Source organism: Intrasporangium sp. Soil_C_50 (genome assembly GCF_057656595.1).
Genome location: NZ_JBDGKB010000001.1, coordinates 394332 through 451522, shown reverse-complemented (window position 1 = coordinate 451522; position 57191 = coordinate 394332). Strand labels below are relative to the sequence as shown.

53 protein-coding genes (2 of these 53 cut by a window edge) are annotated in these 57191 nt (G+C 72.9%); 42 read left to right on the top strand and 11 right to left on the bottom strand.

Annotation, left to right across the window (positions count from 1 at the left end; genetic code table 11):
- From AC3A5R_RS02145 to AC3A5R_RS02135, 3 genes are all read right to left on the bottom strand, one after another.
- Positions 1-360 carry the 5' portion of a hypothetical protein gene (locus tag AC3A5R_RS02145; RefSeq protein WP_487619135.1) on the bottom strand. 15 nt of this gene lie to the left of the window's left edge, so the window shows 360 of its 375 coding nt (coding positions 1-360); its start codon is at positions 358-360; its stop codon lies off the left edge, out of view.
- A gap of 13 nt (positions 361-373) precedes the next feature.
- Complete coding sequence (locus AC3A5R_RS02140) at positions 374-2131, bottom strand: sodium:solute symporter family protein (protein WP_487619134.1); 1758 nt, start codon at positions 2129-2131, stop codon at positions 374-376.
- A gap of 63 nt (positions 2132-2194) precedes the next feature.
- Positions 2195-3481, bottom strand: coding sequence for an NAD(P)/FAD-dependent oxidoreductase (locus AC3A5R_RS02135; protein WP_487619133.1), 1287 nt, complete (start codon positions 3479-3481; stop codon positions 2195-2197).
- Between the two features lie 23 nt (positions 3482-3504).
- On the opposite strand from AC3A5R_RS02135, the gene AC3A5R_RS02130 reads away from it, so the two are divergent.
- The 3 genes from AC3A5R_RS02130 to AC3A5R_RS02120 all read left to right on the top strand — a co-directional run bounded on the left by AC3A5R_RS02130 (position 3505) and on the right by AC3A5R_RS02120 (position 7709).
- A complete protein-coding gene (locus tag AC3A5R_RS02130) occupies positions 3505-4803 on the top strand; it encodes a hydroxyacid-oxoacid transhydrogenase (RefSeq protein WP_487619132.1) in 1299 nt (432 codons plus the stop codon).
- Between the two features lie 87 nt (positions 4804-4890).
- Entirely contained in the window at positions 4891-6849 is a 1959-nt protein-coding gene (locus tag AC3A5R_RS02125; RefSeq protein WP_487619131.1) for a M3 family metallopeptidase, read from the top strand.
- Positions 6846-7709, top strand: coding sequence for an MOSC domain-containing protein (locus tag AC3A5R_RS02120; protein ID WP_487619130.1), 864 nt, complete (start codon positions 6846-6848; stop codon positions 7707-7709). The genes AC3A5R_RS02125 and AC3A5R_RS02120 overlap by 4 nt, the downstream gene beginning before the upstream one ends.
- A gap of 21 nt (positions 7710-7730) precedes the next feature.
- On the opposite strand, the gene AC3A5R_RS02115 is transcribed toward AC3A5R_RS02120, so the two are convergent.
- Complete coding sequence (locus AC3A5R_RS02115) at positions 7731-9782, bottom strand: acyltransferase family protein (RefSeq protein WP_487619129.1); 2052 nt, start codon at positions 9780-9782, stop codon at positions 7731-7733.
- A gap of 217 nt (positions 9783-9999) precedes the next feature.
- On the opposite strand from AC3A5R_RS02115, the gene AC3A5R_RS02110 reads away from it, so the two are divergent.
- Positions 10000-10290 (top strand): acylphosphatase, encoded by a 291-nt coding sequence (locus tag AC3A5R_RS02110; protein WP_487619128.1) that lies wholly within the window; start codon positions 10000-10002, stop codon positions 10288-10290.
- Positions 10291-10308: 18 nt separating this feature from the next.
- Positions 10309-10629 carry a chorismate mutase gene (locus AC3A5R_RS02105; RefSeq protein ID WP_487619127.1) on the top strand — a complete coding sequence of 107 codons (321 nt, stop codon included), beginning with the start codon at positions 10309-10311 and terminating at the stop codon, positions 10627-10629.
- A gap of 43 nt (positions 10630-10672) precedes the next feature.
- Here AC3A5R_RS02105 and AC3A5R_RS02100 read toward each other — a convergent pair whose 3' ends face one another.
- Positions 10673-11329, bottom strand: a complete 657-nt coding sequence (locus tag AC3A5R_RS02100; protein WP_487619126.1) for an MSMEG_1061 family FMN-dependent PPOX-type flavoprotein — start codon at positions 11327-11329, stop codon at positions 10673-10675.
- 131 nt (positions 11330-11460) lie between these two features.
- Here AC3A5R_RS02100 and smc point away from each other — a divergent pair, with 131 nt between their 5' ends.
- The 15 genes from smc (at position 11461) to trmD (ending at position 30298) form a co-directional block, all read left to right on the top strand.
- Entirely contained in the window at positions 11461-15042 is a 3582-nt protein-coding gene (gene smc, locus AC3A5R_RS02095) for a chromosome segregation protein SMC (RefSeq protein ID WP_487619125.1), read from the top strand.
- 184 nt (positions 15043-15226) lie between these two features.
- On the top strand, positions 15227-15427 hold the full coding sequence (locus tag AC3A5R_RS02090) for a hypothetical protein (RefSeq protein ID WP_487619124.1): 201 nt from the start codon (positions 15227-15229) through the stop codon (positions 15425-15427).
- A 76-nt stretch (positions 15428-15503) separates the two neighbouring features.
- Positions 15504-16721, top strand: a complete 1218-nt coding sequence (gene ftsY, locus AC3A5R_RS02085; protein ID WP_487619123.1) for a signal recognition particle-docking protein FtsY — start codon at positions 15504-15506, stop codon at positions 16719-16721.
- Positions 16722-16875: 154 nt separating this feature from the next.
- A complete protein-coding gene (locus tag AC3A5R_RS02080) occupies positions 16876-18294 on the top strand; it encodes an ammonium transporter (RefSeq protein WP_487619122.1) in 1419 nt (472 codons plus the stop codon).
- Positions 18291-18629 (top strand): P-II family nitrogen regulator, encoded by a 339-nt coding sequence (locus AC3A5R_RS02075; protein WP_323096928.1) that lies wholly within the window; start codon positions 18291-18293, stop codon positions 18627-18629. Before AC3A5R_RS02080 ends, AC3A5R_RS02075 begins: the two co-directional genes overlap by 4 nt.
- A 76-nt stretch (positions 18630-18705) precedes the next feature.
- Complete coding sequence (locus AC3A5R_RS02070; RefSeq protein WP_487619121.1) at positions 18706-21069, top strand: [protein-PII] uridylyltransferase; 2364 nt, start codon at positions 18706-18708, stop codon at positions 21067-21069.
- A 183-nt stretch (positions 21070-21252) separates the two neighbouring features.
- Positions 21253-22866, top strand: a complete 1614-nt coding sequence (ffh, locus tag AC3A5R_RS02065; protein ID WP_487619120.1) for a signal recognition particle protein — start codon at positions 21253-21255, stop codon at positions 22864-22866.
- 642 nt (positions 22867-23508) lie between these two features.
- A complete protein-coding gene (locus AC3A5R_RS02060; protein WP_487619119.1) occupies positions 23509-24483 on the top strand; it encodes a S1C family serine protease in 975 nt (324 codons plus the stop codon).
- A 64-nt stretch (positions 24484-24547) separates the two neighbouring features.
- The gene (locus AC3A5R_RS02055; RefSeq protein ID WP_487619118.1) at positions 24548-25372 is read left to right on the top strand and encodes an alpha/beta fold hydrolase; all 825 of its coding nucleotides are present in this window, start codon (positions 24548-24550) and stop codon (positions 25370-25372) included.
- Positions 25373-25408: 36 nt separating this feature from the next.
- The gene (locus AC3A5R_RS02050; protein WP_487619117.1) at positions 25409-26497 is read left to right on the top strand and encodes an amidohydrolase family protein; all 1089 of its coding nucleotides are present in this window, start codon (positions 25409-25411) and stop codon (positions 26495-26497) included.
- On the top strand, positions 26487-27461 hold the full coding sequence (locus AC3A5R_RS02045) for a GNAT family N-acetyltransferase (protein WP_487619116.1): 975 nt from the start codon (positions 26487-26489) through the stop codon (positions 27459-27461). Before AC3A5R_RS02050 ends, AC3A5R_RS02045 begins: the two co-directional genes overlap by 11 nt.
- Before the next feature lie 240 nt (positions 27462-27701).
- On the top strand, positions 27702-28142 hold the full coding sequence (rpsP, locus tag AC3A5R_RS02040) for a 30S ribosomal protein S16 (RefSeq protein WP_487619115.1): 441 nt from the start codon (positions 27702-27704) through the stop codon (positions 28140-28142).
- Positions 28143-28144: 2 nt separating this feature from the next.
- Complete coding sequence (locus AC3A5R_RS02035; RefSeq protein ID WP_076259953.1) at positions 28145-28387, top strand: RNA-binding protein; 243 nt, start codon at positions 28145-28147, stop codon at positions 28385-28387.
- A 127-nt stretch (positions 28388-28514) separates the two neighbouring features.
- Entirely contained in the window at positions 28515-29042 is a 528-nt protein-coding gene (rimM, locus tag AC3A5R_RS02030; RefSeq protein ID WP_487619114.1) for a ribosome maturation factor RimM, read from the top strand.
- Positions 29043-29116: 74 nt separating this feature from the next.
- On the top strand, positions 29117-30298 hold the full coding sequence (gene trmD / locus AC3A5R_RS02025; RefSeq protein WP_487620104.1) for a tRNA (guanosine(37)-N1)-methyltransferase TrmD: 1182 nt from the start codon (positions 29117-29119) through the stop codon (positions 30296-30298).
- Positions 30299-30405: 107 nt separating this feature from the next.
- On the opposite strand, the gene AC3A5R_RS02020 is transcribed toward trmD, so the two are convergent.
- Positions 30406-31164: an ABC transporter permease gene (locus tag AC3A5R_RS02020; RefSeq protein ID WP_487619113.1), complete on the bottom strand. Its 759-nt coding sequence runs from the start codon at positions 31162-31164 to the stop codon at positions 30406-30408.
- 210 nt (positions 31165-31374) lie between these two features.
- Between AC3A5R_RS02020 and rplS the strand changes: the two genes are divergently transcribed.
- The 9 genes from rplS (at position 31375) to AC3A5R_RS01975 (ending at position 39297) form a co-directional block, all read left to right on the top strand.
- Positions 31375-31749: a 50S ribosomal protein L19 gene (gene rplS / locus AC3A5R_RS02015; protein ID WP_487619112.1), complete on the top strand. Its 375-nt coding sequence runs from the start codon at positions 31375-31377 to the stop codon at positions 31747-31749.
- Between the two features lie 58 nt (positions 31750-31807).
- Positions 31808-32530 (top strand): signal peptidase I, encoded by a 723-nt coding sequence (gene lepB, locus AC3A5R_RS02010; protein ID WP_487619111.1) that lies wholly within the window; start codon positions 31808-31810, stop codon positions 32528-32530.
- Positions 32530-33405 (top strand): signal peptidase I, encoded by an 876-nt coding sequence (lepB, locus tag AC3A5R_RS02005; protein WP_487619110.1) that lies wholly within the window; start codon positions 32530-32532, stop codon positions 33403-33405. The genes lepB (AC3A5R_RS02010) and lepB (AC3A5R_RS02005) overlap by 1 nt, the downstream gene beginning before the upstream one ends.
- A gap of 73 nt (positions 33406-33478) precedes the next feature.
- Positions 33479-34276 (top strand): ribonuclease HII, encoded by a 798-nt coding sequence (gene rnhB, locus AC3A5R_RS02000; RefSeq protein WP_487619109.1) that lies wholly within the window; start codon positions 33479-33481, stop codon positions 34274-34276.
- A complete protein-coding gene (locus AC3A5R_RS01995) occupies positions 34273-34593 on the top strand; it encodes a DUF2469 domain-containing protein (RefSeq protein WP_076259797.1) in 321 nt (106 codons plus the stop codon). Before rnhB ends, AC3A5R_RS01995 begins: the two co-directional genes overlap by 4 nt.
- Before the next feature lie 132 nt (positions 34594-34725).
- Positions 34726-35091 carry a YraN family protein gene (locus tag AC3A5R_RS01990; protein ID WP_487619108.1) on the top strand — a complete coding sequence of 122 codons (366 nt, stop codon included), beginning with the start codon at positions 34726-34728 and terminating at the stop codon, positions 35089-35091.
- On the top strand, positions 35091-36650 hold the full coding sequence (locus AC3A5R_RS01985) for a YifB family Mg chelatase-like AAA ATPase (RefSeq protein ID WP_487619107.1): 1560 nt from the start codon (positions 35091-35093) through the stop codon (positions 36648-36650). Before AC3A5R_RS01990 ends, AC3A5R_RS01985 begins: the two co-directional genes overlap by 1 nt.
- Positions 36647-38035 carry a DNA-processing protein DprA gene (gene dprA / locus AC3A5R_RS01980; protein WP_487619106.1) on the top strand — a complete coding sequence of 463 codons (1389 nt, stop codon included), beginning with the start codon at positions 36647-36649 and terminating at the stop codon, positions 38033-38035. The genes AC3A5R_RS01985 and dprA overlap by 4 nt, the downstream gene beginning before the upstream one ends.
- A 362-nt stretch (positions 38036-38397) precedes the next feature.
- Positions 38398-39297 (top strand): tyrosine recombinase XerC, encoded by a 900-nt coding sequence (locus AC3A5R_RS01975; RefSeq protein ID WP_487620103.1) that lies wholly within the window; start codon positions 38398-38400, stop codon positions 39295-39297.
- Between the two features lie 16 nt (positions 39298-39313).
- Here AC3A5R_RS01975 and AC3A5R_RS01970 read toward each other — a convergent pair whose 3' ends face one another.
- The 3 genes from AC3A5R_RS01970 to AC3A5R_RS01960 all read right to left on the bottom strand — a co-directional run bounded on the left by AC3A5R_RS01970 (position 39314) and on the right by AC3A5R_RS01960 (position 43294).
- Positions 39314-39856 carry a peptidoglycan DD-metalloendopeptidase family protein gene (locus tag AC3A5R_RS01970; protein WP_487619105.1) on the bottom strand — a complete coding sequence of 181 codons (543 nt, stop codon included), beginning with the start codon at positions 39854-39856 and terminating at the stop codon, positions 39314-39316.
- A gap of 239 nt (positions 39857-40095) precedes the next feature.
- Positions 40096-41274, bottom strand: a complete 1179-nt coding sequence (locus tag AC3A5R_RS01965) for a pyridoxal phosphate-dependent aminotransferase (RefSeq protein ID WP_487619104.1) — start codon at positions 41272-41274, stop codon at positions 40096-40098.
- A gap of 73 nt (positions 41275-41347) precedes the next feature.
- On the bottom strand, positions 41348-43294 hold the full coding sequence (locus AC3A5R_RS01960; RefSeq protein ID WP_487619103.1) for a DUF6541 family protein: 1947 nt from the start codon (positions 43292-43294) through the stop codon (positions 41348-41350).
- Positions 43295-43561: 267 nt separating this feature from the next.
- Here AC3A5R_RS01960 and rpsB point away from each other — a divergent pair, with 267 nt between their 5' ends.
- The 13 genes from rpsB (at position 43562) to rlmN (ending at position 56863) form a co-directional block, all read left to right on the top strand.
- Positions 43562-44476 carry a 30S ribosomal protein S2 gene (gene rpsB / locus AC3A5R_RS01955; protein ID WP_487619102.1) on the top strand — a complete coding sequence of 305 codons (915 nt, stop codon included), beginning with the start codon at positions 43562-43564 and terminating at the stop codon, positions 44474-44476.
- Positions 44477-44530: 54 nt separating this feature from the next.
- Entirely contained in the window at positions 44531-45361 is an 831-nt protein-coding gene (tsf, locus tag AC3A5R_RS01950; protein ID WP_487619101.1) for a translation elongation factor Ts, read from the top strand.
- Positions 45362-45510: 149 nt separating this feature from the next.
- On the top strand, positions 45511-46104 hold the full coding sequence (locus tag AC3A5R_RS01945) for an antibiotic biosynthesis monooxygenase (protein WP_487619100.1): 594 nt from the start codon (positions 45511-45513) through the stop codon (positions 46102-46104).
- A gap of 96 nt (positions 46105-46200) precedes the next feature.
- Positions 46201-47445, top strand: coding sequence for a type III sulfide quinone reductase, selenoprotein subtype (gene sqr / locus AC3A5R_RS01940; protein WP_487619099.1), 1245 nt, complete (start codon positions 46201-46203; stop codon positions 47443-47445).
- Positions 47446-47485: 40 nt separating this feature from the next.
- Positions 47486-47800, top strand: coding sequence for a TusE/DsrC/DsvC family sulfur relay protein (locus AC3A5R_RS01935; protein ID WP_487619098.1), 315 nt, complete (start codon positions 47486-47488; stop codon positions 47798-47800).
- Positions 47800-48345 carry a DsrE/DsrF/DrsH-like family protein gene (locus tag AC3A5R_RS01930; protein ID WP_487619097.1) on the top strand — a complete coding sequence of 182 codons (546 nt, stop codon included), beginning with the start codon at positions 47800-47802 and terminating at the stop codon, positions 48343-48345. Before AC3A5R_RS01935 ends, AC3A5R_RS01930 begins: the two co-directional genes overlap by 1 nt.
- Before the next feature lie 81 nt (positions 48346-48426).
- Positions 48427-49143 (top strand): response regulator, encoded by a 717-nt coding sequence (locus AC3A5R_RS01925; protein WP_487619096.1) that lies wholly within the window; start codon positions 48427-48429, stop codon positions 49141-49143.
- Complete coding sequence (locus tag AC3A5R_RS01920; protein ID WP_487619095.1) at positions 49140-52013, top strand: DUF4153 domain-containing protein; 2874 nt, start codon at positions 49140-49142, stop codon at positions 52011-52013. The genes AC3A5R_RS01925 and AC3A5R_RS01920 overlap by 4 nt, the downstream gene beginning before the upstream one ends.
- 14 nt (positions 52014-52027) lie before the next feature.
- A complete protein-coding gene (locus AC3A5R_RS01915; protein ID WP_487619094.1) occupies positions 52028-53155 on the top strand; it encodes an aminotransferase class V-fold PLP-dependent enzyme in 1128 nt (375 codons plus the stop codon).
- Between the two features lie 96 nt (positions 53156-53251).
- A complete protein-coding gene (pyrH, locus tag AC3A5R_RS01910; RefSeq protein ID WP_076259775.1) occupies positions 53252-53980 on the top strand; it encodes a UMP kinase in 729 nt (242 codons plus the stop codon).
- A gap of 98 nt (positions 53981-54078) precedes the next feature.
- Positions 54079-54636, top strand: a complete 558-nt coding sequence (gene frr / locus AC3A5R_RS01905; RefSeq protein WP_076259774.1) for a ribosome recycling factor — start codon at positions 54079-54081, stop codon at positions 54634-54636.
- Between the two features lie 17 nt (positions 54637-54653).
- Entirely contained in the window at positions 54654-55619 is a 966-nt protein-coding gene (locus AC3A5R_RS01900; protein ID WP_487619093.1) for a phosphatidate cytidylyltransferase, read from the top strand.
- A 56-nt stretch (positions 55620-55675) separates the two neighbouring features.
- Entirely contained in the window at positions 55676-56863 is a 1188-nt protein-coding gene (gene rlmN, locus AC3A5R_RS01895) for a dual-specificity RNA methyltransferase RlmN (RefSeq protein ID WP_487619092.1), read from the top strand.
- 15 nt (positions 56864-56878) lie between these two features.
- Here the strand turns inward: rlmN and AC3A5R_RS01890 are convergent, their stop codons facing one another.
- Together AC3A5R_RS01890 and AC3A5R_RS01885 are read right to left on the bottom strand one after the other, a co-directional pair.
- Positions 56879-57151 carry a hypothetical protein gene (locus AC3A5R_RS01890; RefSeq protein WP_487619091.1) on the bottom strand — a complete coding sequence of 91 codons (273 nt, stop codon included), beginning with the start codon at positions 57149-57151 and terminating at the stop codon, positions 56879-56881.
- Positions 57148-57191: the final stretch of a sigma-70 RNA polymerase sigma factor region 4 domain-containing protein gene (locus AC3A5R_RS01885; protein WP_487619090.1), read on the bottom strand. The gene runs 685 nt beyond the window's last position; 44 of the gene's 729 nt are visible here — the last part of the coding sequence; the start codon falls outside the window, past its right edge; its stop codon occupies positions 57148-57150. Before AC3A5R_RS01885 ends, AC3A5R_RS01890 begins: the two co-directional genes overlap by 4 nt.

Here is a 57191-nt window from a genome sequence, read left to right as displayed (position 1 = left end):
GCGACGCTTCGGCGCGGGACGCGTCGGGTCGTCGTCGTAGGCGTCGACGTGATCGGGCACGACGATCGGGCGCAGCCGCGCCCAGACCATGAACGCCGACGCGCCGACGAGCATGATGAGGCCCGCCCAGAGGTTGGCGTTGACGCCGCCGGTCTTGTCGAGCGACTGTTCGCCGAACAGGCCCATGAGCACGAGGATGATCCCGTAGATGCCGATGAGGGCGCCGATGAAGTTGCGGATGTCGAAGGCGCCCGCGGTGTGACGATCGGGTCGGCCGCCCCGTCCGGTGCCGGCGCCGCTGCCGGTGTCGGGCCTGTCGGGCCTGTCGGTGCTGTCGGTCCTGCCAGTGTTGTCGGTCATGGGAGGACTCCTCTCAGAAGGCCACGTTGAGGATGGTGACGAGGACGAGCGCGGCGATCGCGAGCGGGATCGTGCGCCGGTACCACGGGTAGCGGTGCTCCTCGGGGTCGATCAGGTCCTCGCGCGGGGTCTCTGAGTAGACGAGGCCGCGCAGCTCGCTCGAGGGCTTCGGCTCGGTGCCGAGACTGACGACGACGCTGACGAGGATGTCGACGACGAAGGCGGCCGACGCGGCGACGAAGGCCGCGCCCTGGCCCTTCAGGGGAAGCACGCCGAGGCTCGCCGCCCCGAACGCGTCCTCGGACAGGAACGCGACGAGCACGGCCGACAGCGTGCCGCTGACGAGACCCGCCCAGCCGGCCGTCGCCGTCATGCGCTTCCAGAACATGCCGAGGATGAACGTCGCGAAGAGCGGCGCGTTGAAGAAGCCGAAGAGGGTCTGGAGGTAGTCCATGACGTTGCTGAACGAGCTGGCCACGACGGCGGTGCCGATCGCGATGACCGTCGCGCCGACCGTGGCGAGCCGGCCGATGCGCAGGTAGTAGTCGTCGGCGTGGTCCTTGCGGATGTAGCGCTGCCACAGGTCGTAGCTGAAGACGGTGTTGAAAGCCGAGATGTTGGCGGCCATGCCGGCCATGAACGCCGCGAGCAGACCGGCGATGGCGATGCCGAGCAGCCCGTTGGGCAGGACGTCGCGCATCAGCAGCAACAGGGAGTCGTTGTACTTGACGCCGTCGCCCGACGCACCGCCGGGCGGTGTCCCACCGTTCTTCAGCTGGCCGATCTCGGGCACGAGGACGGCCGCGATCATGCCGGGGATGATGACGATGAACGGCACGAACATCTTGGGGAAGGCGCCGATGATCGGTGCCTTGCGCGCGGAGGAGAGGGAGTCGGAGGCCATGGCGCGCTGGACCTCGACGAAGTTCGTCGTCCAGTAGCCGAAGGACAGCACGAAGCCGAGGCCGAAGACGATGCCGACGACGGACCAGAACGGCGAGCTGAAGCCGGACAGCGCCTCACCGGGCCACGAGTGCAGCTGCTGGTCGGCCGGAGGCACGCCGGCCTTGGCCGGAGCGGCGGCCGCGAACTGCGTGATCTTGTCCTGCAGGCCCTGCCAGCCGCCGACGCGGTGCAGGCCGATGAGGGTCAGGGGCAGCAGGGCCGCCAGGATGACGAAGAACTGCAGCACCTCGTTGTAGATCGCCGCCGACAGGCCACCGAGCGTGATGTACGACAGGACGATCGCGGCCGCCACGAGGAGCGTCACCCAGAGCGGCCAGCCGAGCAGGGCGTGGACGATCGACCCGAGCAGGTAGAGGTTGACGCCGGCGATGAGCAGCTGGGCCACCGCGAAGCTCAGGGCGTTGACGAGGTGGGCGCCGGTGCCGAAGCGCCGGAACATGAACTCGGGGACCGAGCGCACCTTCGAGCCGTAGTAGAAGGGCATCATGACGACGCCGAGGAACACCATCGCCGGGATGGCACCGACCCAGAAGTAGTGGACGGTCGAGATCCCGAGCTCGGCGCCGTTGGCCGACATGCCCATGATCTCGACGGCCCCGAGGTTGGCCGAGATGAAGGCCAGGCCCGTGACCCAGGCCGGCAGCGAGCGTCCGGACAGGAAGAAGTCGATGGAGTCGGACACCGCTCGTCTCGCCATGAGGCCGATGCCGAGGACGAAGACGAAGTACAGCGCGATGATGACGTAGTCGACGGGATTGGCGCTGATGAGGGTGTCGGCGGTCGACAGCCCCGCGAGTGAGTGCATGCGTTCGGTCCCTTCGTTGGGCGACGGTTCCCGACGCTAGGGCAGGTGGGCTCGCAGCGCGCGTCAGGACGCCTCGTGGTTGGCAGGGCCGGGAGCGGGGCTGAGGGCGCGCTTGAGGGGAGCGGTGGCATCGGCCGCCGCCTCGACCGGGATGGTCATACCCTTTTCGAGCGCTCGTTTCACGGCGAGGTAGTCGCCGCTCGCGTTGACGGCCTCGATCGCCACGAGCAGGCCGTCGCGGTAGCTGAGCAGCGAGAACGACTCTGCCGCAACGTTGCCGCGCACCACCGTGGTGTCGGCTCCCTGCGGCAGGCCCGCGATCTGCAGGCGCAGGTCGGCCTGGTCGCTCCAGAACCACGGCACGTCGTCGTAGGGGTCGGGGCGCCCAGCCAGCGTCGCCGCGGCGGCCCGCGCCTGGTCGGTGGCGTGCGGCACGCTCTCGAGGCGCGTCGGCCCGGCGAGTCCGCGGGCGAACGGGTTCGGGCCCACGGTGCAGTCGCCCGCGGCGACGGTCAGCCCGTCGGACGAGCGGGCGAACCGGTCGACGACGATGCCGCGCGTCTCGACGTCGAGCCCGAGCCGGCGGGCGAGGTCGGTACGGGGCTCGACGCCGGTGCCGACGACGACGAGGTCGGCCTCGAGCTCGGTGCCGTCGTCGAGGACCACCGCCTCGGCGCGGCCGGAGGTCCCGTGGATCCGGGTGGCGCGCGAACCGAGGTGGATCCGGGTGCCGCGCCGGGCATGGGCCTCGAGGTAGAAGGCGGACAGCTCGGGAGTGACGGCCCGGGCCATCAGCCGGTCCGCGACCTCGACGACGGTGACGTCGGCGCCCAGGGCGCGCGCGCTCGCGGCGACCTCGAGGCCGATGAAGCCGCCCCCGACGACGACGACCGAGCGGGCCGCCCGGACGGCCGGGGCCAGCGCGTCGGCGTCGGCGAGCGTGCGCAGCGACAGGACGCGGTCGAGGCCGGCGCCTTCCACGGGGAGCGTGCGGTTGACGGCTCCGGTGGTGAGCGCCAAGCGGTGCCAGGCGATCTCGCGGCCGTCGTCCGTCGTGGCCATGCCGCCGGGGTCGCCCTCGCGGTGGCGGGAGAGGTCGACGACGCGTCGGCCGGTCAGCAGCTCGACGCCCTGCTCGGCGAACCAGGACGGGGACCGGAAGACGAGGGTGTCGCGGTCGTGCTCGCCGCGCAGGTAGGTCTTCGACAGCGGCGGTCGCTCGTACGGCGGTTCGGGCTCGTCGCCGACGAGGACGACGGGCGAGGTGTCGCCGAGCTCGCGCAGCGCCGTGACGAGCGAGATGCCCGCCTGCCCGGCGCCGACGACGAGGATCGTGGGGTCGCCGGCCATGCCTCCCACCCTAGGGTGGCGGCATGACGTGGACGCCGAGCACCCCGGAGACCGTCTTCACCTACGGAGCGCCCGCGCTGAAGTTCGGCCCGGGCGCCGCCGACGAGATCGGGCACGACGTCGCGGCCCTCGGCGCCCGACGCGTGCTCGTCGTCACCGACCCCGGTGTCCTCGCCACCGGCGCCCCCGAGCGGGTGGCCGAGGGGATCCGCTCGGCCGGCCTCGAGGCGGTCGTCCAGGACTCGGCCCACGTCGAGCCCACCGACGCCGCCCTCGTCGCCGCCGCCGAGCGGGCCAGCGCCGAGGGCCCGTTCGACGCCTACGTCGCGGTGGGCGGCGGCTCGGCCATCGACACCGCCAAGGCGGTCGACCTGCTGCTCACCGACGGCGGCGACCTCATGGACTACGTCAACGCGCCGATCGGCTCCGGCCGGGCGCCGTCGCGCCCGCTCGCGCCCCTCGTGGCCGTCCCGACGACGACCGGCACCGGCGCCGAGAGCACGACCATCTGCGTGCTCGACGTGCTCTCGCTGCACGTCAAGACCGGCATCAGCCACGTACGGCTCCGGCCGGTGCTCGCCGTCGTCGACCCGCGACTCACCATGACCCAGCCGGCCGGGGTCACCGCGAGCGCCGGCATGGACATCCTCTGCCATGCCCTCGAGAGCTGGACGGCGCGCCCGTACACCGCGTTCGAGCACAAGGCGCCGGGGGAGCGGGTGCCCTACTGCGGGGCCAACCCGATCTCCGACCTCTGGGCCCAGCGCGCCATGTCGCTGCTGGCCGGCTCGTTCCGCGCAGCCGTTCACGACGGGGACGACGAGGCGGCGCGCGGCGAGATGGCCCTGGCCGCGACGTTCGCCGGCCTGGGCTTCGGCAACGCGGGGGTGCACGTGCCGCACGCCAACGCGTATCCCGTCGCGGGGCGCGTCCGCGACCACCACCCGGCGGGCTACCCGCCCGGCGAGCCCCTCGTGCCGCACGGTACCGCCGTGGCGCTGACCGCCCCCGAGGCCTTCCGCTGGACCTTCGAGGCCGACCCGGCGCGCCACCTCGAGGCGGCGCGCCTGCTGGAGCCGGGGGTCGACACCACGGCGGGCGACCCCGCGGACGTGCTCCCGGGCGTACTGCGACGGCTCATGCGCGACATCGGCCTGCCTGACGGCCTCGCCGGCGTCGGCTACGGCGAGGGCGACGTCGACGCGCTCGTCGACGGGGCGATGAAGCAGCAGCGGCTGCTCGCCACGAGCCCGCGGCCGGTGACCGAGGACGACCTCGCCGGCATCATCGGCCGGTCGCTGCACCTGTCCGACGCTCCCTGACGCTCCCTCACGCGTCCTGACGCCCCCGACGGAGGAGCGCGGAAAGCAGTCGACGCGGCGGCAGGGGACCGGCATAGGGTGCGGTACGTGACGACAGCGACCCCGGCGCCCGAGGCGCAGCAGCCCAGCACCCCCACGCCCCTGCCGATGCCCGGCGACGGCGACTGGCTCGAGTGGGCGGCCACCCGCGGCGAGCAGCAGCTGGCCCTGGTGCGCGAGCTCGTGGACGGCCTCAAGGCCGACCCGCCCGGCGACCCGCTCGCGGTGCTGCGCGTCTGTAACGAGGCCCAGGTGGCGCTGTCCAACGCCGCGTCGGTGGGCTCGCTGTTCGCCGAGGTGCACCCCGACGCATCGGTGCGCGAGCGCGCGGAGGGCGTGGCCCAGGAGGTCCAGAAGCTCGACACCGACCTCGGCCTCGACACCGACCTCTACGCCGTGCTCGCCGGCCTCGACGGCTCGGACCTCGACCCCGACGCCGCGCGCGTCCTGGAGCGCACCCTGCGCGACTTCCGCCGCTCGGGGGTCGACCGCGACGAGGCGACGCGCGACCGGCTGCGCGCGCTGAGCGAGAAGGCGATCCTGCTGAGCCAGGAGTTCAGCAAGAACATCCGCGAGGACGTCCGCAGCATCACCGTGGCACCCGAGCGGCTCGAGGGCATGCCGCAGGACTGGGTCGACGCCCACCCGGCCGGCGCCGACGGCCTCGTCACCGTCACCACCGACTACCCGGACGTCGTCCCGTTCCGCACGTTCGCCCGCGACGCCGGGGCGCGCCGGGCCATCACGTCGGAGTTCCTGACGATCGGCTGGCCGGCCAACGACCGGGTGCTGCAGGACCTCTTCGCCGTGCGCCGCGAGCACGCGTCGCTCCTCGGCTACGCCACGTGGGCCGACTACGACGCCGAGGTCAAGATGATCGGGAAGGGCTCTGCCATCGGCGAGTTCGTCGACCGCATCACCGAGCTGTCCACCGACAGCGCCGAGCGCGACAAGGGCGTGCTCCTCGAGCGGATGCGCCAGGACGTCCCCGACGCCACCGACATCGACGGTGCCGACACGTTCTACTACGCCGAGCTCGTCCGCAAGGAGCAGCTGGCCGTCGACGCCCAGAAGGTGCGCACGTACTTCCCCTTCGAGCAGGTGCGCCAGGGCCTGCTCGACGTGACGGGCCGGCTCTTCGGCCTCGAGTGGACGCCGGTGCCGGCGGCGGAGGCCGGCACGTGGCACGCCGACGTCGCCACCTACGACGTCTCCTCCGGCGGGCAGCGCATCGGGCGCATCCACCTCGACCTGCACCCGCGCGACGGCAAGTACAAGCACGCCGCCCAGTTCGACCTCGTCCGCGGCGTCACCGACACGCAGCTGGCCGAGGGCGTGCTCGTGTGCAACTTCAACCGCGGGCTCATGGAGCACGACGAGGTCGTCACGCTCTTCCACGAGTTCGGCCACCTCGTGCACCACGTCGTCGCCGGGCGCCAGCGCTGGGTGCGGTTCTCCGGCGTCGCCACCGAGTGGGACTTCGTCGAGGCGCCGAGCCAGATGCTGGAGGAATGGGCCTGGGACGCATCGGTGCTCGCCACCTTCGCCCGCAACGCCGAGGGCGAGACGATCCCCGCCGACCTCGTCGACGCGATGCGTCGCGCCGACGACTTCGGCAAGGGCTACCAGGCCCGCACGCAGATGTTCTACGCCGCGCTGTCCTACGACTTCCACACGCGCGAGACCGACGACCTCACCGCGAGGCTGCGCGAGCTCATGGGCCAGTACTCGGTGTTCCCCTACCTCGAGGGCACCCACATGCACTGCGCCTTCGGCCACCTCGACGGCTACAGCTCGGCGTACTACACGTACATGTGGTCGCTCGTCATCGCCAAGGACATGTTCTCGGCCTTCGACAAGGACGACCTCTTCGACCCCGAGGTGGCCGGCGCCTACCGCGACAAGGTCCTCGCCCAGGGCGGTCGGCGCGACGCCGCCGACCTCGTCGAGGACTTCCTCGGCCGGCCGTACACGTTCGACGCGTACGCCGCCTGGCTCGCCGAGTGAGCGTTCCCGGGCTGCCCCGCGACGGGCTGCGGGTCGTCTCGCTCCACGTCCACCCGGTCAAGTCGCTCGCCGGCGTCTCGCCGAGTGAGGCAGCCCTCGACGAGCGGGGGATCGGCGGTGACCGGCGCTGGGCCGTCGTCGACCCCGAGGGCGCGAAAGTCACCGCCCGGGAAGAGCATTCGCTGCTCGGTCTGCGCGCCGAGCCGCTGCCCGGCGGCGACGTCCGCCTTCTCGACGCGTCAGGTGCCGCCATCGACGTGCCCAGGCCGGTGGGCGCCGAGCCGGTGCCGGTCGGCTTCTCCGGGCAGTCGCTGGCCCTGCCCGCCGGTGAGGCGGCCGACGCGTGGCTCACCGAACGCACGGGGCGCGCGTTGTGCCTCGTGTGGCAGGACGAGCACACGGTGCGGCCCGTGCGCGCCGACCTCGGTGGCGAGGGCGGCGACCGCAACTCGCTGTCCGACGCCGCGCCCCTGCACGTCACGACCGACGCCTCGCTCGCCCGGCTCAACGACTGGCTCCTCGAGACGGCGCTCGAGCGGGGCGAGGAGCCCCGGGAACCGTTGGGGCACGACCGGTTCCGGCCCAACGTCGTCGTCGACGGCGACGAGCCGTTCGCGGAGGACACGTGGCGCGACGTGACCATCGGCGACGTGCCCCTCCGGGCCACGATGGTGTGCGACCGCTGTGTCATCACGACCATCGACCGCGCCGGGCTCACGACGTCCAAGGAGCCGATCCGCACGCTGGCGCGGCACCGCCGGTGGGAGGGCGCCACGTGGTTCGGCATCAGGCTGACGCCGGTGCTGCCCGTCGCCGCCGGAGCGGTCCTGCACGTCGGCGACGAGGTCGTGGTCCGCTGACGCTGCGCCCGGACCCCGGCGTCAGGGGATCGGGAGCTCCTTGAGCGCGACGTGCTTGCCCGTCCGGCGCTCGGAGAGGTCGGCGAGAGCCTGCCGGACCGTCTTGGAGAACAGGTGCGCGCCGGTCAGCGTCGGGTGCACCCGGTCGGACTGCACCTGGTCGGGGTGGGCCCGCACCGCGTCGGCCCAGTCGGCGACGACGACGTTGGGGTGGCGGCTCGCGACGAGCGCCAGCGCCGCGTTGTCGCCGTCGACGCGCGAGAAGGGGCCCATCACGTTGACGAGGACGACCATCCGGTCCGGCCCGAGCACGGACAGGACGTCCTCGACGCGGTCGGCGTCGACGCCCGCGTTGGTGCCGAACGCCAGGACGACCGCGCGACGGTTGGCGTCGCCTCGGGCCTTGACCTCGGCGAGGCCGTCGGACCAGCGCCGGTTGGACTTCGCGTCGATGCGGATGCCGGGGAAGTAGTAGCGCAGGGCCTGCAGGCTGCCGACCATGATCGAGTCGCCGTAGGCGTCGATCTCGGGCCCGCTCGGCATCGTGAAGGCTGCGGTGCGCGCGGGCGCCGTGGTGGCAGCGGACGCGCTGCTCGTGTCCGACGCCGTGGCGGCGGGGCGGGACGGTGCCGCGGTCGCCGAGGCGTGGGGGCGCGACGCCGCCGGTGTGCCGGTGGCGGACGCTCGCGGGGCCGGCACGGACGCGTCGGCCGCGGCTTCGTTGGCGGCGAGCATGCGCGCGGTCTCGGTCATGTCGGGTGCGGTGACGACGACGACGGTCGTGCCGACGACGAGGACGGCCGCGACGCCGGCGACGATGCGTCGACCTCGAGTGGTGAGGTCGGTGAGCAGGCCACCGATGCGTCGGGCCACGCCGCGGAAGCCGAGGGTGCGGAACGGGGTCTCGACGAAGCGGAAGGTGAGGTCGGCGAGCGCGAGGGTCACGAGGACGCACCAGAGTCGCGTCAGGCCGTGCCACGTCGTGCCCGGAGCCGACGGGTTGTCGAGGCCGACGAGGAGGATGACCGGCCAGTGCCAGAGGTAGATCGAGTAGGACCGGGCTCCGACCCACGTGGCCAGCGGATGGCGCACGACGCGCTGGAAGGCGTCGGGGCCGGTGGAGCGGCGGTCGAGGACGCCCATGACGAGGACCGCCGTGGCGAGGGAGGCGAGGACGATGCCGCCGCGGAAGGTCCACGGCGACTGCTCGTCGAGCAGGAACATCGCGGCGACGAGCACGGCCCCCGCGGCCGGCACGGCCCATGCCCCGTAGCGGCCCCAGCGTGAGGGTGCGACGCGCAGCGCCAGGGACGGGCTCGACCAGGCGAACGCCAGGGCGGCGCCGGCCATGAGGCCCATGACGTGGGTGTCGGTGCCGTAGTAGACCCGGGTCGGGTCGGCGTCGGGGGAGAAGAGCGCGGCCATGAGCAGGGCCGACGCGCCGCCGACCGCCACGGCCGCCCCGACGCGCACGCGCGCCGACCCGACAGCGAGCAGGCAGAGGGTCAGGGCCGGCCAGAGCAGGTAGAACTGCTCCTCGACGGCGAGTGACCAGAAGTTCATGAACAGCTGCGGCGCGGTCTGGTCGAAGTAGCTCGAGCCGGCGGTGATCTCGACCCAGTTCGTCGAGAACGTCAGGGCGCCGGTGATCTGACGGCCGACGTGCACGAGGAGGTCCTGGCTGACGAGCCGCGCGATGAGCACGCTCGTGACGACGCAGAGGACGAGGGCCGGCAGGAGGCGACGGGCCCGCCTGAGCCAGAACTGGCCGAACGCGATGCGGCCCGTGCGCCCGTGCTCGCGCACGAGGAGCGTCGTGATGAGGAAGCCTGAGACGACGAAGAAGACGTCGACGCCGAGAAAGCCGCCCGGCAGCCACGCGGGGTCGAGGTGGTAGACGAGGACACCGGCGATGGCGAGGGCGCGCAGGCCGTCGAGGCCCTCGATGCGTCCCGAGCGCGGCGAGCCGTGGGTGGAGCGTTCCGCGGCCCGCGGGCCGTGCCCCGACGCATCGTCGATCGCACGCCGGTCGACCGACCGGTCCCTCGCCCTGTCCAACGTCGACGTCGCCACGTCGCCTCCTCATGGGGCCGCGGTGAGTGGAGTCATCGCTCGTGCCTGGAGTGAGCATAGGGACGCATGGGGACGTCGTTGCGGCGCCACGCGGGCGAACCCGCCCTCATACCCCGCCGGGGACCGGCCCGGACACAGGTCGTCGCACGGATCCGCGCGCGCGACCGCGTACGGGTCCGCGGACGGGTCCGCGTACGGGTCGTCGTACCGTGGCGCCATGGCGGGAACGGTGCGCGCGAGGATGTTCGTCCGGGGCCGGGTCCAGGGCGTCGGCTTCCGGTGGTGGACCCGCGCCCGGGCCCTCGAGCTCGGTCTCGTCGGGCACGCCCGCAACACCGCGGACGGTCGCGTCGAGGTGGTCGCGCAGGGTCCGGAGGACGCCGTGGACCGGCTCGAGGAGCTGCTCCGCGAGGAGCCCACGACGACGCGCCGGCCCGGGCGCGTGGAGTCCGTCGTCCGCCAGGAGGCCGTCCCGAAGGACGGAACCGACGGGTTCCTCGAACGGTGACCGACCTAGGCTGACGGGGTGAGCGAGCAGCCGTCCCCGACCGTCGACGACGCGACCCCCACCGAGCTCGTCCGCCTGCGCAGCAGCATCGACAACATCGACGCGGCGCTCATCCACCTGCTCGCCGAGCGCTTCAAGTGCACCCAGCAGGTCGGCGTCCTCAAGGCCGAGCGCCACCTGCCGCCGGCCGACCCGGCCCGTGAGGAGCGCCAGATCGCCCGCCTGCGGGTGCTCGCCGACGAGGCCGGCCTCGACCCGGTCTTCGCCGAGAAGTTCCTCGGATTCATCATCGCCGAGGTCATCCACCACCACGAGCGCATCGCCAACGGCGAGGAGTGACGCCCCCGTCGCGCCCGCCGCGTCGAGCGCGACCCGCGTCGCATCAGTAGAGCGTCGCGTCCTGGCGCGCGTCGAGGGCCTCGTCGTAGGCGAGCGCCTCGGCGTCGGAGCCGAACCCGCCGGCCTCACGCGTCATCCGACCGGCCGTCGGCACGGCGCTGCGCTCGGCGTGCGCGGCCGGGTCCCAGAGGCGGCTGCGCTTGACGGCGCGGGCGCACTGGAAGTAGACGCGCTCGACCGTGACGACGAGCACCGACGCGGGGAGCACGCCCCGTACCGCGTGCAGCGCCAGCTCGTCCGGGTCGGTCGAGACGACCGCCGTGCCGCGCACCCGGAGCTCCTCGCCGATGCCGGGCACGAGGAAGATCAGCCCCACCCGCGGATCGGCGACGACGTTGCGCAGCGTGTCGAGACGGTGGTTGCCGCGGCGGTCGGGGATGACGAGCGTGCGCTCGTCGCGGACCCGAACGAAGCCCGGGGCGTCGCCACGGGGCGACTGGTCGAGGCCGCCCTGACCCACCGTCGCCACGACGACGAACGGCGAGGCCGCGACGACCTCCAGGTGGCTCGGCAGCAGGACGGCCGACTCCTTGGCGATCGAGTTCGCGGCCGCCTCGACCGGGTACACCTCGAGGAGGCGCTCGAGGGAGGTCACGGCGTGCCGGTCGGTGGGGGCGTCGGGCTCGTGGTGGGCGCTCACGGGGCCACGCTACGCGGGAGGCACGACCTGCCCTTCCGACCACCAGCGGCTCGCCTCCCCGGGGTCGGGCTGCGCGGCTAGTACTCTGACCGGGATCGCCGTCGGTCGGACCACAAAGGAACCTCTCTTTCGTGTACGTCAAGAGCCTCACCCTGAAGGGCTTCAAGTCCTTCGCCTCGGCGACCCACATGCGGCTCGAGCCCGGTATCACCTGCATCGTCGGCCCCAACGGTTCGGGCAAGAGCAACGTCGTCGACGCCCTCGCCTGGGTCATGGGCGAGCAGGGCGCCAAGTCGCTGCGCGGCGGCAAGATGGAGGACGTCATCTTCGCCGGCACCGCAGGGCGGGCGCCTCTCGGCCGCGCCGAGGTGGCGCTGACGATCGACAACTCCGACGGCGCGCTGCCCATCGACTACACCGAGGTCACCATCGCGCGGACGATGTTCCGCAACGGCGGCTCGGACTACTCCATCAACGGCACGCCCTGCCGCCTGCTCGACGTGCAGGAGCTGCTCTCCGACAGCGGCATCGGCCGCGAGATGCACGTCATCGTCGGCCAGGGGCAGCTCGACACCGTCCTGCGAGCCACGCCCGAGGAGCGCCGCGGCTTCATCGAGGAGGCTGCCGGCGTCCTCAAGCACCGCAAGCGCAAGGAGCGCGCGCTGCGCAAGCTCGAGACGATGGAGGCCAACCTCACCCGAGTCCAGGACCTCACGAGCGAGATCCGCCGCCAGCTCGGCCCGCTCGGACGCCAGGCAGAGACCGCGCGCCGTGCCGCGGTCATCCAGACCGACGCCCGCGACGCGCGCCTGCGCCTGCTCGCCGACGACCTCGTTCAGCTGCGGTCCACGCTCGAGCAGGAGGTCGCCGACGAGTCGGCGCTCATCGCACGCCGCGCCGAGGTCGAGGAGGCCATGGCCGACCTCGCGACGCGCCTGTCGGCCCTCGAGGCCGAGGCCGAGGCGGCCCGCCCGCGCCTCAGCCGCGCGCAGGACGAGTACGTCTCGCTGGGGCGGCTCGTCGAGCGGATGGCCTCGACGCGCTCGCTCGCCGCCGAGCGCGTGCGCCTCCTGTCCGAGGACGACGCCGGTGACGACGCGGGCCCGACCCGCGACCCCGACGAGCTGCGCGCCCAGGCGGCGACGGTCCGCGAGCAGGAGGAGATGCTCCTCGCCGAGATCGAGGAGGCCGGCAACGCCCTCGAGGAGGCCGTCCTCACCCGCAACGACGCCGAGCGGCGCCACGCCGAGGAGACCTCCCGGCTGGCGCGCGCCTCCCGCGCCGCGGCCGACCGGCGCGAAGGCCTGGCCAAGCTCGGCGGACAGGTCGGCGCCAAGGCCTCCCGCATCGAGGCCCGCGAGGCCGAGGTCGGCCGGCTGCGCCACACCATCGAGCAGGCCGCCGCCCGGGCCGCCGAGGCCGAGCGCGAGTTCAACCGCCTCGAGGCCGGCGTGGCCCAGGAGGAGGAGGGCGAGCAGGGCCTCGACACCGCCTACGAGGAGGCCGCCGAGCGGCTCGAGGGCGTCGAGGCCGAGGTCGCGCGCTGGAAGGAGACCGAGACGGCCGCCGACCGGGCACGCACCGCCGCCGCGGCCCGCGTCGAGGCCCTCGAGATGAGCCTGAGCCGCAAGGACGGCGCCGCCGCGCTCCTCGCTGCCGCCGACGACACGCACGACATCGTCGGCTCGGTCGCCTCCCTGCTCACCGTCGAGGCCGGGCTCGAGAACGCCGTCGCCGCCGCCCTCGGGTCGGCCGCCGAGGCCCTCGCCGTCGGCTCCCTCGACGGCGCCCGCGCGGCCCTGCGCTCGCTGCGCGATGACGACGGCGGTCGGGCGAGCCTGCTCGTCGCCGAGTCCGCGGCCCCCGTCGACCCCGCCGCCTGGCCGTCGCTCGGCGACGGAGCCCGCTGGGCCCGCGACGTCGTCACGTGCCCCGACACCCTGCGCCCTGCCCTCGAGCAGGTGCTCGAGCGCGTCGCGCTCGTGGCTGACGCCGACGCTGCCTCGACGCTCGTGCGCCGCCACCCCGGCGTCACCGCCGTCACTGGCGAAGGTGACGTCTATGGCCCCGGCTGGGTGCGCGGCGGCAGCCACGCCGCCCCGAGCCTCATCGAGCTGCAGGCCACCCTCGACGAGGCCCGCGCCACGGTCTCGAGTGCGACCCGGGAGGCCGAGGAGTCCCGTTTCCGCCTTGCCGGCCTCGAAGCCACGCGCGCCGAGCTGTCCGAGGCCGTCGACGAGGCGCTCGAGCGGCTCAACGAGAGCGACGCCCGGATGGCCGCTGTCGCCGAGAAGCTCGGCTCGCTCGGCCAGTCGGTCCGCGCCGCGCGCGCCGAGGTGGAGCGCACCGAGCGCGCCATCGCCGACGCCACCGCGGCCCTCGAGGCGGACCAGGCCGAGCATGCCGAGCTGCTCGAGCGGCTCGAGACCGCAAGTGGCGAGGGCGAGTTCGTCGACGAGCCCTCCACCGAGGAGCGCGACCAGTTCGAGGAGCTCGCCCGAGAGGCCCGCGCCACCGAGACCGAGCTGCGCCTGGCGCTGCGCACCCGCGAGGAGCGGGCCCGCGCCCTCAAGGACCGCGCCGACGCCCTCGAGCGCAGCGCCCGTCACGAGGAGGAGGCGCGTGAGCGCCTCGCCGCCCGCCAGGAGCGTCGCCGCCGCGAGGCCGCCGTCGCCGAGGCCGTCCGCGTCGCCGCGCAGTGGGCCCACGGGCTGCTCGCCGAGTCGGCCGAGGAGGCCGGGCGCGCCCGCGCCGCCGGCGAGGCCGAGCGCACCGAGCGCGACGCCGAGCTCGCCGTGGTCCGCAAGGACATCGCCACCCTGCAGGCCGAGCTGCGCGAGCTGACCGACTCCGTCCATCGCGACGAGGTCGCCCGCACCCAGCAGCGGCTGCGCATCGAACAGCTCGAGACGAAGGCCGTCGAGGAGCTCGGCATCGCCCCCGACTCCCTCGTCGACGAGTACGGCCCGCACCAGCCGGTGCCGTTCGTGCCCGACCCGGACGCCGACCCCGACGCCTCGCAGCCTGAGCCGGTGCCCTTCGTCCGCGAGGCCCAGGAGAAGCGCCTGCGCCAGGCCGAGCGCAAGCTGAACGCCCTCGGGCGCATCAACCCGCTCGCCCTGGAGGAGTTCTCGGCGCTGGAGGAGCGGCACAAGTTCCTCACCGAGCAGCTCGAGGACCTCAAGAGCAGCAAGCGCGACCTGCTCGACATCGTCAAGGAGGTCGACGAGCGCGTCGAGCGGGTCTTCGCCGAGGCGTTCGAGGACACCGCGGTGCAGTTCGAGCGCGTCTTCCAGCGGCTCTTCCCCGGCGGCGAGGGCCGGCTCGTCCTCACCGACCCGTCGAACATGCTGACGACCGGTCTCGAGGTCGAGGCCCGCCCGCCGGGCAAGAAGATCAAGCGGCTGTCGCTGCTCTCCGGTGGCGAGCGCTCGCTCGTCGCCGTGGCGCTGCTCGTATCGATCTTCAAGGCCCGCCCCTCGCCCTTCTACATCATGGACGAGGTCGAGGCCGCCCTCGACGACGCCAACCTCGGGCGTCTCATCACGCTGTTCGAGGAGCTGCGCGACAGCTCCCAGCTCATCGTCATCACGCACCAGAAGAAGACGATGGAGATCGCCGACGCCCTCTACGGCGTCAGCATGCGCGGCGACGGTGTCACGACGGTCGTGAGCCAGAGGCTGCGCGACGTCGCCGACCAGCAGTCCGCCTGACGCCTCCTGGAGAAAGTGCCCACTCGACCGAGGGGCGCGGGACGCCGTGTCGCCACCCCCGTCCCCCGCAGTCGAGTGGGCGCCTTCCCCTGTCGAGTGGGCACTTCGTCGCCCTTGGCGACACGTCTGACGCGTCGTTTGGGTGTACTTGCTTAACGCCAGTCACATGCGTCACTCTTGTCACATGGTCTTCCTCGTCATCTCGATGCTCGTCGTCACCGTCCTCGGTGTCGCGGTCGTCGGCGTCGTGGCGGTGCCCGCGCACCGTGGCGGCCGGGGCCTGCTCACCGCCAAGGGCGAGGGGGTGGCCCGCGAGGCGCGTCGTCGGGCCTCGGCCCTCGCCACCTCGCGGGGCCCGCGCGGCACGCGAGCCCGTACCCACTGACCCCTCCCGCACCACCGGCCGCGCCCCTCCCCGACGCGTCCCGCGGCTTCCGGGGGCCCGTCCCGCCCGTGGTTGGATGGCTCTCGTGGACACAGTCTGGATCTACGTCATCATCGGCGCGCTCGTGCTCGTCGGTGGCATCGTCTACGGCGTCACGCTGACGCGCGGTCGCGGTCGCGACACGACGCTCGAGCGCGAGGCCCCGCCGGCACCCGGGCTGCCCACGGAGGACCTCGACCGCAGGCCCCCAGCCCCGAGCGACACCACTGCACCACCCGTCGAGCGACCCGGCGCACCGGCCGAGGTCGAGACCGCCGAACCCGAGGTCGCGCCGGCACCTGCGCCTCCGACGCCGACCATCGAGCGCCCCGAGTCGGCGCGCGGCCGCCTCCAGCGCCTCAGGGCCCGCCTCGCCCGCTCCAACTCCGCCCTCGGCCAGGGCCTGCTCGCGCTGCTCTCGCGCGGCTCGCTCGACGAGGAGGCCTGGGAGGAGGTCGAGGACACCCTCATCGCCTCCGACCTCGGCGTCGAGGCGTCCACCGAGCTCGTCGACTCCCTGCGCACCAAGGTCAAGGTCGAGGGCAAGGCCGACGAGGCCACCGTCCGCGGCTGGCTCCGCGAGGACCTCCTCGCCCTCGTCCAGCCCGACATGGACCGGCGCATCGCCAGCAGCCGCGTCGGCGACCGGCCCGCCGTCGTCCTCGTCGTCGGCGTCAACGGCGCCGGCAAGACCACGACCGTCGGCAAGCTCGCCCGCGTCCTCGTCGCCGAGGACCGCGAGGTGCTCCTCGGCGCCGCCGACACCTTCCGCGCCGCGGCCGCCGACCAGCTCGAGACGTGGGGCGCGCGCGTCGGGGTCGCGACCGTCCGCTCCGACCGCGACGGCGCCGACCCGGCCGCCGTCGCCTTCGACGCCGTCAAGGCCGGTATCGAGGAGGAGGCCGACGTCGTCATCATCGACACGGCCGGGCGCCTGCACAACAAGATCGACCTCATGAACGAGCTCGGCAAGGTCAAGCGCGTCATCGAGAAGCAGAGCGAGATCGACGAGGTGCTCCTCGTCCTCGACGCGACGACCGGCCAGAACGGCCTCCAGCAGGCCAAGGTCTTCTCCGAGGCGGTCGCCGTCACCGGCATCGTCCTGACCAAGCTCGACGGCACGGCCAAGGGCGGCATCGTCGTCGCGGTGCAGCGCCAGCTCGGTGTGCCGGTCAAGCTCGTCGGCCTGGGGGAGGGGCCCGACGACCTCGCCCCGTTCGACCCCGAGGCGTTCGTCGACGCGATCCTCGCCTGAGGTTCGACCAGCGCGACCAGCACGCGAGCGGGCCCGTCCACCATGTGGACGGGCCCGCTCGCTGCAACCACCGGTTCACACAGCGTCGGCGTTGTTGACATGCCCGTAACACGGCGCGCGTCCCGGTGAAACCGCCCGTCCCCAGACTCGGCGCATGACACCAGCACTGATGCCCCTCGCGGCAGAAGCTCCACAGATCAACGAGGCCGCGACCGCGTTCATGCTCGTCGCCTCCTCGATGGTCCTGCTCATGACGCCGGCTCTCGCCTTCTTCTACGGCGGCATGACCCGGTCGAAGTCCGTCCTCAACATGATGATGATGAGCTTCGGGGCCCTGGCCGCCGTCGGCATCGTCTACGTGCTCTGGGGCTACTCGATGTCCTTCGGCAACCTGCAGGACGGCTCGGGCGACATCGGAGGCATCTTCGCCAACCCGTTCCACCTCTTCGGCCTCGGCGCCCTGGCCGACGCCAGTGGTGCGGCCCGCCTCGTCGACCCGTTCGGGGTCGGCGTCTGGATCCCGGAGTACGTGTACGTCGGCTTCCAGCTGACCTTCGCGGTCATCACCGTCGCCCTCATCAGCGGTGCCATCGCCGACCGCGTCAAGTTCGGCACGTGGATGGTCTTCTCCGTCGTCTGGGTGACGATCGTCTACTTCCCGCTCGCCCACATGGTCTGGGGGGGCGGGTTCCTGTCCAGCTCCGCGAACGGCCTGTCGGCCAAGCTCTTCGGCGTCACCGACGGCATCGCCTCGGTCATTCCGATCGACTTCGCCGGTGGGACGGTCGTGCACATCAACGCCGGTGCGGCGGGCCTGGCCCTCGCGATCCTCGCCGGAAAGCGGCTCGGTTTCGGCAAGGTCGCGATGCGCCCGCACAACCTGCCGCTCGTCATGATCGGCGCGGGCCTGCTGTGGTTCGGCTGGTTCGGCTTCAACGCCGGCTCCGAGCTCGCCGCCGACGGTGTCGCCTCGAAGGTCTGGCTCAACACGACCGTCGCCACGTGCGCCGCGGCCGCGGGCTGGCTCATCGTGGAGAAGCTGCGCGACGGCCACGCCACCTCGCTCGGTGCGGCGTCGGGTGTCGTCGCCGGCCTCGTGGCCATCACCCCGGCCTGTGGCGCGCTGACGCCGGTCACCTCGATCATCCTCGGCGTCGTCGCCGGTGGCCTGTCCGCCGTCGCCGTCGGCCTCAAGTACAAGCTGGGCTACGACGACTCGCTCGACGTCGTCGGGGTCCACCTCGTCGCCGGCCTCTGGGGCACCATCGGTGCTGGCCTGCTCGCCACCGGGACGGGCCTGTTCCTCGGCGGCGGTTGGCAGCAGACCGCGCTGCAGGTCATCATCGCCCTGATCTCGGTCGTGTGGTCCCTCGTCCTCACCTTCGCCATCGGCTGGGCCCTCAAGGTCACGCTCGGTTGGCGGGTCAGCGAGGATGCGGAGTCCGAGGGCATCGACCAGGTCGTCCACGCCGAGACCGGCTACGAGCTCGGCGGCTTCCCGGCCTCCACCGGCCGTTCCGCCGCTGCCCGTCCAGTCGCCACCGCTTCGCAGGTCGAAGGAGCCAACGCATGAAGCTCATCACCGCCATCATCAAGCCCCACCAGCTCGACGAGGTGAAGGAGGCCCTCGAGGCCTTCGGGGTCGCCGGCATGACGATCAGCGAGGCCAGCGGCTACGGCCGCCAGCGCGGCCACAGCGAGGTCTACCGCGGTGCCGAGTACACCGTCGACTTCGTGCCGAAGGTCCGCCTCGAGGTGCTGGTCGACGACGTGGACGCCTCCGACGTCCTCGACGTCATCCTCAAGGCGGCCCAGACCGGTCGCATCGGTGACGGCAAGATCTGGGCCGTCCCCGTCGACGAGGTCGTCCGGGTCCGCACCGGGGAGCGCGGCGTCGACGCGCTCTGAGCGTCGACCCACCCTCCAGCACCACCGAACGCAACGCACGCACACACGCACCACAAGGGGACGGCGAGAACCTGACATGACGGATGTGACCACCCGACGTCTGGACCTCGCCGGCACCCGGACCTTCGCGACGCCCGGCGCCGGCCCCACCCGGCGCCGGGCGCTCGCGGAGTTCGGCTTCGGCTGGCTCCAGGAGCTCTGGCGCGAGGCCTGCGCGGGACGACGCCACGCCGGCGTCGCCCTCGCCGCGGTCGGCTCGCTCGCCCGCGGCGACGGTGGCCCGCTCAGCGACTACGACCTCGTCCTCGTGCACCACCCGCGCGGCCTGTCGGGCAAGGAGGTCGGCGCCTTCGCCGACAAGCTCTGGTACCCGATCTGGGACGCCGGGGTGAAGCTCGACCACAGTGTCCGCACCGTCGCCGACTGCAGGGCCGTGGCGTCCGAGGACCTCTCGGCGGCGGTCGGCCTGCTGGACCTGACGCACGTCGCGGGCGATGCCGACGTCGTCAACGCGGCCCGCTCGACGGTCGCCCACGACTGGCGGGCCAACGCCCGCACCAGGCTCGGCGAGATGCAGGACTCGGTGATCCAGCGGCACGCCCGGCAGGGCGACCTCGCCCACCTCATCGAGCCCGACCTCAAGGAGGCCCACGGCGGCCTGCGCGACATGTCGGTGCTCCGGGCCCTGACCGCGGCGTGGCTCACCGACCGCCCGCACGGCGAGGTCGACGACGCCTACGAGCGCCTCCTCGACGTGCGCGACGCCATCCACGTCGTCACCGGCCGCGGCCGTGACCGGCTGACCCGCGACGACCAGGACGCGTGCGCGGCGCTGCTCGGCTACACCGACGCCGACGACCTGCTCACCGACCTCTCGACGTCGGCCCGGACCATCGCCTACGCCGTCGACGGCACCGTGCGCCGGGCCATGCAGTCGCAGCGGGCCCGGACCCTGCGCGTCGGGCCCCGGCGGCCGCAGCTCGCACCGCTCGGCTACGGGCTCTACCGGCACGACGGCGAGGCCGTGCTCGGGCCGTCGGCGGACCTCGCGTCCGACCCGATCATCCCGCTGCGCGCCGCCGTCGTCGCGGCCCGCGGAGGCATCCCGCTGTCGCCGACCACCCTGAAGAACCTGGCGGCACAGGCGCCCCCGATGCCCGAGCCGTGGCCGGAGGTCGCCCGCAACCTCTTCGCCGACCTGCTCGCGGCCGGGCCCGGGCTCGTCACCGTGTGGGAAGGCCTCGACCTGTCCGGCGTCATCGAGCGCTGGATCCCCGAGTGGGGCATCGTGCGCAGCCGGCCGCAGCGCAACGCGGTGCACCGGCACACCGTCGACCGCCACCTCATCGAGACCGTCGTCGCCGCCAGCGGCATGGTCCGCGACGTCGCCCGTCCCGACCTGCTCATGCTCGCCGCTGTGCTCCACGACATCGGCAAGGTGCCGGGCGCGCAGGACCACGCGGTCACCGGGGCGCAGATCGCCGACATCGTCCTGCGGCGCATGGGCGTCTCCGACGCCGACCGCGCGACCGTCGTGCGGCTCGTCCGCGAGCACCTGACCCTCGTCGACCTCGCGACCCGACGCGACCCGGAGGACCCGGCCACCATCACGGCCCTGTCCGACGCCGTCGACGGCTCGCTGACGACGCTCGACCTGCTGCGCGCCCTCACCGAGGCGGACGCGTCGGCGGCCGGCCCCAAGGCGTGGAGCGACTGGCGGGCCGGGCTCGTCACGCGCCTGTACGACGCCTGCCGGTCGGCCCTCAGTGCCCGCACGGATGGAGAGGGGCCCATCGTCGTGGAACCGATGGAGAGCGTGCCGCTCTCGGCGGAGGCGCAGGGACGCGTCGCCTCGGGGGAGCCGTACGTCACCGTGACCTCGTTGGGCGGCGCCCACCGCATCGACATCGTCGACCGCGACCGCGCCGGCCTCTTCGCCGACACCGCCGGCCTGTTGGCCGCCCACGGGTTCGTCGTGCGCTCGGCCATCGTGCGCACCCTCGAGGGCCTCGCCGTCAACGAGTGGTGGGTCGACGCGCCGAGCAGCGAGACGCCCTTGCCCGAGGTCATCGCCCGCGACCTCACGCGGGTGGCGGCGGGGGACCGGGCGCCACTCGGCAAGCTCCAGCGCCGCCGGTCCTCGAGCGTGCGCAGCCCCGGCTCGGGCTCGGTCGACTCGACGCGCGCCATGGTCATCAGCAGCGCGTCCGAGTCCGCGACCGTCATCGAGGTGCGCGCCACCGACCGCCCTGGGCTGCTCCAGGACATCGGCATCACGCTGGCTCGGGCGTCGCTGTCGGTGCGCTCGGCCCACATCGCGACCTACGCCGGGCAGACCCTCGACACCTTCTACGTCACCGAGTTCGGCGGCGGACAGCTCGCGCCGGCACGAGCGGCGCAGGCCGTCGCGATGATCATCGACACCTGCGACGCCGACTGACCCCCCCCGACCCCGCCGATCCAGCCCCTTCCTCGCCATTCGAGGTATTCCGCGCCTCCATACGGTCGCCGAATACCTCGAACCAGCGGGGAGGGCCGCTGCCGGACGTCAGTCGAGGAGGCCGGCCAGGCGGCCACGGTGGCGGCGGTCTGGGCACGACGCCGCGGCGGCTAGAGTTGCCGGGTGTTCGCATCCCTGTCTGACCGGCTGACCGCCACCTTCAAGAACCTGCGCGGCAAGGGCAGGCTCTCGGAGTCCGACGTCAACGCGACGATCCGTGACATCCGGCTCGCCCTGCTCGACGCCGACGTGGCCCTGCCCGTCGTCAAGCGCTTCACCTCGCGCGTGCGCGAGCGGGCGCTCGGTGCCGAGGTCAGCCAGGCGCTCAACCCGGCCCAGCAGGTCGTCAAGATCGTCAACGAGGAGCTCGTCGGCATCCTCGGCGGCCAGACGCGCCAGCTCCAGCTGGCCAAGCAGCCGCCGACCGTCATCCTCCTCGCGGGTCTGCAGGGCTCGGGCAAGACGACGTTCGCGGGCAAGCTCGGCCACCGCCTCAAGGAGCAGGGCCACACACCCGTCCTCGTCGCGGCCGACCTCCAGCGCCCCAACGCCGTCACCCAGCTCGAGGTCGTCGGCGAGCGTGCCGGCCTCCCGGTCTTCGCGCCCGAGCGCGGCAACATGGGCGGCCACGACGCCGTCCTCGACTCCGGCGAGGGCACCCGCTCCTTCGGCGACCCGGTCGCGGTGTCGCGGATGGGCATCGAGCACGCGCGCGCCAAGCAGTACGACGTCGTCATCGTCGACACCGCCGGCCGCCTCGCCGTCGACGCCGACCTCATGCAGCAGGCGTCCGACATCCGCGACGCCGTGCAGCCCGACGAGGTCCTCTTCGTCATCGACGCGATGATCGGCCAGGCCGCGGTCGAGACGGCCCAGGCCTTCCACGACGGCGTCGCCTTCACCGGCGTCGTGCTCTCCAAGCTGGACGGCGACGCCCGCGGTGGCGCCGCGCTGTCGGTCGCCGAGATCACCGGCGAGCCGATCATGTTCGCCTCGGTCGGCGAGAAGGTCACCGACATCGAGGTGTTCCACCCCGACCGGATGGCCAGCCGCATCCTCGACATGGGTGACGTGCTGACGCTCATCGAGCAGGCCGAGAAGGCGTTCGACAAGCGCCAGGCCGACGAGATGGCCCGCAAGTTCCTCGCTGAAGAGGACTTCACGTTCGAGGACTTCCTCGAGCAGATGAACGCCATCAAGCGCATGGGCTCGCTCAAGTCGATGCTCAAGATGATGCCGGGCATGCAGGGCATGCGTGACCAGCTCGACGCCTTCGACGACCGCGAGTTCGACCGCGTCGAGGCCATGGTCCGCTCGATGACCCCCTTCGAGCGCACCCACCCCAAGCAGATTAACGGCTCGCGCCGCGCACGCATCGCCAAGGGTTCCGGCGTCACGGTCACCGACGTCAACCAGCTGCTCGAGCGGTTCGGCCAGGCCCAGAAGATGATGAAGTCGATGGCGCGCGGCGGGGGTGGCGGCCTGCCCGGCATGCCGGGCATCCCCGGCAAGGGCAAGCGCGGGCGGCAGCAGCAGCCGCAGCGCAAGAAGAGCAAGAGCGGCAACCCGGCCAAGCGCGCCGCCGAGGAACGGGCCGCCCTCGAGCGCGCGAACGCGCCCCGGCAGCCGGCCGGCAGCTCCTTCGGCGGCGGCGCCGACGGCTCGGCCGACCCGCTCGCCGACCTCGACCCGTCGACCCTGCCCAAGGGCTTCGAGAAGTTCCTCGGCAAGAACTGACGCTTCCGGGGGCACGGGTACGACGTCACCGCCGCGGCCGCGGCACGCCGACGGAGGACCAGATGTGAACTCCGGATCATCCTCGGGAGTGGATACGCGCGCCCGTCCCCGGGGGGACGATGGGTTGGGACAGAGGAGCAACGCGCACCCGAAGTAGGTGGCCCTCGATGACCACGACCACTCCATCGAACCCGGTTCTCGCACCAGCGGTCAACGACGCATCGTCGCCTCAGCCGCCGGTCCCGCAGAAGCAGAAGAAGGGACGCTGGGTCCTGCCGGTCGCCGTCGGCGCAGTCGCCTTCGGCGCCGGTGTCGGCGTCGGTTCCAGGTTGACCTGGAGGTTCTCGGCCTGGTGGAAACCGTCCTGAGGTAGGACCTCGCCCTCGGTCGCTGACCCAGCCGGCCGGCGCAGATGGGACGGACCCGGCTGGCCGCCTCGCTCGTCGTCGTCGCGTCGATCGCCTGACGCACGTGGCCGACGTCCCGACTTGTCCCGGATCTCCCTGATTCCGGGTTGTCCTGTGACTCAGTGTCGTTCGCCCACGGCGAACCAGGCGGCACGGCCGGAATGCCGGTCCGTCCTCCTTCGCTGCACACGTGAGACCACCCGCGCGGCGCTCGCGCCGGGACGAGGGGACAGAGATGGGGATCTTCGAGATGCCGGCGGCCAGCGAGCCTGGCGATGACGACCTGCTCGACGCGTACTCCCGCACCGTCAGCTCCGTCGCCCGGCGTCTGGCCCCGGTGGTCGCGAGCCTCCGGGTCAGCAGGCGGTTGCGCGGCGGCACGGCGGAGGGTGGTGGGTCGGCGGTCGTGCTCACCGAGGAGGGCCTGCTGCTGACCAACGCCCACGTCGTCGCCGGAGTCGACCGCGGCACGGCCCACTTCACCGACGGCACGTCGGTCACGGTGCACCTCGTGGGCACCGACCCGCTGTCCGACCTCGCCGTCGTGCGCGCCGAGGCGACGCTTCCCAGCCCGCCCGCGTTCGGCGATGCCGACCGCCTCGAGGTCGGCCACGTCGTCGTGGCGATCGGCAACCCGCTCGGCCTCGAGGGCAGCGTCACGGCCGGCGTCGTCAGCGCCTTGGGCCGGTCGCTGCCCACACGGTCCGGGTCGGCCTCCCGCTTCGTCGAGGACGTCATCCAGACCGACGCGGCCCTCAACCCCGGCAACTCCGGCGGGGCGCTCGCCGACTCCCGGGCACGGGTCGTCGGCATCAACACGGCCGTGGCGGGGGTGGGGCTGGGCCTGGCCGTCCCGGTCAACGCCACGACGCGTCGGATCATCGAGGCGCTCGTCGACGACGGCCACGTGCGGCGGGGCTACCTCGGTCTGGTGACCGCACCCGTCCCGGTGTCCGACGAGGTGGCCGCACGGCTCGGGCGCCGGGCCGCCCTGCGCATCGCCGAGGTGGTACCCGGCAGCCCGGCGGAGCAGGCCGGCCTGATGCGAGGCGATGTCGTCGTCGCGGCCGACGGGAGGCCGCTCGTCGACGCGCAGTCGCTCCAGCGGATCCTGCTCGACGAGGCGATCGACCGGTCCATGGAGATCACCGTGCTGCGCGGCTCCGCCCTCGTCGACGTCTTCGCGGTGCCGCGCCTCCTGCGCGGCTGAGCGTCCCCGAGCCCGGCGGCGTCTGGCCTGTCCGACGGCAGGGGAGCTCGCCTACGCTCGTGACGTGGTCACGACGAACGGGCTGCGCCGCGTCGTTCTCGCCGACGGCCGTCGCGTCGACACGTGGGAGGGCGGCGACCCCCGGGGGCGGCCCGTCCTCTACTGCCACGGAACCCCCGGCGGGCGTCTGCAGGCAGCTCTCGGCGACGGCGCCGCCCGACGTGTCGGCGTCCGGCTCGTCGCCGCGTCGCGCCCCGGCTACGGTGGGACGACCGACACCGCCACGACGCTGAGCTCGGTGGCGCGCGACACCGTCGAGGTCGCCGACCTCCTGGGGCTCGACGACGTTGCCGTGCTCGGGGTCTCCGGCGGCGGGCCGTATGCGCTCGCGGTCGCCGCCGCGGCTCCGGACCGCGTCGTCGCCGTCGGGGTCGTCGCCGGCGTCGGGCCGCTGGCCGAGCTCGAGCCGGCCTCGGTCGACGTGGAGGCTGCCGGGCACCTGCGCGCCGGACGCGTCGAGGAGGCCGTCACGCGTCAGGACCACCTCGTGCGTGACGGCGGCGCGCACCGCCTCGGCACGTTCGTCGCGCCCGAGCTGCTCGAGCCGTGGACGCCGGCGGGGCGTCCGGGCGTCCCCGCCTACCGCGGCGCCTCGCGCGACGCGCTCGCCGTCGGTCCCGGCTGGGACCTCGACCTCGAGGCCGTCCGCGCCCCGGTCCACCTCTGGTACGGCGACCGCGACCGGGCCGTCCCGCTCGCGCACGGCCTCTGGCTCCACGAGCACCTGGTGACCTCCACCCTCGTCGTCCGCGAGGGAGCCGGCCACCTCGGCACGCTCGTGCCGCACTGGGCCGAGGTCCTCGCGACGCTCCGGGGGTCACACCGCTGAGCGCGGCCGGTGGCGTCCGCGGCTAGGGTCGGAGCCATGACAGCGCCGGTGCTCCATGTCCGCGGTCGCGTGCTCGTCGGTCCTGAGGAGACGGTCGACGAGGTCTGGGTCGTCGACGGACGCGTCACCTTCTCGGCGCCCGCCTCGACCGCCGACGTGCAGACGCTCGAGGGCTGGGTCGTGCCCGGCATCGTCGACGCCCACTGTCACGTCGGGCTCGGGCCGCACGGCGAGGTGCCCCGCGAGGTCGCCGAGCAGCAGGCGATCACCGACCGCGACGCCGGCACCCTGCTCATCCGCGACGCCGGGCAGCCCGGCGACACCCGGTGGGTGGACGAGCGCGAGGACCTGCCGAAGATCATCCGGGCCGGCCGGCACATCGCACGCACCCGCCGGTACATCCGCAACTTCGCCCACGAGATCGAGGAGGAGGAGCTGACCCGGTACGTGCGTCTCGAGGCCCACCGCGGCGATGGCTGGGTCAAGCTCGTCGGCGACTGGATCGACCGCGACCTCGGTGACCTCGCGCCCAGCTGGTCGCGCGAGGCGGCGGCAGCCGCCGTCGCCGCTGCCCACGAGGAGGGCGTGCGCGTCACGGCCCACTGCTTCGGCGAGCAGTCCCTGCGCGACCTCGCCGACGCGGGCATCGACTGCGTCGAGCACGCCACCGGGCTGCAGGACGACACCATCGAGGCGTTCGCCGCCCGGGGCATCGCCATCGTGCCGACGCTCGTCAACATCGCGACCTTCCCGGCCATCGCCGAGCCCGCCAAGGCGAAGTTCCCCGGCTACCACCGGCACATGCTGGACCTGCACGCGCGCCGGCACGCGACCGTCGGGGCAGCGCACGAGGCCGGCATCCCGATCTATGTCGGCACCGACGCCGGGGGCAGCCTGCCGCACGGCCTCGCCGTGCAGGAGATGGTCGAGCTGACGCAGGCCGGTCTGACGCGCCTCGAGGCGCTCGCCGCCGGCACGTGGTCGGCGCGGGCCTGGCTCGGGCAGCCTGGGCTCGAGGAGGGGGCGGACGCCGACCTGCTCGTCGTGCCCGGCGACCCGCGCGAGGACCTCGCCGTCCTCGCCGACCCGACCGGAATCGTCCTGAGGGGGCGCGTTGTCCGCTGACCGTCCGTCGGAGCCCGCGTCGGCCGACCCGCCCCTGACCGCCGTCGGCGACCGCGTCGAGGTGCGCCCGCCGCGCGAGTCCGACACGGGGGCCTACGCCGAGGCGGTGACGCGCTCGATGCGGCGTCTGTCCGACTTCGCGATGCCCGACCCGACGAACTTCCCGATCGTCCTGCACAACCAGTCGCCCACCTACCGCACCTTCCTCGTGCTGGCCCGCGACCCCGAGGGCGACCACGGCCTCGTCGGACGCGTCAACGTCGCCAACGTCGTCGGCGGCGCCTTCCGCAGCGCCACCGTCGGCTACGACGCCTACGACCCGTACGTCGGGCGCGGCCTGTTCTCCGAAGGCCTCGAGATGGCCGTCGACCTCGCCTTCGCCGATGAGCCGCACGGCATGGGCCTGCACCGGCTCGAGGCCAACATCCAGCCGGCCAACACCCGCTCGGCCGGCCTCGTGCGCTCGCTCGGGTTCGTCCACGAGGGCTTCTCCCGCGACTTCCTGCACCTGCCCGGGATCGACGGGCGTCGGGCCTGGCGCGACCACGACCGCTACACGGTGCTGTCCTCGGACTGGCCGGCGGTGCCGTACCGCCCCCACGGCCACCGACGCCTCGCCTGCGTCGTCCTCGGCGGCGGCGGGTACGCGGGCCCGGCCGGGCCCGGCCTCGCCCCGGCGCTCGCGGCCGAGCTCGGCGTGCCGCTGCTGTCCGCGTCGGCCCTCGTCGAGCCCGGCTCCCCGGGCGCGCGGGACAGCCACGCGACCGCCGTCCTCTTCGAGCTGCTCCGCACCTCGCCGGTCGGCGGCGTCGTCGAGTGCCGTGCCAGCAGCCCGGAGGTGCGGATGGGATTGGCGCGCAGCGGTTTCGATCCTTCAGTGGTGCCGATCCTCGACGCGGCCGTCGACGTCCCTCGTCGCGAGGTCGTGCGCCACGCGCTGGCCGTGCGGGCCGCCTTCGCCTGAGCCGCGTCATCGACGAGCGGCGGCGCATCGTCGGGCGCGGCGTCGGGTGCGGCGTCGGGCGTGGCGTCGGGTGCAGCATCGGCGCGGTTCGGAGCACGGTGCGCGGTCTGGCAGAATGGGCGGCTGTACCCGTCCGGCCGCAGCCCGGCTGGACCGGACGCCTACACCCGAGCCATGGCTCCCCGCCCGATCCTGCGGCGGTCTCGCCGTGCTCATGACCTGATTGAGGAGACCGCCACCGTGGCTGTCAAGATCCGTCTGAAGCGCATGGGCAAGATCCGTGCGCCGTACTACCGCGTCGTCGTCATGGACTCGCGCACCAAGCGCGACGGCCGTGCGATCGAGGAGATCGGCAAGTACCACCCCACCGAGGAGCCCTCGGTCATCGAGATCGACATGGACCGCGCCAAGTACTGGCTCGGCCAGGGCGCCCAGCCGACCGAGGCCGTCGCCGCCCTCATCAAGGTCGTCGACGAGGGCAAGGTCCGCGTCGCCGAGGCCAAGGCGTCGAAGAAGGACCTCTACGAGGCCGCCATCGCCGCTGCCGGCAAGGGCTCCGACGCGGGCACCTCCGGCGCCACGACGGCGAAGAAGAAGGCCGCCAAGAAGGCCGACGCTCCGGCCGCCGAGGCCGCTCCCGAGGCCGCTCCCGAGGCCGCCGAGGCCGAGAAGAGCGAGTGACCGTGCTCGAGGAGGCGCTCGAGCACCTCGTCAAGGGCATCGTCGACCACGACGAGGACGTCGTCGTGCGTCGCAAGGAGCTGCGCCGCGGCGAGCTGCTCGAGGTGCGGGTCCACCCCGACGACCTCGGCCGCGTCATCGGCCGCTCCGGCCGCACGGCCAGCGCCCTGCGCACCGTGGTCAGCGCCCTCGCGGGCGGCGCGAACGTCCGGGTCGACATCGTCGACACCGACCGCGTCCGCTGAGCCTGCGGACACCGCGGGCTCACGCCGCACCACCTGCACCATCCGACGCCGAGGGGCGTCCCGGGATCTCCCGGGGCGCCCCTCGGTGCGTCCCGGCCCGCTCCCACGACCTGAGAGGATTCTCGGCATGAACGTCGTCCTCGCGCGCATCGGCAAACCCCACGGCCTGCGGGGAGAGGTCACGGTGCAGCTGCACACCGACGACCCCGAGACCCGGTTCGCCGTCGGCACCGTGGTCGGCACCGAGGCCGACCCCGGCTCGGGCGTCCCGCGGCAGCTGACCGTCGCGAGCACCCGGGTGCACCGCGGCATCTGGCTGATCGGCTTCGAGGAGATCCCGGACCGCACCGGGGCCGAGGGCCTGCGGGGCACGCGCCTCGTCCTGCCCGAGTCGCAGCCGCAGGTCGAGGAGGACGCCTACTACGAGGAGGACCTCGTCGGGCTCGAGGTTCGCGACACCACCGGCGCCCGGATCGGCACCGTGAGCGGTCTGGAGATCGGCGCCGCCCAGGACCGTCTCGCCTTCGCCCTCGACGAGGGTTTCACCGCGTGGGTGCCGTTCGTGCGCCGCATCGTGCCGACCGTCGCGGCCGACCACGTCGTCGTCGACCCGCCGCCCGGCCTCTTCGACCTCTACCGCGAGGCGGGCGAGTGACTCCCGACGCGTCCGGCACCGACGCGTGGGCCGCCACCACCGATGCACCCGACGCGTCGGGAAGCGCGGCCGCCCTGCGCATCGACGTCGTCTCGATCTTCCCGGAGTACCTCGCCGCGCTCGACCTGTCGCTCATCGGCAAGGCGCGTGCCGACGGCCTGCTCGACGTCCGGGTCCACGACCTGCGCGAGCACACCCACGACCGGCACCGCACCGTCGACGACACCCCGTACGGCGGGGGCGCGGGCATGGTCATGAAGCCGCAGCCGTGGTCCGAGGCCCTCGAGGCCGTCGTGTCGTCGGGGCCTGCCGGCGGCGCCCGGCGGCCACACCTCGTCGTGCCCGGCCCCGGTGGCACCCGGTTCACCCAGGCCCTGGCGCGCGAGCTGGCGCAGGAGCCCTGGCTCGCCTTCGCGTGCGGCCGGTACGAGGGCATCGACGAGCGCGTCTACGAGTACGCCCGCGAGGACCTCGGCCTCGAGGTGTCGGTCGTCAGCCTCGGCGACTACGTGCTCAACGGTGGCGAGGTCGCCGTGCTCGCCATGGTCGAGGCGGTCGGTCGTCTCGTGCCCGGCGTCATCGGCAACGCCGAGTCGCTCGTCGAGGAGTCGCACGAGGACGGCCTGCTCGAGTACCCGATCTACACCAAGCCCCGGGAGTGGAAGGGTCGCGTCGTGCCCGACGTGCTCCTGTCGGGCAACCACGCGGCCATCGCCGACTGGCGCCACGCGCAGCGCCTCGAGCGCACGGCGGCCCGACGCCCCGACCTGCTCCACGCCTCGCACGGCGCGGGGGAGGCCGAGATCCGGCTCGCGACGCCGGCTGACGTGCCCGAGCTGTACGTGCTGACCCGCGCCTGCTGGGTGGAGGAGGCGCTCGTCAACGACACCCTGGCGATCCCCGCGCTCACCGAGACGCTCGAGGACGCCCGGGCCGCGCTCGACGCCCACGCCACGTGGGTCGCCGTCAAGGGCGGCCGGCTCGTCGGCTCGGTGCGCACGTCGCGGCACGGCGACGACTGGTACGTCGGCCGCCTCTGCGTCGTCCCGGACCTCCGGGGCCAGGGCCTGGGTCGGCGCCTCCTCGAGCACGCGGAGTCGACGGCCCCCGACGACGTCCGGTCGTTCGCCCTCGACACCGGTGAGCACAGCACCCAGAACCTGCGCCTCTACCGCCGGGTCGGCTACCGCGTCGACGCCTCGGCGCAGCCCGACGTGCCGGGCGCGGTCCGCCTGCGCAAGCGCCGCCGGCGCTGACGCGTCGGTGGGGTGACGCGTCAGTGGGGTGACGCGTCGGTGGGGTGACGCGTCGGGCCGGGGTGACGCGTCGGAGGGTGACGCGTCCGGTCTGGTGATGAGTCGGCTCAGGACACGAGGGCGGTCCGGAGGTCGTCGGGCAGGATCCGGCGCTCGCGGATGAAGCGGGCCTGGACCCCGGCCGTGATGGCCTGTGTGGCCATGATGGCGAAGAGGACGACGACCTGCGCCGTCGCGGCCTGGACCGCGCTGCCGCCGCCGAGCATGACGCCGATGAACGCGCCGGGCAGGGTCACCAGGCCCGAGGTGCGCACCTGGTCGAGGCTCGGCACGATCCCCTCCGGGACGCGTCGGGCGATGATCTCGTCGATGGCCTGGTCGGCGGTCAGGCCGACCGACAGGGCCGCCTCGTACTGGCCGTGCTCCTCGCGCAGCGCCGCGAAGGTGCGGCGGCCGACGAGCGTGTGCACGGTCATGGTGTTGCCGATGACGATGCCGGCCACGGGGATGAGCGCGAGTCCGGTGAACGGCACGGTGCCCGACGCCACGACGATCGTCACGACGGGAACGACGCCGCACGCCATCGCGACCGCCGCCCACGGCCACGACCCCGGCGCACCGACCCGCCTGGCCGTCGTCGCGACCGCCGTCGCGAACATGACGCCGACGGCGAGCAGCGAGAGCCAGATCGAGCCCACGACGGCCGTGATGACCAGCGCCACGAGCGAGAGCTGCACGATCGCGCGCACCCCCGCCACGACCGCCTGCCGGTCGAGCGGGATGCGGCCGACCCGTTGGGCCACGACGGTGACGGCGAGCAGCACGACGAGCGCGAGGGCCACGGGCCAGCCGGGGGAGACGTCCACGCCGCCACCGTAGACTCGTCTCCGATTTCAGGTCTGCGCCGCGCTCTGGCAGACTTGCTCCTTGCGTCCGGCACACGACGGCCCCTGCCACAGGGGGAGTCGGGTCACCAGCACCGCGGGTCTGTCCCGCCGGGTGGCCCACGCGGCCCGGCCGGCGCGCACCATGACCTGCGAGGGGTGGCCTGTGGCACCCAGGAAAGCGAACCCATCATGCACACGTTCGACGAGCTCAACGCCGCCTCGATGCGCACCGACGTCCCGGAGTTCCGCGCCGGCGACACCGTGAAGGTCCACGTCAAGGTCGTCGAGGGCACGCGCTCGCGCATCCAGGTCTTCCAGGGCATCTGCATCCGTCGCCACGGCGGCGGTGTCGGCGAGACCTTCACGGTCCGCAAGATCTCCTTCGGTGTCGGGGTCGAGCGCACCTTCCCGCTGCACACGCCGATCATCGAGAAGATCGAGCTCGTGACCCGCGGTGACGTCCGTCGCGCCAAGCTCTACTACCTGCGCGGCCTGCGCGGCAAGGCCGCCAAGATCCGCGAGAAGCGCGACAGCGTCCCGGCCAAGGCCGACGCCAAGAACTGACGCGCGGCGTCAGGTTGACCACCCGAGGCGCGGTGGGTCCCCACCCGGGCGTGCCGGCATGACCGGCACCCCACAGGACGAGGGACCCGCCGCGCCTTCGGCGTCCCCGGCCCACCCAGGGGTCGCCCGGTCGCGCAGCGCCCTGCGCCGGCACCGCTGGATGATCGGTCCGGCCGTGCTGCTCCTCGCCGTCGTCGTCGTGCGGGCCTTCCTCGTGACGCCCTTCGGCATCCCGAGCGAGTCGATGGAGGACACCCTCCTCGTCGGCGACCGCATCCTCGTCTCGCGCACCACGGCCCCCGAGCAGCTCCAGCGCGGCGACATCATCGTCTTCGACGCCTCGCAGGCGTTCGGTCTGCGCGTGCCCGAGCGCGGCTTCCTCCAGACCCTCGTCGAGGCGGCGCAGAGCATCGTCGGCAAGGGCCAGCCCACCGACTACGTCAAGCGCATCATCGGCCTGCCCGGCGACCACGTGCGCTGCTGCGCGGCCGACGGACGCCTCGAGGTCAACGGCGTCGCGGTCGACGAGCCGTACGTCGCGCCCGGCCAGAAACCGAGCCTCGTGCCCTTCGATGTCCGGGTCCCGGCCGACCGGTTCTGGGTCATGGGCGACAACCGGGGGTCCTCCGCAGACTCCCGCGCGCACCTCGGCGACCCCGGCGGCGGCATGGTCCCGGGGGAGGACGTCATCGGCAAGGTCTGGGTGCGATACTGGCCGCTCGATCGGCTCGGTCCGGTCGACCAGGGCCAGATCTCCTCCGTCCCACGAAATGGTGAGTGATGTCGCAGTACACCGGACGCTCCGAGGACCCGACGCGCGGGCGCTCGGCTGACGGCATCGACGACGAGGACTACCTCGACGACGACTACGACGACGAGCCGCGTCGCGGTTTCGGGGCCACGCTGCTCGCGGGCCTCAAGGAGATCGTCATCGTCGTCGTCCTCGCGATGGCGCTGTCCTTCGTCGTCAAGACCTGGCTCTTCCAGGCCTTCTACATCCCGTCCGGGTCGATGGAGAACACCCTCGTCAAGGACGACCGGGTCATCGTCAGCAAGCTGACGCCCGGCCCGTTCGACCTCAAGCGCGGCGACGTCGTCGTCTTCGAGGACCCGGGCACGCCCTCGCCGTGGCTCTCCGGTGTCGAGAACGCCCACAGCAACGTCGGCGGCCCCTTCCACGACGCCCTCGTCTTCGTCGGCCTGCTGCCCGAGGACGCCGAGAACCACCTCATCAAGCGCGTCATCGGCCTGCCCGGTGACCACGTCCAGGCCGACGAAAGCACCGGCAAGATCAAGGTCAACGGCGTCGAGATCACCGAGCCCTACGTCAAGCCGGGTGACGCACCCAGCCAGGGCAAGCCGTTCGACATCGTCGTGCCGGCCGGCAAGATCTGGGTCATGGGCGACCACCGCTCCGACTCCTCCGACAGCCGCTGGCACGACGACGGCACGGGCACCACCGGGTCGGTGCCCCTGGACAAGGTCGTCGGGCGCGCCCTGTTCGTCGTGTGGCCCATCGACCACGTCACGTGGCTCGGCGTGCCCGAGCGCACCTTCGGCTCGGTGCCGGCCCCCGCAGGCACGCCGACGCCGAAGTCGACGACCAACCCGGCCCCCACGAAGACGACGGCCACGGCCACGACGCCGGCCGGCTGACGCGTCGACCGTCCTGCCGCCGGCTCGCGCCCCACACCACTTTCCCGAGAACCCGCCTGAGATCCCCGCCCCGATGCCTCGCCCCGCACCCTCGAAGAAGCCCTCGCTGCGCGTCGAGCGCGCCCTGCAGCGCTCGGGCCACCGGCTGCTCGCCGGCATGGACGAGGTGGGCCGGGGCGCCCTCGCGGGGCCGGTCAGCGTCGGCGTCGTCGTCATCGACGAGACGGTCCGCTCGGCGCCGATCGGCGTCAAGGACTCCAAGCTGCTCACCGAGAAGGCGCGGCAGGGGCTCGTCCCGCGGATCCAGCGGTGGGCCGTCGCGCACGCCGTCGGTCACGCGTCCGCCGACGAGATCGATGCCATCGGCATCATGGCCGCGCTGCGGCTCGCCGGCGTCCGGGCGCTCGAGGCGCTCGACCTCGTGCCCGACCTCGTCATCCTCGACGGCAACCACGACTGGCTCACCGCGCCTGGAGAGGTGGGGCTGCTCGCCTTCGCCGACGCCGGCGGACCCTCGACGCCGCCGGTCACGACGATGATCAAGGCCGACATGAAGTGCTCCTCGGTCGCGGCCGCGAGCGTGCTGGCCAAGGTCGAGCGCGACACGATGATGGTCGGTCTCGCGCAGGCCCACCCGGAGTACGGCTGGGGCCTGAACAAGGGCTACGCCGCCCCCGACCACATGGACGCCCTGACGCGGCTCGGGCCGTGCGAGCTGCACCGACGCTCGTGGCGTCTGCCCGGGGTGGGCCCCGAGGCGGGGGTCGGGGTGTTGAATGAGGTGACGGACGCGTCGCTGCCGCCGCTGGCGGCCGACGAGGAGCAGGTGCGGCTGGCCGCGCACAAGCAGACAGGAACGGCGATCACGTGAGCTCGGAAGACCTCGAGAAGTACGAGACCGAGATGGAGCTGCAGCTCTACAAGGAGTACCGCGACGTCGTCGGCCTCTTCACCCACGTCGTCGAGACCGAGCGCCGCTTCTACCTGGCCAACTCCGTCGACGTGAAGGTCCGCACCGACGGTGGTGAGGTGTTCTTCGACGTCACGATGTCCGACGCGTGGGTCTGGGACATCTACCGGCCCGCGCGGTTCGTCAAGAACGTGCGCGTCGTGACGTTCAAGGACGTCAACATCGAGGAGCTGCCCAAGCCCGACATCAAGCTCCCGGAGTCCGGCGACTTCTCCTGACGCGCGCTCGCTCGACGCGGGGGTGACGCGTCGGCGGGAGTCCGTCCACATCCCCCCGACGCGTCGGCCGGTCGTCCACAGGCCACCCGCCGGCCGTGGCCGGCGGATGCCGGCCCGACGACGCTGGTCGGCATGGACCTCCCGACCCGCGTCCTCGGCGACTACGGCGAGCGGCTCGCCGCGCGCTACCTCGCCGAGCACGGCCTGACCATCCTCGACCGCAACTGGCGCTGCGTCCGCGGTGAGATCGACATCGTCGCCGCCGACGCCGGCTGCCTCGTCGTGTGCGAGGTCAAGACCCGCACCAGCGAGGCCTACGGTGCTCCCTTCGAGGCGGTGACGTGGCGCAAGCAGCGACGGCTGCGTCGTCTCGCCGGCCTGTGGCGCGACGCCCACCCGGAGCACCCGGTGGGTGGGCCGCTGCGCATCGACGTCGTGTCGATCCTGTGGGCGGCCGGCTCACGGCCACGCCTGCAGCACCTGAAGGGAGCGTGCTGATGGGTCTCGGGCGTACCCGGGCTGTCGGGCTGCGGGGCGTGCGCGGCTACCTCGTCCGGGTGGAGGCGCACGTCGCCGCCGGGCTGCCCGGCTTCTCCATCAGCGGTCTCGGTGACTCCGCCATCGGGCAGTCCGCCAACCGCATCAAGGCCGCCGCCTCGCTCGTCGAGGAGATGCCGGTCAGCCAGCGGCGCGTCATCATCAACCTCTCGCCGGCCGGGGAACGCAAGGTCGGCACGGCTTTCGACCTCGCGATCTTCGTCGCGGTCGCGGCCGCCATGGGCAAGATCCCGGCCGAGGTCGTGCGCTCGGTCGTGCACATCGGCGAGGTCGGCCTCGACGGCACGGTGCGCCCGGTCCCCGGGGTGCTGCCACTCGTGCACGCCGCGGCCCAGTCCGGGGCCCGGCACGTCGTCGTCCCCGTCGCCAACGCCGCCGAGGCGCGGCTCGTGGCCGGCATCCACGTGCACCCGGCCGCGGAGGTCACCGAGCTCGTCCGGAGGTACGACGCTCTCAGGAAGGGGCGACCCACCGAGGAGGTCGTGGTGCCCGAGTCGCCGGCGGTGGTCGAGGAGGAGGTCAAGGACCTGCGCGACGTCGTCGGACAGGCCGAGGCCAAGCTCGCCCTCGAGATCGCCGCGGCCGGCGGCCACCACCTGCTGCTGGCAGGCCCGCCCGGAGCCGGAAAGACGATGCTCGCCGAGCGGCTTCCCGGCATCCTGCCCCCGCTCGACGGCACCGAGTCGATGGAGGTGACGGCCATCCACTCCGTCGTCGGCGGGTTCCACGACGGCGAGGCCGGTGCCGCACGACTCATCACGCGTCCGCCGTTCGTGGCCCCGCACCACGGCGCCTCGCCGGCCGCGGTCATCGGCGGCGGAAGCGGTCGCATCCAGCCCGGTGCGATCACCCGGGCGCACCACGGCGTCCTGTTCCTCGACGAGACCCCGGAGTTCGACAAGCACGTGCTCCAGGCACTGCGTACACCGCTCGAACGCGGGATCGTCGCCATCGCCCGAGCCCACGACCACGTCGTCTTCCCGTCGCGCTTCCAGCTGGTCCTCGCGGCCAACCCGTGCCCGTGCGGCCACGGCTGGGGCAAGGGCCTCGACTGCACGTGCACCCCGATGGCCCGACGCGCCTACTTCGGCAAGATCAGCGGTCCGCTGCTCGACCGGGTCGACCTGCAGGTCCACGTGCAGCCGCCGGGGCTGTCCATGGTCGGGCAGCCGCCGGGGGAGCGCAGCGCCGCCGTCGCGGCCCGGGTCGCTGAGGCACGAGCCGTCCAGCAGGCGCGCTGGGCTCCGCACCTGCCCGGGCGCGCCCTCAACGCCGACGTCCCGGGGTCGATGATGCGCGAAGGCCCTTGGCGCCTGCCGTCGTCGGTCACGGCCCGGCTCGACCGGGCCCTCGAGTCCGGCGGGATCAGCCTGCGCGGCTACGACCGCACCCTGCGCTGTGCGTGGACCGTCGGCGACCTCGCCGGCCTGCAGCGACCCGGCGGTGACGAGGTCGAGCTGGCGCTGTCGCTGCGGCGGCAGGCGGTGGCCGCGGCATGAGCGCCACCACGGGCCCCGAGCACGGAGCCGGCGCGACCAGGGCACGGGACGCCACTGCTGTCCTCGGCTCCGCCGATTCCGACGACGTCGGCGAGGTCCGCACCGGCGGTATCGGCGGTCTCGCCCACCACCGCGGCACGGGCGCTACCGAGGGCGGCGGCCTCAGGCTCGTGCCCTCCGCATCCGGCTCGGGGTCGGCCACGACCGGTTCCGGAACCGCTGACGACGTGCGCCGGGCCCGCGCGGCGCTCTCGCGCGTCGTCGAGCCGCGCGACGTCGAGGTGGCCGCGCTGCTGCGGGAGGTCGGCCCGCTCGAGACGATGGACCGCATCCGCGGCGGGCACGGAACCCTCGCCCGGTTCGCCGCGCGGGTGGGCGCCCTCCACGTCGACCGCGACCTCGAGGTCGCAGCCAAGGTCGGAGCACGCGTCCTCGTGCCCGGCGACCCGGAGTGGCCGGACACCCTCGACGACCTCCCCATCCCGCCATGGTGCCTCTGGGTCGTCGGCCGGCTCGACCTCGTCGACACGACGCGGAGGTCGGTCGCGGTCGTCGGGGCGCGTGCCGCGACGACGTACGGCGAGCACATGACCACCGACCTGGCTGCCGGCCTGGCGCGGCGGCAGTGGACCGTCGTCTCCGGCGCCGCCCTCGGCATCGACGCGGCTGCGCACCGCGGCGCGCTCGCCGTCGACGGCACGACGGTGGCCGTGGTCGCGGGCGGCGTCGACCGCCCCTACCCGGCGGCGAACGCCGGCCTGTTGCGCCGGATCGCCGACGTGGGGCTCGTCGTGTCCGAGGCGGCACCGGGAGCGGCGCCCATGAAGGCGCGGTTCCTCTCGCGCAACCGGCTCATCGCCGCGATGACCCGAGGCACCGTCGTCGTCGAGGCCGACCTCCGGTCCGGGTCGCGCAACACGGTCACCCACGCCGCCGGGCTGTCCCGGCCGGTCGGTGCGGTGCCCGGGCCGATCACCTCGATGATGTCGGCCGGTTGCCACCAGGAGATCCGCGACCAGAAGGCCGTCCTCGTCACGAGCGTCGACGAGGTCATCGACCTCGTCGGCGACCTCGGTAAGGACGCGTGCGAGGAGCCCCGCGCCGCCGACACCGTCGTCGACCGTCTGCCGGTCGAGGACCGCGCGGTGCTCGAGGCCGTGCCGTTCCGGCGGCCGGTCGCCCTCGACGTCATCGCTCGTGACGCGGCCCGGCCGCCCCTCATCGTCCGTGCGGCCCTCGCCCGGCTCGAGCAGGCCCGCCTGGTCATCGGCGAGTCCGGCACGTGGCGCAAGGCTCCGAGCCCCCGCCGCAGACCCAGGTCCGCGACCACCGCCCCGGGCACGGCACCGCTGCCCTCGACCAGCCCGACGCTGCCGCTCGAATGATGAGTGCGTCGCTCCACCCGTCTCGCGCCCCGCCCGTCCCGCCCAGCCCCGCTGGCCGGCTCCCTCCCTTCGTCGAGTGAGCGCCTCGCCCCCACCTGCCCCACGGGACTCGCCTGCCTCGTCCGGTACTCGTGCGCTCTCGTCCTTCCCTCGTCGACCGAGCACTCCGCCCGCGCAGCCACACGGTCACGGGTGCGGCGCGGCTGGAACGGGCCGGGCCACTTGCGGTGCGCGTGCGGATGCGTCATGGTGCGGGAGTGACGGGTGTGACGATCGCGAGCACGTCGGGCGACGCGGGCCTCACCGCGTCCTCGACGCCGGGGCACGGCGCACCTCCCGAGCCCGGCCCATCGGTCCAGGAGCTGCACGGCGAGGTGCTCCATGCGTTCTCGCGGCACCTCGGCGCGGAGCGAGGGCGTTCGGTCCACACACGTCGGGCCTACCTCGGCGACGTCAAGCACCTGCTGGCGTTCACGGCAGCCCGAGGGGTCACCGACATCGCCGACCTGCGCATCGGCGACCTGCGCGGCTGGCTCGGGGAGCAGGCCGACACCGGCGCGGCCCGGGCCACGATCGCCCGCCGGGCCGCGGCCGCGAGGACCTTCCTGCGATGGGCCGAGCACACCGGGCGCATCCCCACCGACCCGTCGATCCGGCTCGTCGCACCCAAGCGCTCGTCGTCGTTGCCCGGAGTGCTGAAGCAGGGTGAGGCGAGCGAGCTGCTCACCCTCGCCGCCACTCGGGCCGACGACGACGACCCGATCCACGTCCGCGACCGGGCCGTCCTCGAGCTCCTCTACGCGACCGGCATCCGGGTCGGCGAGCTCGCGGCCCTCGACATCGACGACCTCGAACTCGGCCAGGGCACGGTGCGGGTCATGGGCAAGGGCGCCAAGGAGCGCATCGTCCCGTTCGGGGCGCCGGCTGGTCGCGCCGTGGAGTCCTGGCTGGACGTGCGGTCCCGGCTCGTCGGGGAGCACTCGGGCCCGGCACTGTTCCTCGGGCGCCGAGGGCGACGCGTCGACGCGCGCCAGGTGCGCAGCGTCGTCCACGAGCTGCTCTCGCACCTGCCCGACGCCCCAGACCTCGGTCCCCACGGTCTGCGGCACAGCGCGGCCACCCACCTGCTCGAGGGCGGTGCCGACCTGCGCATGGTGCAGGAGATCCTCGGGCACGCGAGCCTCGCCACGACGCAGATCTACACCCACGTGTCGGTCGACCGCCTCCGTCGCATCTACGAACAGGCCCACCCCAGAGCCTGACTCGCCTGCGGCTGCTTCAGCCCAGGGGGAGCAGCACGATCGGTGCCCGGCCGACGAACGCCAGCGGGTCCAGGTACTGGCGCCCGCGAAGCACACCCCAGTGCAGGCAGGTCGCCGGTGCGCAGTGGCCGGGCTCACCGGTGACTGTGCCCACCACGCCGCCACGTGCGACGGCAGCGCCGACCGGGGCCACGGCCCGTACGGGCTCGAGGGTGCTGCGCAGGCCACCCGGGTGCGTCACGACGACGACGCCGCGGCCAGCCAGCACGCCGGCCCACGTCACGGTCCCGGACTCGGGGGAGCGGACCTGCTGCCCGACGGCCGCGGCCAGGTCGACGCCGCGATGTCCCGAGCCCCAGGGCTGGTCGGGCGGGTCGAAGCCGCGCTCGACGCGTGGCGCCGGATCGAGCGGCCAGACCCACGTGGCCCGAAGGCCCGACGCGGGCGAACGGCTTTGCGGCGCAGATGGGCCCGCGGTTCCCGGTGTCGTGCCGGCAACGACGCCGACGCCGAGGACGGCGCTCGTGACGAGCGCGGCCAGTCCGGATCCGAGGCCCATGGACCCATCGTGAGGGCGCCGCCGTCGTGGCCGTACCTACGCCGGCGACGCTGTGGACGAGCAGCCCGCTACAGGCCGGGGTGTGGACAGCCGCGAAACGGCGGGACGCCGTCGTCCGCGGGCGGGTGGGATTCGGTGCTCACTCGACGTGGGGACCCCGGCGGGGCTGATGTGGTTGTGCGCTCACTCGACGGGGAAACAGGGGGCTGGTGGAGTTCAGCGCTCACTCGATGGGACGGTCAGGCGGGGGATCCGGATCGGTGGCCGGCGGCTGCGAGACGGCGGGCGGCTTCGTGCAGCACGTCGTCCTTCTTGCAGAAGGCGAAGCGGATCAGCGTCCGGGCGGCCTGGGGGTCGTCGTGGAAGACCGACACCGGCACCCCGACGACGCCGGCGAGGTCGGGCAGCCGTCGCGCGAACTCGAGCCCGTCGACGGCGCCGAGCGGCGCCGCGTCGGCGATGACGAAGTACGTGCCGCTCGGTCGCGCCACCTGCAGGCCCGACTCGACGAGCGCCGCGCAGAGCAGGTCGCGCTTGGCCTGCAGGGAGGCCCGGAGCGACGCGTAGACCTCGTCACCGAGCCCGAGGGCGACGGCGACGGCCGGCTGGAACGGGCCCGAGGCGACGAAGGTGAGGAACTGCTTGACCGTCCGCGCGGCCGCGACGGCCTCGGCCGGCCCGGTCAGCCAGCCCACCTTCCAGCCGGTCGCCGAGAAGGTCTTGCCGGCGGAGCTGATGGTGATGGTCCGCTCGGCCATGCCGGGCAGCGTCGCCATCGGCACGTGCACGGCGCCGTCGAAGACGAGCTGCTCGTACACCTCGTCGGTGACGACCCACGCGCCGTGCTCGCGCGCGAGCGAGGCGATGAGCTCGAGCTCGGCGCGGGTGAAGACCTTGCCGGTCGGGTTGTGCGGCGTGTTGAGCAGCACGAGCCGGGTGCGTGAGGAGAACGCCGCCCGCAGCGACGCCTCGTCGACGGCGAAGTCGGGGAAGCGCAGCACCGAGGTGCGACGCGTCGCCCCCGCCAGCGCGATCGTCGCCGCGTAGGAGTCGTAGTACGGCTCGAAGGTGACGACCTCGTCGCCGGGCTCGCACAGGGCGAGCACGACGGCCGCGATCGCCTCGGTGGCCCCGGCCGTCACGAGCACCTCCGACGCCGGGTCGACGCTGAGGCCGTAGAACCGCTGCTGGTGGGCAGCGACAGCCTCGAGCAGCTCGGGCACGCCGGCACCCGGCGGGTACTGGTTGCGCCCGGCGTCGATGGCGGCCTTGGCGGCCTCGAGCATCTCGCGTGGGCCGTCGGTGTCCGGGAAGCCCTGGCCGAGGTTGATGGCCCCGGTGCGCGTGGCGAGGGCCGACATCTCCGCGAAGATCGTCGTGCCGAACGGGGTCATGCGGGAGATCAGCGGCGAGCCCATGGGCCGACACTACCCAGCGCCGGACGCGCCGCCCGGCCCGGCGTGGCCGCGCGGCGTTCCGGGTCGAGGAGCGTCAGGAGCCGAGGCCGCACCCGGTGATGCGGTAGAGCGTGTAGTCGCCGACCGTGCGCACCTTGCTGACGGCGCGGTTGGCGTCGAGGTGCATGAGGCCGGAGCTGCGCTCCGGCTTGTCGAGCCAGTACACGTGGGGTGAGCCGATGGCCCAGCGGATGTCGTGCCGGGCGAGTGCCGCGCAGACGTCGGGCCGGTGCTCGAGGTCGTTGAAGCCGGTGCCGATGACGATCTCGTCGCCGGTGGTCGGGATCGGCAGCGAGCGGTAGAGGGTGTTCGTGCCGAAGAGCGCGTACATGAGCGGTGTGCCGTTCTCGGGCCGGCCGACGACGCCCTGCCCGGCCGGGATGTCGGCGGCGAGCTGCCGCAGGGCCTCCTGGGCCTCGAACGACAGGATGACGCGTCGGGCCTGGGTGGGCCGGAAGAACCCGGACAGCATCGAGCTGCGGGTCGAGCCGTTCCACACGACGGTGAGCAGCGGGAGCAGCGCCAGGGCGACCACGGACGCGACGAGCGGCCGCGCGCGGACCGCCGGGACGCGGAGCAGGAGCGCCCGCAGCGCCGGCGCCGCCGCAGCGACGAGGACGACGCCGGGCACAGCCGCGAGAGAGGCGAGCCGGACCTTGTCGTTGTACCAGTAGCCGGTGATGATCGCGGTCCACGACGCCGTGGACGACGCAGCCATGACGTACAGGGCCACGGCCGCCAGCCACATGGCCACGACGGGGATCGCCGCGCGGGCCCGCAGGACGATCCACCCGATCCCGAGGGCGATGAGCAGCAGCACTCCCCACAGCACGACCGAGATCTGGAGCTTGCCGCCGACGACCTCGACGAGGGCGGTCCACATCGACACGTGCCCGGTCCAGGCGTAGGACTGGGTCGAGGCGAGGCGTGCCGAGATGGTGGGCGCCGCGACGAGGACCGCCACACCGACGACCGCCACGGCGAGCAGGTCGCGGGCCACCTTCCACCACGCCGTGTGACCCAGCCAGCCCGCCCGCAGCCTCGCGGTGACGAACCAGACGAGCGCGAAGACGACGAGGGCCACGAGCGCGTTGGGCTGCACGAGCGCCAGCCCGGGCAGGGCCGCGGCGAACCCGAGCCACTGGCCGACGCGTCGGGACCGGGCCGCCTGGAGCATGAGCGCGAGGGCGCCGGGCGTCAGGGAGTTGGCCATGAGGTTGGGCCAGAGCACGCCCCAGCCGAGCAGGATCGCCGGGAAGGAGATGAACGCGGCCGAGGCGAACCCGGACGCGTAGGTGACCAGCCGCGAGGTGCCGAGCGCGTGGCGCACGAGGGCGACGCAGCCGAGCGGCCACACGACCGCGGCGAGCACGACCGTCGCGACGTTGGTGCCGGGCAGCACCTGCTGGCCTCCCCACGGCAGCAGGCCGGTGGCGATCCAGGAGTGGAAGCCGTTGGGGTAGAAGGTGGGGTTGGCGATCGAGAAGTTGCCGGTCTCGAGGAAGAGACGGATGCGATCGAGGTGGTAGACGGCGTCCGGGCTGTCGACGAGCTCGTCGGGGCGCCCGATCGCGGGCAGCGTCGTGGCGAGTGACACGGCGACGCCGATGAGGACGGCCACCACGGCGTCGGGGTTGGGCCGTCCGAGCACGCGGCGAGCGGTGCCGACCTCGGGCTCGGGGCGGCGCACTCGGTGCAGGACGCGTCGGGCGACGACGGCGAGGAGCCAGGCGAGGCCCGACGCCACCACGGTGACGGCGAGGAGAAGGCCAAGGCCCCATCGGAGGCCGACGCGCTGGGCCACCGTGGCGGCCGCTGCGATGATGCCGACCGACACCGCGGGGGCGACCGCGAGCGCCTCCATGCCGCGCGTGCCGAGGGCGCGCACGATGAGCCAGCCGGGCACGACGAGGACGGCGGTGAGGACGACGAAGACCGGGATCGTCTGGAACCAGCTGTCCCAGCCCGTCGAGTACGGCATGGCCGCCATTCTCGCCCGTCGACGCGATTTCCCCACAACCCGGGTCAGGCCGTAGGATTGACGGCGGTCACGTGTGCCTGCATGCGCGACCGAATTCGCGCGTCTTCGACCGGGCCTCGCGCCCGGGACACGTCACGGCAGTCCCGACCTCGTCGGGCGGGACGGGTCAAGGCGCCAGGAGTGTGGCCAGCCACGGCCGGGGAGACCCAGCCGGACGCGACGCCGCCGGACAACTGACAACAACAACCACACAAGGGAGAACACGGCATGGCCGTCGTCACCATGCGCCAGCTCCTCGAGAGCGGCGTCCACTTCGGGCACCAGACCCGTCGCTGGAACCCGAAGATGAAGCGCTTCATCATGACCGAGCGCAACGGCATCTACATCATCGACCTCCAGCAGTCGCTGACGTACATCAACAACGCGTACGACTTCGTCAAGGAGACCGTCGCCCACGGCGGCACCATCCTCTTCGTCGGCACGAAGAAGCAGGCCCAGGAGCCCATCGCCGAGCAGGCGACGCGCGTCGGCATGCCGTACGTCAACCACCGTTGGCTCGGTGGCATGCTCACCAACTTCCAGACGGTCTCCAAGCGCCTCACGCGCCTCAAGGAGCTCGAGGAGATCAACTTCGACGACGTGGCCGGGTCGGGTCGCACGAAGAAGGAGCTCCTCGTCCTCAAGCGTGAGAAGGACAAGCTCGAGAAGACCCTCGGCGGCATCCGCTCCATGGCCAAGGTCCCCTCGGCCGTGTGGATCGTCGACACGAAGAAGGAGCACCTCGCCGTCGACGAGGCGCGCAAGCTCGGCCTGCCCGTCATCGCGATCCTCGACACGAACTGCGACCCCGACGAGGTCGACTACAAGATCCCGGGCAACGACGACGCGATCCGCTCCGTCACGCTGCTGACGCGCGTCGTCGCCGACGCCGTCGCCGACGGTCTGGTCCAGCGCTCCTCCGGCAAGTCCGGTGGCGACGCGCAGGCCGAGGAGCCCCTGGCCGAGTGGGAGCGCGAGCTCTACGCCGACGCCGCTGCCACCGAGGCCACCGAGGCCACCGAGGCCACCGAGGCCACCGCGGCCCCGGTCGAGACGCCGGCCCCCGAGGTCGCCGCCGAGATCGCGGTCGACGCGCCGGCCGAGGCGCCCGCCGCCGAGGCTGCTCCGGCCGAGCAGGCCTGAGCCTGCCGGACCGCGTACCAGTCGAATCCACTGACGAAAAGAGCGATACAGAGCATGGCGAACTACACCGCCGCTGACATCAAGGCCCTGCGCGAGCAGACCGGCGCCGGAATGATGGACGTCAAGAAGGCGCTCGACGAGGCCGAGGGCGACCGCGCCAAGGCGATCGAGATCCTGCGTGTCAAGGGCCTCAAGGGCGTGACGAAGCGTGAGGGTCGCACGGCCTCCAACGGTCTCGTCACCGCGAAGGCGACCGACGGCGTCGGCACCCTCGTCGAGGTCCTCTGCGAGACCGACTTCGTCGCGAAGGGCGAGAAGTTCATCGCCCTCGCCGACCAGGTCCTCGAGCAGGCCATCGCCTCGAAGGCCGGCAGCGCCGAGGAGCTCCTCGCGAGCTCGACGCCCGACGGCCGCACCGTCCAGCAGCTGCTGGACGACGCGAACGCGACGATCGGCGAGAAGATCGAGATCAAGCGCGTCGCCCGCGTCGAGGGTGCGAACGTCGCCGCCTACCTCCACAAGACGAGCCCGGACCTGCCCGCGCAGATCGGTGTGCTCGTGGCGATCGAGGGCGGCGACGACCAGGTCGGTCGCGATGTCGCGATGCACGTCGCGGCCTTCAGCCCGACGGTCCTCACGCGTGACGAGGTCGCGGTCGAGACGGTCGAGAACGAGCGTCGCGTCGCCGAGGCCACGGCCCGCGAGGAGGGCAAGCCCGAGGCCGCCCTTCCCCGCATCATCGAGGGTCGCGTCAACGGCTTCTTCAAGGAGAACGTCCTGCTCGAGCAGCCGTTCGCCAAGGACGCCAAGAAGTCCGTCGGCAAGGTCCTCGAGGAGGCCGGCGCCACCGCGACGTCCTTCGCCCGCTTCCGCGTGGGTCAGTGAGGGCCTCCTGACGTCCCACGCCCGGCGCTGACGCGCCTCAGGCACGACCGATGCCGGTCGCCCCTTCCCGGGGTGGCCGGCATCGTCGCGTCCGTCCTCCCCTTCGACCGGCGCCTGACCCGGCCGGCCCGCCCTCACGAGGAGCGCCCATGAGCACGAGCACTTTCGAGGCGCCGACGCGCGTCGACGACGGACCGCTCACGGTCGCGATCACGCGGCGCGTCGCCCCGGAGGACGGCGACCTCATGCAGGCGTGGGTCCATGCGGGCACGGCGATGGCCGAGCGGTTCCCGGGCTTCCTCGGGGCCGGCTGGATGCGCTCGGGCTCCCACGACTGGCACATGCTCTACCGCTTCGACTCCCGCGAGCACCTCGACGCGTGGGAGACCTCCGTCGAGCGCTCGCGGTGGCTGCGTTCGGCCGAGGACCTCGTCGAGCACCGCCGCACGGAGTACCGCACCGGCATCGAGGGCTGGTTCGACGAGCCGACGTCGCGCACGGTCCACGGGCCCGAGGTGGGCCCGCCCGGCCCGGCCGCGCCGCCGCGCTGGAAGCAGGCGAGCGTCATCTGGCTCGCCTTCTTCCCGACGAGCCTGGCCCTGACCTACCTGCTGCTGCCGGTGTCAGCAGCCTGGCCGGTCCCTCTGCGGGTCCTCGTCTCGACGCTGCTCGCGACGCCCTGGATGACCTATGTCCTGCTGCCGTTCGTGACGCGCCTCTTCGGTCGCTGGCTGCACCGGTAGCGCGGCCACGGTGCGACCCCGAGGTGTCTGGGGGATCACAGCTCCGCTGTCTCGTGGGTCACGGCGCAGACATACCCTCCGGGGTACTTTCGGAGCATGACCACCACACCACGCAGGCTCGTGGTGCTCGGCGCGGGCACGGCCGGCACCATGGTCGCCAACAAGCTCCGCCACCGCCTGTCCGAGGACGACTGGACGATCACCGTCGTCGACAAGGACGACGTCCACGACTACCAGCCCGGCTATCTCTTCCTGCCGTTCGGGACCTACACGCCCGAGCAGGTACGCCGGACGCGTCGGGCCCTCATCACCGCCGGCGTGCGGGTCGTGCTCGCGGAGGTCGACCGCGTCGATGCCGACGCCCGGGTCGTCAGCCTCGCCGACGGTCGCGAGCTCGGCTACGACCACCTCGTCATCGCGAGCGGCACGAGCCCGCGACCCGACCAGACGCCCGGAATGCTCGGCCCGGAGTGGCACCGCTCGGTGGGTGAGTTCTACACGTACGAGGGATCGCTCGCACTGCGCGAGCGGCTCGCGGCCTTCACCGGTGGACGGCTCGTCGTGCACGTCACCGAGCTGCCGATCAAGTGCCCCGTCGCGCCGCTCGAGTTCACGATGCTCGCCGACGACCATCTGCGCCGTCGCGGACCGCGCGACCGCACCGAGCTCGTCTTCGTCACGCCCCTGGACGGCGCCTTCACCAAGCCGGTGGCCAGCCGCGAGCTCGGCCACGCCCTCGACGAGCGCGGCGTCCGGGTCGAGACCGACTTCATGATCGAGCGGGTCGACCAGGAGCGCAAGGTCATCGTCAGCTACGACGAGCGTGAGGTCGCCTACGACCAGCTCGTCACGGTCCCGCTCAACATGGGCGCCGACTTCGTGGCCCGCTCCGGCCTCGGCGACGAGCTGAACTACGTCCACGTCGACAAGCACACGTTCCGCTCGCCCGAGCACCCCGAGATCTTCGCCCTCGGCGACGCGAGCGACATCCCGACCTCCAAGGCCGGCTCGGTCGCGCACTTCTCGGTCGAGGTCTTCGTCGAGAACTTCGTCGAGCTGGCCGCCGGGCGACCGATGACCCACTCCTTCGACGGGCACGCCAACTGCTTCGTCGAGTCCGGTGGCGGCAAGGCGTTGCTCCTCGACTTCAACTACGACACCGAGCCGCTCACCGGCACGTTCCCGCTGCCGGTGGTCGGGCCGCTGCGACTGCTCAAGGAGTCCCGGGCCAACCACCTGGGCAAGCTCGCGTTCCGCCACGTCTACTGGAACGCGCTGCTGCCCGGCCGGCCGCTCGGGCTGCCGTCGCACATGACGATGGCGGGCAAGGTGCCCGCCTGATCGAGGCGAGATGCCCACGCAGAGAGGAAGGTCCACCACCATGACCACGACGACCATCGCCGGCCGGCAGGTCGACGTCAACGAGGAGGGCTTCCTCATCGAGCCCTCGCAGTGGACCGAGGAGCTCGGCGAGGAGCTCGCCCGGCTCATCGGCATCGAGATGACCGACGAGCACCGCCGGCTCGTCCGGTTCCTCCGCGAGGACTACGAGGCGGAAGGCCAGACGGCGACGCTGCGCCGGGTCAGCACGCGCACCGGCGTGCCGGTCAAGACCCTCTTCACCCTGTTCCCTGGCAAGCCGGCCAAGAAGCTGGCCTACGTCGCCGGCCTGCCCAAGCCGAAGGGATGCGTGTGATGACCACCACGACGACACCGACGACCGCCCCGTTGGTCCCCACGTTCGACGAGCCCGAGGGCTCGGGACGCAGGCTGGCGATCATCTGCAGCAAGGGCAACCTCGACATGGTCTACCCGGGGCTCATCCTGGCCAACGCCGCCGTGGGGGAGGGGGTCGAGACGCACCTGTTCTTCACCTTCTGGGGTTTCGACATCATCACGAAGGCGACGATGGACGACCTCAAGTTCAGCTTCGTCGGCAACACCGCGATGCACCCGCCGGGCCACAGCAGCATGGGGATCCACCACATGCTCGGCGCCCTGCCCGGTGCCACGAGCCTGGCCACGAAGATGATGAAGAAGCAGATCGCCGAGCTCGACGTGCCCGACGTGCCGGAGTTCCTCGAGATGCTGTCCGGCTCGGGCGTGCACCTCTGGGCCTGCCGCATGTCGGCCGACATGAACCACCTGACCGAGGCCGACCTCTACGACGGCGTCGAGGGGATCATCTCGGCGAGCGACTTCATCGAGAAGACCGAGGGCGCACAGCTGCTCTTCATCTGAGCCCGGCACGCTCCGGGCCTTTCACACGATCTCCACATGTCGCCCGCACGGCCTGCGGGCTGCTGCTCCTACGCTCGAGGCATGAACCAGGGGAGTGCGGCACCGGCGGCCGGGCAGACGACGTTGCTCGTCGTCGAGGACGACGTCACGATCAACCAGGCCCTTACGGACCGCCTTGTGGCAGAGGGCTTCCGGGTGGTCCAGTCCTACGACGGTCCGAGCGCCGTGGCCCAGCACGACGAGCACCGGCCCGACCTCGTGCTCCTCGATCTCATGCTGCCCGGCTTCGACGGCCTCGAGGTGTGCCGCCGCATCCAGGCAGAGCGGCCCGTCCCCGTCATCATGCTGACGGCCCGCGCGGACGAGACCGACCTGCTCGTCGGGCTCGGCGTCGGCGCAGACGACTACGTCACCAAACCCTTCCGGATGCGCGAGGTCGTCGCCCGCATCCGCACCCTGCTGCGCCGCGTGGAGCGGGCCCGCGAGCTGGCCACCGCGCAGCCGGAGCTGCTCGTGCTCGGCGCGCTCGTCGTGGACCGCGGGTCCCGACGCGTCACCGTCGAGGGCGCCGACGTGCACCTGACGCCGCTCGAGTTCGACCTGCTCCTCGCACTGTGGGCCGAGCCCGGCGTCGTGCGCACCCGCGACGAGCTGATGCGCGAGGTGTGGGGCTGGGCCGACGCCGGTCGCACCCGCACGCTCGACAGCCACGTCAAGGCGCTGCGGGCCAAGATCGGTGGCGACCGCGTCCGCACCGTCCACGGCGTCGGGTACGCGCTCGGGACGGTCGCGTCGTGAGTGCTCCCGCGACACCGCGCTCCCAGCCGGACGCCGACGCGCATCCCAGGCCGCACCTCAACACCGAGCGCCCGCTCGACGGCGTCCGCTCCGTCAAGGCCAAGCTGGGCCTGCTCGTCGGCGCGAGCATCGTCGCGGCCATCGTCGTGGCCGAGATCGGCGACCGGGCCGGCGTGCCGGGCTGGCTCACCGTGCCCGTCACCATCGCCGCCGCGCTCGGCGTCACCCAGTGGCTCGCCCGCGGCATGACCTCCCCGCTGCGCGAGATGACCGACGCCGCGGCCCGGATGGCCACGGGCGACTACTCCCGACGCGTCACCGCCACGTCGTCGGACGAGGTGGGCACCCTGGCTCAGGCCTTCAACACCATGGCGAGCGACCTCGCGTCGGCCGACCAGCAGCGACGCCAGCTCGTCGCCACGGTGTCCCACGAGCTGCGCACGCCGCTCGCGGCCCAGCAGGCCCTGCTCGAGAACCTCGTCGACGGCGTCGTGCGCCCCGACGACGCCGTCCTGCGCACCGCGCTCGCGCAGGCCGAGCGGCTCGGCTCGCTCGTCGGGGACCTGCTCGACCTCAGCCGCGTCGACGGGGGAGTCGACCGCCTCACCCTCGCGCCCGTGCGCCTCGCCGACCTCGTGGAGCGCGCCGTGGGGGAGGCGCGCGTCGGCGCGACCGGCGCGGTTGGTGGGTCCGGCGGCGTCCGCGGCCCGCGCAGCGTGCGGCACGTGGTGTCGGTCGAGCCGGCCGACCTCGTCGTCACCGCCGACCCGGCCCGCCTCGCGCAGGTGCTCGCCAACCTGCTCGACAACGCCGCCCGGCACAGTCCGGTCGACGGCACCGTGACCGTCAGCGCCGGCCGGGAGGGTGCGGACCGCTGGTGGCTCGAGGTCGCCGACGAGGGCCCCGGCATCCCGCCCGAGCGCGCCGAGCGCGTCTTCGACCGCTTCGGATCGGGGGACGACGCCGGCGGCGGCACCGGCATCGGCCTGGCCATCGCCAGCTGGGTGTGCGAGCTGCACGGCGGGTCGATCCAGGCGCTGCCGGCCGAGCCCGGCCGCCCGGGCGCCCGCGTGCGCGCCGTCCTGCCCTGTCGACCCGAGGTCGGCGACCCCGTGCCGCCACCGGCACCACCTCCGGCCGCGTCACCCACCGCGTCAGCCGCCGCACCGACCTCCGCACCGTCAGCCTCCGCACCGACCTCCGCACCGTCAGCCTCCGCACCGACCTCCGCACCGTCAGCTGCACGAACCACCCCACCGAAGGAGACCGTCATGTCGACCGCGCCCAGCCCGACCCCGGCCGGAGCCACGGGTGCGCCACCGCTGCAGCCCCCGCTGCTGCCGCCGCCGTCGTCACCGTCTTCACCGCATCCGGCCACCCGGCCGGTGGCGCTGCCCGGGCCGCTCGTCGACACGCTCTTCGGTGACCTCTGGCCCGAGTCCGGCCTGCGCCCGCAGACACGGCTGCTGCTCACCGCGGTCGGTGTCGGCATCCTCTCGGCGGTGCTCCTGCCCTACCGCAACATGGGCGTGGCCCTGTTCACCGTGCTCGTCGTCGGTGGCGTCGTGCTGTGGCGCACGACGGAGCGGCGGCGCAGCCGGTGGACCGTGACGACCGCGGTCGTGTGCGTCGCGCTCGCGTCCCTCGCAGTGCTGCGCGCCGCGCCGTGGCTCATGGTCCTGGCCGTGCTCGTCGGACTCGTGCTGACCGCCACGGCCCTCACCGGCGCGAAGCCGCTGACCTCGATCGTCGCCGCCGTCGCCTCCGGACCGCTCGCGGCGTTTCGCGGGCTGCCCCTTCTCGGGCGGACCGTCGCGGCCACGAGCCGGGTCACGATCGTGTGGCCGGTCGTGCGCACCGCCGCCATCTCCCTCGTCGCCCTCGTCGTGTTCGGCGGGCTCTTCGCCTCGGGCGACGCGATCTTCGGCTCGTGGGCGAGCCACCTCGTGCCGCAGCTGGCGTGGGACAGCCTGATCTTCCGGTTCTTCGTCGGCTTCGTCATGGGCGGGGCCCTGCTCGCAGCCACCTACGTCGCCCTCAACCCGCCGCGTGTCGAGCGGGTCGTCGTGCCGGAAGGGCGCCCGGTCGCCCGCGCCTGGGAGTGGGTCGTGCCCGTCGGGATGGTCGTCGTCGTCTTCGTCGGCTTCGTCGTGGCCCAGGCCGCGGCCCTCTTCGGCGGGCACGACTACGTGCAGCGCACGACCGGCCTGACCTACGCCGACTACGTGCACCAGGGCTTCGGGCAGCTCACGGCCGCAACGCTGCTGACGCTCGCGACCGTCGCCCTGACCGTGCGCAAGGCCCCGCGCGAGAACGCCCGCGACCGCCTCGTGCTGCGCGTCGTGCTCGGCGCCCTCAGCGTCCTGACGCTCGTCGTCGTCGGGTCGGCCCTGCACCGGATGGACCTCTACCAGCAGGCCTACGGCTTCACGGTCCTGCGGCTGCTCGTCGTCGCCTTCGAGCTGCTCCTCGGGCTGCTCGTCGTGCTCGTCATGATCGCGGGCGCCCGGCTCGAGGGCTGGTGGCTGCCGCGCGCCGCCGTGATGGCCGTGGCCGCGTTCGTCCTCGTCGGCGGGCTCCTCAACCCCGAGGCCTGGGTGGCCCAGCGCAACATCGACCGCTACGCCGCGACGGGCAACCTCGACGTCGCCTACCTGTCGACGCTCGGCCCCGACGCCGCCCCGACGATCGTCGCCGGCCTGCCCCGCGAGGTCTCGGCCTGCGTCGTCACCTCCGACCCGGCCGCCGGTGACGACGCGCTCGCCTGGAACCTCGGCCGCTCGCGGGCCGCGGCGCTCGGCGTCGCCCCGGCCTCCGGCGCCGAGGCGGACCGGTGCGCCACCCTGCGGAGGACCGGCCTGGTCCGCTGAGGCAGGATGGCCGGGTGCGTCGTGACATCGCCGAGCAGTTCGAGCTCGACCCGGCCCTGACCCACCTCAACCACGGCGCATTCGGTGCGGTGCCCCGGTCGGTGCGTGAGGCCCAGGACCGGGCCCGCACCCGCATCGAGGGTGCGCCGATGCGCGCGTTCCGCGACGACCTGCCGGACGCGCTGGCCGCCGCCCGGTGCGAGGCGGCCGCCTTCATCGGGGTCCCCGATGACTCGACGGCGCTGGTCCGCAACGTCACCGAGGCCGTCGGCGTCGTGCTCCAGGGGCTCGACGTCGGGCCCGGCGACGACGTCGTCGTCAGCAACCACGGGTACCTCACGGCCGGCTGGTCGGCCGAGGCGCGCGGCGCGACCCTGCGCACGGCGTCGTTCCCGGTCGACGCCGACCCGGCCGATGTCGTCGCCGCCTTCACGGCAGCGGTCACCCCGCGCACCCGGCTCGTCGTCATCGACCAGATCACCTCTCCGACCGCGCTCGTGCTCCCCGTCGCCGAGGTCGCCGCCGCCGTGGCACCCGTGCCCGTCCTCGTCGACGCCGCCCACGTCCCCGGTGCGCTGCCCGACCTCGACGTCGAGGCCATGGGCGTCGCCTTCTGGGCCGGCAACCTGCACAAGTGGGCGTACACCCCACGCGCAGCCGCGACGCTCTGGGCTGCGCGGGAACACCGCGAGCGGCTGCGCCCGCTCGTGACGTCGTGGAGCCACGGCCTGCCCTACCCGGAGCGCTTCGACCTGCAGGGCACCGTCGACCACTCCGCATGGGTCGTCGTGCCCGACGGGCTCGCCGCGTGGAGCGACCTCGGTGGCTGGGACCAGGTCGCGTGCAACGCCGAGCTGCTCCTGCGCGGAGCGGCGCACGTCCGGGGAGTCCTCGGCACCGCCTCGCCGCACGGCGGACTGCCGTCGGCGCCGTGCCTGCACCTGGTCGCCCTGCCGGACGGCGTCGCCTCCTCGACCGAGGAGGCCGAAGCCCTGTGGCAGCGGCTGCACGCCGCCGGGTTCGTCGTGCCGCCCGTCGCGTTCGAGGGACGCGGGTACCTGCGCCTCGCGGCCGCGCCGTACAACGACGAGGACGACTACGTGCGGCTCGCGCAGGCTCTGCCGGGAGTGCTGGGAGCCTGACGCCGCCCGGTGCGGGGCTCGATGCAGTCGATCCCGACGGGATGTGGAAAGATCGATCGACCCTGCGATCGCATCCCACGAGGAGGCCCCGCGCCCATGACCGACGCCCAGACCACCCCGTTCCACCGGGTCCTGCTCAAGCTCTCCGGTGAGGTGTTCGGCGGCGGAGCCATCGGCCTCGACCCCGCCGTCGTGGCCGGGATCGCCAAGCAGATCGCCGAGGCCGTCCGCGGCGGCGTCCAGGTGTCCGTCGTCATCGGCGGCGGCAACTTCTTCCGCGGCGCGGAGCTGCAGCAGCGCGGGATGGACCGCACCCGCGCCGACTACATGGGGATGCTCGGCACGGTCATGAACTGCCTCGCCCTGCAGGACTTCCTCGAGAAGGAAGGCATCGAGACGCGCGTGCAGTCCGCGATCGCGATGCAGCAGGTGGCCGAGCCCTACATCCCGCGCCGCGCCATCCGCCACCTCGAGAAGATGCGCGTCGTCATCTTCGGCGCCGGCGCCGGCATGCCGTACTTCTCCACCGACACCGTGAGCGCCCAGCGCGCCCTCGAGACCAAGTGCGACGCCCTGCTCATCGCCAAGAGCGGTGTCGACGGCGTCTACACGGCCGACCCGAAGACCGACCCGACCGCCACGAAGTACGACACGCTGACCTTCGAGGAGGGCCTCGCGAGCGGCCTGCGCATCGTCGACGCCGCCGCGTTCAGCCTGTGCATGGAGAACAAGCTGCCGATGATCGTCTTCGGCATGGAGGGCCCGGGAAACATCACCCGTGCCCTGCTCGGTGAGAGGATCGGCACGCTGGTCACCAACGCCTGACCACCCCGACACCCGAGCACCACCCGCTCGCGGACCCACCCGCGGCACCCAGACACCGCAAGCCCACCCGACCCGAGGGACGAGGAAGCCACACCGCCATGATCGAAGAGACGATGTTCGAGGCCGAGGAGAAGATGGACAAGGCCGTCGAGGTCCTCAAGGAGGACTTCGCGGGCATCCGCACCGGCCGCGCCAACCCGGGCCTGTTCAACAAGCTGACGGTCGAGTACTACGGCGCCCCGACGCCACTGCAGCAGCTCGCCTCGTTCCAGAACCCCGAGCCGCGCACCATCCTCGTCATCCCGTTCGACAAGTCGGCGATGCACGAGATCGAGAAGGCGATCCGCGACTCCGACCTCGGCGTCAACCCGAGCAGCGACGGCCACCAGATCCGGTGCGTCATGCCAGAGCTGACCGAGGAGCGCCGCCGCGAGTACATCAAGCTCGCCCACGGCAAGGCCGAGGACGCCCGCGTCTCCGTGCGCAACATCCGCCGCAAGGCCAAGACCGACCTCGACAAGCTCGTCAAGGACGGCGAGGTCGGCGAGGACGACGGCTCGCGCGCCGAGAAGGAGCTCGACGGCCTCACGAAGAAGCACACCGACCTCGTCGACGGTCTCGTCAAGGCCAAGGAGGCCGAGCTGCTCGAGGTCTGACCTCGCGGCTCCACCCCATGATGACGACCGACTCGCCGTCGCAGCCCGAGGACCACGCGTCCGCGGCGCACGCCGACGACGGCGACGGGCTGCTCGAACCCGTGCCCTACGACCCCGCGCTCGACGACGTCGCCGGCCTGCCTCCGGAGAAGGTCATCGAGAAGCGCCCGAGCCGTGCCGGGCGCAACCTACCCGCCGCGATCGGCGTCGGGGTCGGACTCGGCGTCGTCATCGTCGCGACGCTGCTGCTGGCCAAGGTGTCCTTCCTCGTCGTCGTCGTGATCGCCGTCGGGGTCGCCATCTGGGAGATGCGTGGCGCGCTGCGGCACGCCGGGGTGCACGCCCCGATCATCCCGGCGCTCGCCGGCTCGGTCGGCATGGCCTGGGCCGCCTACGTGCACGGGCCCGGCGCGTTGACGGTGGCGTGGGCGCTGACCTGCCTCGCCGTCGTGCTCTGGCGCGGCACCGGACGCCTCGACGGCGCCGGGCGCGACGTGCTCGGCGGCATGTTCGTCGCGACGTACCCGACCTTCCTCGTCGGGTTCGCCGTGATGCTCCTGTCGGCCGAGGACGGCGTCGGGCGGGTGTTCGTCTTCCTCATCACGACGGTGTGCAGCGACGTCGGCGGCTACGCGGCCGGCGTCCTCTTCGGCAAGCACCCGATGGCCCCGACGATCAGCCCCAAGAAGTCGTGGGAGGGCTTCGCCGGTTCGGTCCTGCTGTGCATGGTCGGCGGTGCGCTGACCGTCCACTTCTTCCTCGATCACGCGTGGGTCATCGGCGTCCTGCTCGGCGTCGGGGTGGCCGTCGCGGCCACGGTCGGCGACCTCATGGAGTCGCTCATCAAGCGCGACCTCGGCATCAAGGACATGTCGAACATCCTCCCGGGCCACGGCGGCATCATGGACCGGCTCGACTCGCTCGTCGTCGTCGCGCCGATCGTGTGGGCCGTGCTGACGCTGCTCGCCGCACAGCCCTCCTGAGTCGTCACTGCGCGGCATTGGGCCGTTGCGGCCGGGCCTGCGAGAATGGGCCCGCCATGACCGACATTCACGCGCCGACCACCGTGCCCCTGCCCGAGCCGACGGCCGACCGGCCCGAGCCCGGCCAGCTGACCTTCCGCGCCCCGCGCCGCGGCAAGCCGCCGCGCCACCTCGCCGACCTCAGCCCCGCCGAGCGCAAGGAGGCTGTCGAAGGCCTCGGCCACAAGGGGTTCCGGGCCAAGCAGCTCTCGACCCACTACTTCGAGCGCCTCGTCGACGACCCCGAGCAGATGACCGACCTGCCCAAGGCCGTGCGCTCCGACCTCGTCACCGACCTGCTCCCGACGCTGCTGACGCCGATCGTGCAGCGCGTCGCCGACGACGGCCAGACGATGAAGTACGCGTGGCGCCTGCACGACGGCGCCATCGTCGAGTCGGTCCTCATGCGCTACCCGAAGCGCGTCACCATCTGCATCTCGAGCCAGGCCGGGTGCGGCATGAACTGCCCGTTCTGCGCCACCGGCCAGGCCGGCCTGACCCGCAACATGTCGGCCGGCGAGATCGTCGAGCAGGTCGTGTGGGCCGCCCGGGCGCTGCGCCGCGGCGAGCTCGCGGGCGGCGACGACGAGGACCGCGAGCACCCGCTGCGCGTCAGCAACGTCGTCTTCATGGGCATGGGCGAGGCCCTGGCCAACTACAAGGCCGCCATCGGCGCCATCCGACGCCTCACCGACCCGGCGCCCGACGGCCTCGGCATGTCGGCGCGCGGTATCACGATGTCGACGGTCGGCCTCGTGCCCGGCATCGACAAGCTCGCCGCCGAGGGCATCCCGGTCACGCTCGCGCTCTCGCTGCACGCGCCCGACGACGAGCTGCGCGACGAGCTCGTGCCCATCAACACGCGGTGGAAGGTCGACGAGGCCCTCGACGCCGCCTACCGGTACTACGAGGTCACCGGTCGGCGCGTCTCCATCGAGTACGCCCTGATCCGCGACATCAACGACCAGGGCTGGCGCGCGGACCTGCTCGGCGAGAAGCTCGCCGCCCGGGGCAAGGGCTGGGTGCACGTCAACCCGATCCCGCTCAACCCGACGCCGGGCTCGAAGTGGACGGCCTCGCGCCCCGGTGTCGAGCAGAACTTCGTCGAGCGGCTGCGCGCCCACGGCGTGCCGACGACGATCCGCGACACGCGCGGCCAGGACATCGACGGCGCCTGCGGCCAGCTCGCCGCCGCCACCGCCTGACGCCCGAGCCGCCGGTCAGCCGCGCAGGCGTGCCAGGGCCGGCGTGGGGTCGACCCCGACGTCCGAGGCGACGAGCCGGACCAGCGACTCGGCCTCCTCGGCGCAGGCGGCGCACGCGCGCAGGTGCACGAGCATCTCGGGCAGCTGCCCGGTGTCGGGGTCCTCGACGAGGGCCTCGGCGTACCGGTCGGCGAGGGCGAAGCAGTCCTCGCACGACAGCCACGGCTCCGTCGGCAGGGTGAGCGCCCGGACGTCGTCGGGCGTCAGTGGCCGTGGTGTGGATGTCATGGTGTCTCCCTGCTGGCCGGCTTGCCGGCTGGTGAGCCGG

Bases quoted from the DNA above. Each gene is read 5' to 3' on its own strand.
- AC3A5R_RS02075 (WP_323096928.1), top strand. From the start codon at position 18,291: ATGAAGCTCATCACCGCCATCATCAAGCCCCACCAGCTCGACGAGGTG.
- tsf (WP_487619101.1), top strand. From the start codon at position 44,531: ATGGCGAACTACACCGCCGCTGACATCAAGGCCCTGCGCGAGCAGACC.
- ftsY (WP_487619123.1), top strand. From the start codon at position 15,504: ATGGCTCTCGTGGACACAGTCTGGATCTACGTCATCATCGGCGCGCTC.
- AC3A5R_RS02130 (WP_487619132.1), top strand. From the start codon at position 3,505: ATGACGTGGACGCCGAGCACCCCGGAGACCGTCTTCACCTACGGAGCG.
- AC3A5R_RS01925 (WP_487619096.1), top strand. From the start codon at position 48,427: ATGAACCAGGGGAGTGCGGCACCGGCGGCCGGGCAGACGACGTTGCTC.
- AC3A5R_RS02090 (WP_487619124.1), top strand. From the start codon at position 15,227: ATGGTCTTCCTCGTCATCTCGATGCTCGTCGTCACCGTCCTCGGTGTC.
- AC3A5R_RS01900 (WP_487619093.1), top strand. From the start codon at position 54,654: ATGATGACGACCGACTCGCCGTCGCAGCCCGAGGACCACGCGTCCGCG.
- AC3A5R_RS01970 (WP_487619105.1), bottom strand. From the start codon at position 39,856: ATGGGCCTCGGATCCGGACTGGCCGCGCTCGTCACGAGCGCCGTCCTC.
- rpsB (WP_487619102.1), top strand. From the start codon at position 43,562: ATGGCCGTCGTCACCATGCGCCAGCTCCTCGAGAGCGGCGTCCACTTC.
- AC3A5R_RS01930 (WP_487619097.1), top strand. From the start codon at position 47,800: ATGACCACCACGACGACACCGACGACCGCCCCGTTGGTCCCCACGTTC.
- dprA (WP_487619106.1), top strand. From the start codon at position 36,647: ATGAGCGCCACCACGGGCCCCGAGCACGGAGCCGGCGCGACCAGGGCA.
- frr (WP_076259774.1), top strand. From the start codon at position 54,079: ATGATCGAAGAGACGATGTTCGAGGCCGAGGAGAAGATGGACAAGGCC.
- AC3A5R_RS01945 (WP_487619100.1), top strand. From the start codon at position 45,511: ATGAGCACGAGCACTTTCGAGGCGCCGACGCGCGTCGACGACGGACCG.
- AC3A5R_RS02140 (WP_487619134.1), bottom strand. From the start codon at position 2,131: ATGCACTCACTCGCGGGGCTGTCGACCGCCGACACCCTCATCAGCGCC.
- AC3A5R_RS01990 (WP_487619108.1), top strand. From the start codon at position 34,726: ATGGACCTCCCGACCCGCGTCCTCGGCGACTACGGCGAGCGGCTCGCC.
- AC3A5R_RS01985 (WP_487619107.1), top strand. From the start codon at position 35,091: ATGGGTCTCGGGCGTACCCGGGCTGTCGGGCTGCGGGGCGTGCGCGGC.
- AC3A5R_RS01960 (WP_487619103.1), bottom strand. From the start codon at position 43,294: ATGCCGTACTCGACGGGCTGGGACAGCTGGTTCCAGACGATCCCGGTC.
- AC3A5R_RS01965 (WP_487619104.1), bottom strand. From the start codon at position 41,274: ATGGGCTCGCCGCTGATCTCCCGCATGACCCCGTTCGGCACGACGATC.
- AC3A5R_RS02060 (WP_487619119.1), top strand. From the start codon at position 23,509: ATGGGGATCTTCGAGATGCCGGCGGCCAGCGAGCCTGGCGATGACGAC.
- AC3A5R_RS02135 (WP_487619133.1), bottom strand. From the start codon at position 3,481: ATGGCCGGCGACCCCACGATCCTCGTCGTCGGCGCCGGGCAGGCGGGC.
- rplS (WP_487619112.1), top strand. From the start codon at position 31,375: ATGCACACGTTCGACGAGCTCAACGCCGCCTCGATGCGCACCGACGTC.
- AC3A5R_RS01890 (WP_487619091.1), bottom strand. From the start codon at position 57,151: ATGACATCCACACCACGGCCACTGACGCCCGACGACGTCCGGGCGCTC.
- AC3A5R_RS02050 (WP_487619117.1), top strand. From the start codon at position 25,409: ATGACAGCGCCGGTGCTCCATGTCCGCGGTCGCGTGCTCGTCGGTCCT.
- sqr (WP_487619099.1), top strand. From the start codon at position 46,201: ATGACCACCACACCACGCAGGCTCGTGGTGCTCGGCGCGGGCACGGCC.
- lepB (WP_487619110.1), top strand. From the start codon at position 32,530: ATGTCGCAGTACACCGGACGCTCCGAGGACCCGACGCGCGGGCGCTCG.
- AC3A5R_RS02080 (WP_487619122.1), top strand. From the start codon at position 16,876: ATGACACCAGCACTGATGCCCCTCGCGGCAGAAGCTCCACAGATCAAC.
- rlmN (WP_487619092.1), top strand. From the start codon at position 55,676: ATGACCGACATTCACGCGCCGACCACCGTGCCCCTGCCCGAGCCGACG.
- lepB (WP_487619111.1), top strand. From the start codon at position 31,808: ATGACCGGCACCCCACAGGACGAGGGACCCGCCGCGCCTTCGGCGTCC.
- AC3A5R_RS02110 (WP_487619128.1), top strand. From the start codon at position 10,000: ATGGCGGGAACGGTGCGCGCGAGGATGTTCGTCCGGGGCCGGGTCCAG.
- rimM (WP_487619114.1), top strand. From the start codon at position 28,515: ATGAACGTCGTCCTCGCGCGCATCGGCAAACCCCACGGCCTGCGGGGA.
- rnhB (WP_487619109.1), top strand. From the start codon at position 33,479: ATGCCTCGCCCCGCACCCTCGAAGAAGCCCTCGCTGCGCGTCGAGCGC.
- AC3A5R_RS02070 (WP_487619121.1), top strand. From the start codon at position 18,706: ATGACGGATGTGACCACCCGACGTCTGGACCTCGCCGGCACCCGGACC.
- pyrH (WP_076259775.1), top strand. From the start codon at position 53,252: ATGACCGACGCCCAGACCACCCCGTTCCACCGGGTCCTGCTCAAGCTC.
- AC3A5R_RS01935 (WP_487619098.1), top strand. From the start codon at position 47,486: ATGACCACGACGACCATCGCCGGCCGGCAGGTCGACGTCAACGAGGAG.